The sequence below is a fragment of the Nevskia sp. genome, from assembly GCF_023266035.1.
Lineage (GTDB): Bacteria > Pseudomonadota > Gammaproteobacteria > Nevskiales > Nevskiaceae > Nevskia.
Genome location: NZ_JAHFRY010000009.1, coordinates 1 through 55753, shown reverse-complemented (window position 1 = coordinate 55753; position 55753 = coordinate 1). Strand labels below are relative to the sequence as shown.

55 protein-coding genes and 1 pseudogene (1 of these 56 cut by a window edge) are annotated in these 55753 nt (G+C 64.6%); 27 read left to right on the top strand and 29 right to left on the bottom strand.

Translation table 11 applies throughout. The annotated features are described in order from the left end of the window. Nucleotides 1-219 carry the 3' end of a long-chain-fatty-acid--CoA ligase gene (locus Q0D45_RS02165; RefSeq protein ID WP_293387849.1) on the top strand. 1344 nt of this gene lie to the left of the window's left edge, so only the last 219 of its 1563 coding nucleotides appear in the window; its start codon lies off the left edge, out of view; its stop codon occupies nucleotides 217-219. 8 nt (nucleotides 220-227) lie between these two features. On the opposite strand, the gene Q0D45_RS02160 is transcribed toward Q0D45_RS02165, so the two are convergent. The 3 genes from Q0D45_RS02160 to Q0D45_RS02150 all read right to left on the bottom strand — a co-directional run bounded on the left by Q0D45_RS02160 (nucleotide 228) and on the right by Q0D45_RS02150 (nucleotide 4459). Then, a complete protein-coding gene (locus tag Q0D45_RS02160) occupies nucleotides 228-2780 on the bottom strand; it encodes an HWE histidine kinase domain-containing protein (RefSeq protein ID WP_293387846.1) in 2553 nt (850 codons plus the stop codon). Nucleotides 2781-3276: 496 nt separating this feature from the next. Then, nucleotides 3277-3513, bottom strand: a complete 237-nt coding sequence (locus Q0D45_RS02155; protein WP_293387843.1) for a hypothetical protein — start codon at nucleotides 3511-3513, stop codon at nucleotides 3277-3279. A 40-nt stretch (nucleotides 3514-3553) separates the two neighbouring features. After that, on the bottom strand, nucleotides 3554-4459 hold the full coding sequence (locus Q0D45_RS02150; protein ID WP_293387841.1) for a LysR family transcriptional regulator: 906 nt from the start codon (nucleotides 4457-4459) through the stop codon (nucleotides 3554-3556). A gap of 197 nt (nucleotides 4460-4656) precedes the next feature. Between Q0D45_RS02150 and Q0D45_RS02145 the strand changes: the two genes are divergently transcribed. The 12 genes from Q0D45_RS02145 (at nucleotide 4657) to Q0D45_RS02090 (ending at nucleotide 15160) form a co-directional block, all read left to right on the top strand. After that, a complete protein-coding gene (locus Q0D45_RS02145; protein WP_293387839.1) occupies nucleotides 4657-5034 on the top strand; it encodes a 2Fe-2S iron-sulfur cluster-binding protein in 378 nt (125 codons plus the stop codon). After that, a complete protein-coding gene (locus Q0D45_RS02140; protein WP_293387837.1) occupies nucleotides 5031-5465 on the top strand; it encodes a heme-binding protein in 435 nt (144 codons plus the stop codon). Before Q0D45_RS02145 ends, Q0D45_RS02140 begins: the two co-directional genes overlap by 4 nt. A 68-nt stretch (nucleotides 5466-5533) precedes the next feature. Next, nucleotides 5534-6994, top strand: a complete 1461-nt coding sequence (locus Q0D45_RS02135; RefSeq protein ID WP_366946314.1) for a 2-hydroxymuconic semialdehyde dehydrogenase — start codon at nucleotides 5534-5536, stop codon at nucleotides 6992-6994. A 191-nt stretch (nucleotides 6995-7185) separates the two neighbouring features. Further along, nucleotides 7186-7986 carry a 2-oxopent-4-enoate hydratase gene (dmpE, locus tag Q0D45_RS02130; protein WP_293387833.1) on the top strand — a complete coding sequence of 267 codons (801 nt, stop codon included), beginning with the start codon at nucleotides 7186-7188 and terminating at the stop codon, nucleotides 7984-7986. A gap of 11 nt (nucleotides 7987-7997) precedes the next feature. Then, nucleotides 7998-8780 (top strand): 2-oxo-3-hexenedioate decarboxylase, encoded by a 783-nt coding sequence (gene dmpH, locus Q0D45_RS02125; RefSeq protein WP_293387830.1) that lies wholly within the window; start codon nucleotides 7998-8000, stop codon nucleotides 8778-8780. 47 nt (nucleotides 8781-8827) lie between these two features. Further along, on the top strand, nucleotides 8828-9949 hold the full coding sequence (locus Q0D45_RS02120; protein WP_293387827.1) for an aromatic ring-hydroxylating dioxygenase subunit alpha: 1122 nt from the start codon (nucleotides 8828-8830) through the stop codon (nucleotides 9947-9949). Nucleotides 9950-9961: 12 nt separating this feature from the next. After that, nucleotides 9962-11047: an aromatic ring-hydroxylating dioxygenase subunit alpha gene (locus tag Q0D45_RS02115; RefSeq protein WP_293387824.1), complete on the top strand. Its 1086-nt coding sequence runs from the start codon at nucleotides 9962-9964 to the stop codon at nucleotides 11045-11047. Nucleotides 11048-11068: 21 nt separating this feature from the next. Then, a complete protein-coding gene (locus Q0D45_RS02110; RefSeq protein WP_293387821.1) occupies nucleotides 11069-11323 on the top strand; it encodes a 2-hydroxymuconate tautomerase in 255 nt (84 codons plus the stop codon). Next, nucleotides 11320-12225 (top strand): acetaldehyde dehydrogenase (acetylating), encoded by a 906-nt coding sequence (locus Q0D45_RS02105; RefSeq protein ID WP_366946311.1) that lies wholly within the window; start codon nucleotides 11320-11322, stop codon nucleotides 12223-12225. The genes Q0D45_RS02110 and Q0D45_RS02105 overlap by 4 nt, the downstream gene beginning before the upstream one ends. A gap of 2 nt (nucleotides 12226-12227) precedes the next feature. Next, complete coding sequence (dmpG, locus tag Q0D45_RS02100) at nucleotides 12228-13298, top strand: 4-hydroxy-2-oxovalerate aldolase (protein ID WP_366946310.1); 1071 nt, start codon at nucleotides 12228-12230, stop codon at nucleotides 13296-13298. An 83-nt stretch (nucleotides 13299-13381) separates the two neighbouring features. After that, on the top strand, nucleotides 13382-14314 hold the full coding sequence (locus Q0D45_RS02095) for a catechol 2,3-dioxygenase (RefSeq protein ID WP_293387818.1): 933 nt from the start codon (nucleotides 13382-13384) through the stop codon (nucleotides 14312-14314). Between the two features lie 96 nt (nucleotides 14315-14410). Further along, nucleotides 14411-15160, top strand: coding sequence for an SDR family oxidoreductase (locus tag Q0D45_RS02090; protein WP_293387815.1), 750 nt, complete (start codon nucleotides 14411-14413; stop codon nucleotides 15158-15160). Nucleotides 15161-15213: 53 nt separating this feature from the next. On the opposite strand, the gene Q0D45_RS02085 is transcribed toward Q0D45_RS02090, so the two are convergent. Beyond that, on the bottom strand, nucleotides 15214-16185 hold the full coding sequence (locus tag Q0D45_RS02085; RefSeq protein WP_293387812.1) for a helix-turn-helix domain-containing protein: 972 nt from the start codon (nucleotides 16183-16185) through the stop codon (nucleotides 15214-15216). 96 nt (nucleotides 16186-16281) lie between these two features. Here Q0D45_RS02085 and Q0D45_RS02080 point away from each other — a divergent pair, with 96 nt between their 5' ends. Then, nucleotides 16282-16824, top strand: a complete 543-nt coding sequence (locus Q0D45_RS02080; protein ID WP_293387809.1) for an HD domain-containing protein — start codon at nucleotides 16282-16284, stop codon at nucleotides 16822-16824. Nucleotide 16825: 1 nt separating this feature from the next. Here the strand turns inward: Q0D45_RS02080 and Q0D45_RS02075 are convergent, their stop codons facing one another. From Q0D45_RS02075 to Q0D45_RS02035, 9 genes are all read right to left on the bottom strand, one after another. Next, nucleotides 16826-17296 carry a nuclear transport factor 2 family protein gene (locus Q0D45_RS02075; RefSeq protein ID WP_293387806.1) on the bottom strand — a complete coding sequence of 157 codons (471 nt, stop codon included), beginning with the start codon at nucleotides 17294-17296 and terminating at the stop codon, nucleotides 16826-16828. Between the two features lie 8 nt (nucleotides 17297-17304). After that, nucleotides 17305-19251, bottom strand: coding sequence for an NAD(P)/FAD-dependent oxidoreductase (locus Q0D45_RS02070; RefSeq protein WP_293387804.1), 1947 nt, complete (start codon nucleotides 19249-19251; stop codon nucleotides 17305-17307). Nucleotides 19252-19355: 104 nt separating this feature from the next. Beyond that, nucleotides 19356-20411, bottom strand: coding sequence for a phenol 2-monooxygenase domain-containing protein (locus Q0D45_RS02065; protein WP_293387802.1), 1056 nt, complete (start codon nucleotides 20409-20411; stop codon nucleotides 19356-19358). A 103-nt stretch (nucleotides 20412-20514) separates the two neighbouring features. After that, entirely contained in the window at nucleotides 20515-20880 is a 366-nt protein-coding gene (locus Q0D45_RS02060) for a phenol hydroxylase subunit P4 (RefSeq protein WP_293387800.1), read from the bottom strand. A 29-nt stretch (nucleotides 20881-20909) separates the two neighbouring features. Further along, nucleotides 20910-21344 (bottom strand): tautomerase family protein, encoded by a 435-nt coding sequence (locus Q0D45_RS02055; RefSeq protein ID WP_293387798.1) that lies wholly within the window; start codon nucleotides 21342-21344, stop codon nucleotides 20910-20912. Between the two features lie 8 nt (nucleotides 21345-21352). Next, nucleotides 21353-22981: a YHS domain-containing protein gene (locus Q0D45_RS02050; protein WP_293387795.1), complete on the bottom strand. Its 1629-nt coding sequence runs from the start codon at nucleotides 22979-22981 to the stop codon at nucleotides 21353-21355. A 62-nt stretch (nucleotides 22982-23043) separates the two neighbouring features. Further along, nucleotides 23044-23340 carry an MmoB/DmpM family protein gene (locus tag Q0D45_RS02045; RefSeq protein ID WP_293387792.1) on the bottom strand — a complete coding sequence of 99 codons (297 nt, stop codon included), beginning with the start codon at nucleotides 23338-23340 and terminating at the stop codon, nucleotides 23044-23046. Nucleotides 23341-23461: 121 nt separating this feature from the next. Beyond that, nucleotides 23462-24466 carry an aromatic/alkene monooxygenase hydroxylase subunit beta gene (locus Q0D45_RS02040; RefSeq protein WP_293387789.1) on the bottom strand — a complete coding sequence of 335 codons (1005 nt, stop codon included), beginning with the start codon at nucleotides 24464-24466 and terminating at the stop codon, nucleotides 23462-23464. A 27-nt stretch (nucleotides 24467-24493) separates the two neighbouring features. Then, nucleotides 24494-24775: a phenol hydroxylase subunit gene (locus Q0D45_RS02035; protein WP_293387786.1), complete on the bottom strand. Its 282-nt coding sequence runs from the start codon at nucleotides 24773-24775 to the stop codon at nucleotides 24494-24496. A 312-nt stretch (nucleotides 24776-25087) separates the two neighbouring features. Here Q0D45_RS02035 and Q0D45_RS02030 point away from each other — a divergent pair, with 312 nt between their 5' ends. Continuing rightward, entirely contained in the window at nucleotides 25088-26935 is a 1848-nt protein-coding gene (locus Q0D45_RS02030; protein WP_293387784.1) for a sigma-54-dependent Fis family transcriptional regulator, read from the top strand. Beyond that, entirely contained in the window at nucleotides 26932-27555 is a 624-nt protein-coding gene (locus Q0D45_RS02025; protein WP_293387782.1) for a DUF2238 domain-containing protein, read from the top strand. The genes Q0D45_RS02030 and Q0D45_RS02025 overlap by 4 nt, the downstream gene beginning before the upstream one ends. Here Q0D45_RS02025 and Q0D45_RS02020 read toward each other — a convergent pair. Both Q0D45_RS02020 and Q0D45_RS02015 read right to left on the bottom strand, forming a co-directional pair. Then, complete coding sequence (locus tag Q0D45_RS02020; protein WP_293387780.1) at nucleotides 27552-28844, bottom strand: TolC family outer membrane protein; 1293 nt, start codon at nucleotides 28842-28844, stop codon at nucleotides 27552-27554. The genes Q0D45_RS02025 and Q0D45_RS02020 overlap by 4 nt on opposite strands. Before the next feature lie 11 nt (nucleotides 28845-28855). After that, complete coding sequence (locus Q0D45_RS02015) at nucleotides 28856-29500, bottom strand: TetR/AcrR family transcriptional regulator (protein WP_293387778.1); 645 nt, start codon at nucleotides 29498-29500, stop codon at nucleotides 28856-28858. 199 nt (nucleotides 29501-29699) lie between these two features. On the opposite strand from Q0D45_RS02015, the gene Q0D45_RS02010 reads away from it, so the two are divergent. Genes Q0D45_RS02010 through Q0D45_RS02000 form a run of 3 tightly spaced genes read left to right on the top strand, consistent with a single transcriptional unit; the run spans nucleotide 29700 to nucleotide 32982 of the window. Further along, nucleotides 29700-30839 (top strand): HlyD family secretion protein, encoded by a 1140-nt coding sequence (locus tag Q0D45_RS02010; protein ID WP_293387776.1) that lies wholly within the window; start codon nucleotides 29700-29702, stop codon nucleotides 30837-30839. A 37-nt stretch (nucleotides 30840-30876) separates the two neighbouring features. Further along, nucleotides 30877-32436 (top strand): DHA2 family efflux MFS transporter permease subunit, encoded by a 1560-nt coding sequence (locus Q0D45_RS02005; protein WP_293387774.1) that lies wholly within the window; start codon nucleotides 30877-30879, stop codon nucleotides 32434-32436. Nucleotides 32437-32496: 60 nt separating this feature from the next. Further along, the gene (locus Q0D45_RS02000) at nucleotides 32497-32982 is read left to right on the top strand and encodes a hypothetical protein (RefSeq protein WP_293387772.1); all 486 of its coding nucleotides are present in this window, start codon (nucleotides 32497-32499) and stop codon (nucleotides 32980-32982) included. A gap of 19 nt (nucleotides 32983-33001) precedes the next feature. On the opposite strand, the gene Q0D45_RS01995 is transcribed toward Q0D45_RS02000, so the two are convergent. Beyond that, entirely contained in the window at nucleotides 33002-33547 is a 546-nt protein-coding gene (locus Q0D45_RS01995) for a cob(I)yrinic acid a,c-diamide adenosyltransferase (protein ID WP_293387770.1), read from the bottom strand. Between the two features lie 232 nt (nucleotides 33548-33779). On the opposite strand from Q0D45_RS01995, the gene Q0D45_RS01990 reads away from it, so the two are divergent. After that, nucleotides 33780-34568, top strand: coding sequence for an inositol monophosphatase family protein (locus Q0D45_RS01990; protein ID WP_293387768.1), 789 nt, complete (start codon nucleotides 33780-33782; stop codon nucleotides 34566-34568). A 28-nt stretch (nucleotides 34569-34596) separates the two neighbouring features. Beyond that, complete coding sequence (locus tag Q0D45_RS01985) at nucleotides 34597-35397, top strand: SDR family oxidoreductase (RefSeq protein WP_293387766.1); 801 nt, start codon at nucleotides 34597-34599, stop codon at nucleotides 35395-35397. Nucleotides 35398-35413: 16 nt separating this feature from the next. On the opposite strand, the gene Q0D45_RS01980 is transcribed toward Q0D45_RS01985, so the two are convergent. Next, on the bottom strand, nucleotides 35414-35911 hold the full coding sequence (locus tag Q0D45_RS01980) for a DUF4864 domain-containing protein (protein ID WP_293387764.1): 498 nt from the start codon (nucleotides 35909-35911) through the stop codon (nucleotides 35414-35416). Between the two features lie 74 nt (nucleotides 35912-35985). On the opposite strand from Q0D45_RS01980, the gene Q0D45_RS01975 reads away from it, so the two are divergent. Further along, entirely contained in the window at nucleotides 35986-36777 is a 792-nt protein-coding gene (locus Q0D45_RS01975) for a M48 family metallopeptidase (protein WP_293387762.1), read from the top strand. Nucleotides 36778-36882: 105 nt separating this feature from the next. Then, nucleotides 36883-37140 carry a hypothetical protein gene (locus Q0D45_RS01970; protein WP_293387760.1) on the top strand — a complete coding sequence of 86 codons (258 nt, stop codon included), beginning with the start codon at nucleotides 36883-36885 and terminating at the stop codon, nucleotides 37138-37140. Nucleotides 37141-37449: 309 nt separating this feature from the next. Here Q0D45_RS01970 and Q0D45_RS01965 read toward each other — a convergent pair whose 3' ends face one another. The 10 genes from Q0D45_RS01965 to Q0D45_RS01920 all read right to left on the bottom strand — a co-directional run bounded on the left by Q0D45_RS01965 (nucleotide 37450) and on the right by Q0D45_RS01920 (nucleotide 49406). Continuing rightward, nucleotides 37450-38451, bottom strand: a complete 1002-nt coding sequence (locus Q0D45_RS01965) for an oligopeptide/dipeptide ABC transporter ATP-binding protein (RefSeq protein ID WP_293387758.1) — start codon at nucleotides 38449-38451, stop codon at nucleotides 37450-37452. A 68-nt stretch (nucleotides 38452-38519) separates the two neighbouring features. Then, nucleotides 38520-39044 (bottom strand): Dps family protein, encoded by a 525-nt coding sequence (locus Q0D45_RS01960; RefSeq protein WP_293387756.1) that lies wholly within the window; start codon nucleotides 39042-39044, stop codon nucleotides 38520-38522. 83 nt (nucleotides 39045-39127) lie between these two features. After that, the gene (locus Q0D45_RS01955) at nucleotides 39128-40099 is read right to left on the bottom strand and encodes an SDR family oxidoreductase (protein WP_293387754.1); all 972 of its coding nucleotides are present in this window, start codon (nucleotides 40097-40099) and stop codon (nucleotides 39128-39130) included. After that, a complete protein-coding gene (locus tag Q0D45_RS01950; protein WP_293387753.1) occupies nucleotides 40099-40932 on the bottom strand; it encodes a lysophospholipid acyltransferase family protein in 834 nt (277 codons plus the stop codon). The genes Q0D45_RS01955 and Q0D45_RS01950 overlap by 1 nt, the downstream gene beginning before the upstream one ends. Before the next feature lie 199 nt (nucleotides 40933-41131). After that, entirely contained in the window at nucleotides 41132-43225 is a 2094-nt protein-coding gene (locus Q0D45_RS01945; protein WP_293387751.1) for a DUF1631 family protein, read from the bottom strand. 267 nt (nucleotides 43226-43492) lie between these two features. Beyond that, nucleotides 43493-45298 (bottom strand): ABC transporter ATP-binding protein/permease, encoded by a 1806-nt coding sequence (locus Q0D45_RS01940; protein WP_366946313.1) that lies wholly within the window; start codon nucleotides 45296-45298, stop codon nucleotides 43493-43495. A 114-nt stretch (nucleotides 45299-45412) separates the two neighbouring features. Further along, a complete protein-coding gene (locus tag Q0D45_RS01935; protein WP_293387747.1) occupies nucleotides 45413-46516 on the bottom strand; it encodes a M48 family metallopeptidase in 1104 nt (367 codons plus the stop codon). Between the two features lies 1 nt (nucleotide 46517). Further along, on the bottom strand, nucleotides 46518-47327 hold the full coding sequence (locus Q0D45_RS01930; protein WP_293387745.1) for a TIGR00266 family protein: 810 nt from the start codon (nucleotides 47325-47327) through the stop codon (nucleotides 46518-46520). A 37-nt stretch (nucleotides 47328-47364) separates the two neighbouring features. Continuing rightward, nucleotides 47365-48459, bottom strand: a complete 1095-nt coding sequence (locus Q0D45_RS01925) for a L,D-transpeptidase family protein (RefSeq protein ID WP_293387743.1) — start codon at nucleotides 48457-48459, stop codon at nucleotides 47365-47367. 8 nt (nucleotides 48460-48467) lie between these two features. Then, on the bottom strand, nucleotides 48468-49406 hold the full coding sequence (locus tag Q0D45_RS01920) for a tetratricopeptide repeat protein (protein WP_293387741.1): 939 nt from the start codon (nucleotides 49404-49406) through the stop codon (nucleotides 48468-48470). A gap of 244 nt (nucleotides 49407-49650) precedes the next feature. Here Q0D45_RS01920 and waaC point away from each other — a divergent pair, with 244 nt between their 5' ends. Further along, the gene (gene waaC, locus Q0D45_RS01915; RefSeq protein ID WP_293387739.1) at nucleotides 49651-50646 is read left to right on the top strand and encodes a lipopolysaccharide heptosyltransferase I; all 996 of its coding nucleotides are present in this window, start codon (nucleotides 49651-49653) and stop codon (nucleotides 50644-50646) included. Here the strand turns inward: waaC and Q0D45_RS01910 are convergent. Continuing rightward, nucleotides 50600-51661, bottom strand: coding sequence for a hypothetical protein (locus tag Q0D45_RS01910; protein ID WP_293387737.1), 1062 nt, complete (start codon nucleotides 51659-51661; stop codon nucleotides 50600-50602). The two genes, waaC and Q0D45_RS01910, sit on opposite strands and share 47 nt — an antisense overlap. Next, nucleotides 51658-52599 (bottom strand): LpxL/LpxP family Kdo(2)-lipid IV(A) lauroyl/palmitoleoyl acyltransferase, encoded by a 942-nt coding sequence (gene lpxL, locus Q0D45_RS01905; RefSeq protein WP_293387735.1) that lies wholly within the window; start codon nucleotides 52597-52599, stop codon nucleotides 51658-51660. Before lpxL ends, Q0D45_RS01910 begins: the two co-directional genes overlap by 4 nt. A 52-nt stretch (nucleotides 52600-52651) precedes the next feature. On the opposite strand from lpxL, the gene waaA reads away from it, so the two are divergent. The 3 genes and pseudogenes from waaA to Q0D45_RS01890 all read left to right on the top strand — a co-directional run. Then, nucleotides 52652-53944, top strand: a complete 1293-nt coding sequence (waaA, locus tag Q0D45_RS01900) for a lipid IV(A) 3-deoxy-D-manno-octulosonic acid transferase (RefSeq protein ID WP_293387734.1) — start codon at nucleotides 52652-52654, stop codon at nucleotides 53942-53944. After that, entirely contained in the window at nucleotides 53935-55047 is a 1113-nt protein-coding gene (locus tag Q0D45_RS01895; RefSeq protein WP_366946312.1) for a ligase-associated DNA damage response exonuclease, read from the top strand. The genes waaA and Q0D45_RS01895 overlap by 10 nt, the downstream gene beginning before the upstream one ends. A gap of 469 nt (nucleotides 55048-55516) precedes the next feature. After that, a pseudogene (locus Q0D45_RS01890) lies at nucleotides 55517-55753 on the top strand (GDP-mannose dehydrogenase); the annotation flags it as partial.

Genomic DNA, 55753 nt, shown 5'->3' with positions numbered 1-55753 from the left:
CCTGATCCGAAGTGGGGTGAAAAGGTCACGGCCGTCATCGTGCTGGCCCCAGACCTGAAGGCAACGGCACAAGAGATCACTGCGCACTGCCGCGAACTATTGGCGGGCTACAAGATTCCGAAATCGGTTTTCTTCACCGATGCCCTGCCTCTGGGCGGCACCGGGAAGATTCTGAAGCGCGCCGTTCGGGAGCAATACCGGCAGGCTTTCGCCGACTAACTGCAGTCCTATCGGGTCAGCCGGCCGATCGCGCTGGCGATGCTTTCCTTCGAGAACGGCTTCTGCAGGATCGGCGTGCCCAGCAGTTCCTGCGGCAAGTCGGCCTTGTCGCCATAGCCGGTGGCAAACACGAAACGAATACCGAGTTCCAGCAGGCGCAGTGCGACCGGGATAGCGGTCTGGTCGCCCAGATTCAGATCGAGCACGGCGATGCTGGGTTGCTCGTCCTCGATCAAGGACAGGGCCTGCTGGACAGTCGAGGCTGACAGCACCCGGTCGGCGCCCAGATCCTTCAGGACCTGCTCGGTATCGAGCGCGATGATGAGACTGTCTTCGACCAGCAGTACCGTCTCGCCCAGCAGCACTTGCTGGTCGTTCGCGGTCATGTCCAAGCGCGACGGGATGGCACTTTTCGTCGAGCTCGGGAAGCGATCGATCGAGATGAATCTTGCGGGAATGCAGAACTTCGCTTCGAGGCCGGTGAGCTTGTAGAAGACTTCCGCGTTGCCGCCGAGATCGTAGGGAATCGAGCGATTGATGATGGTCGAGCCGAAGCCTTGCCGGATAGGCGCCTGAACCGCCGGGCCGCCGCTCTCCCGCCAATCGATGAACAGGTCGCCCGCCGCATCCAGACGCCAGTTCAAATGGACGCGCCCATGCTCGGACAGGCCGCCGTACTTCGAAGCATTGGTCAGCAGCTCGTGCAGCACCAGCGCCAAGGTGGAGTACGCGAGTGGCGACAGCAGGACATCCGGTCCCGAGAACGTGACGTGGTTGAGTTTGCCAATGAAGTAGGCGCCGGTCTCGTTCTCGATCAGTGAATGGAGAGGTGCTGCGCCCCAATGTTGCTGGGTGATCTGATTGTGGGCGCGGGCCAGGGCATTGATCCGGCTGTCGATCTGTTCGACGTAATCGTCGAAATTCGCCGCACTTCCCTTGGTGCGTCGAACCAGGCCGCCGATCAGGCTCAGGATGTTGCGTACCCGGTGATTCAGTTCGGCAATCAGCAGATCCTGCCGGCTGGACGCCAGCTGCCGCTCGGCATTGGTTTCCTCGGAAAAGCGCAGCACGACTTCGATCAGGGTCGTGCGCAGCATCTCTGCCGCATTGGTCTCCTGAGCGCTGAAAGGTCTGGAACGGCCCTTCACCAATTCCGACCAGGCCTCGAAGCTCTTGCGTGGCGTGAGGCGCGGGCCGTTGGGACCGAACTCGACAGGCTTGTGCGGATCACCACCCCAGCGCACCGTGCGGATCATTTCCTGACGGAATAGCACGATGTGGTCTCGCGGCGACCGCGAGATAGGCATCGACAGCATGCCCGTCGCAGTGCCTGACCAATGCGCAGCCGCAGGCAGCAGGTCTGCGATCCGATCGGTCGCATAAACCTTGCTGGAGGCCACGCCATTGAGCACCTTGATGATCTGCGCGAACTCCGATTCGCTGGGCGCAAGGCCGGCGAGTGCCACGCGACCATTGATCGACACGCCCATGCCGTCGGATTCGATCGCGCGATTCAGCGTATCGCCGAGCCAGCCGGGATCTTCGAGCAGCTTGGAATCGCTGGCGAGCGCACCGAGCAGGCTGCTCGAGACTTCGCGCGTCCTCGCCTGGAACTCGCTCATCAGCTGACGTTCGCGGCTTTCCAGCTTCATCGCGAACATCTGCCCGAACAGCTCGGCCAGCGAGCGCCGTTCAAGGCCCGGCAAGCGCGGTGCGTAGTGATGGCAGGCGAACAAGCCCCACAGCTTGCCGTCGATGACGATGGAAATGGACAGCGACGCGCCCACGCCCATATTGGTCAGATACTCGATATGGATGGGCGACACGGCACGCGTGACGGCCAGCGACAGATCGAGCGGCGCGCCGTTTTCGTCCAGCTGCGGAACGATTGCCACCGGTTTTGCCCGGACATCGGCAATCACCCGAAACAGGTTGCGGATATAGAGCGCCCGGGCCTGGGCCGGAATATCGGACGCCGGATAGTGCATTCCCAGAAAGCTGCCGATGCCGCTGCGCGCGGACTCGGCGACCACATGGCCGGCTTCGCTCTCGTCGAAGCGATAGACCATGACCCGGTCGAAGCCGGTGAGCACGCGTACCTGACGGGCGCCTTCCCGGAAGAAATCGGTCAGGCCTCTGGCGCCATCGAGACGCGACATCATGCTGCGCAAGGTGCCGGTCAGACTGATCGAATCGTTGCTGGCGGGCTCGACTTCAAAGATGAACTGGCCGTTGGACATATGAATCGCCAGGTCGAACGGGCGTTCATCGTCGAACAGCGGCAGCTTGAAGATGCGTTCGACGACGTCCGCGGTCACCAGATTGAACATCCGGTTGCGGATGGTGTGGACCGCCTCGGCCGCGAATACCCCGACGATGTGCCTGCCGATGAGCGCTTCCGGCGCCAGGCCGAGCAGCAACTCGCTGTTGGCAGAGACCCGGACGATGTTCCAGTCCGAGGAGAGCACGATCAGGAAACCGAACGGCTGGATCGCGCCGAGGATGTGAATTGGCTCCTGATCGCAGTTGCTGAGGTCGACCTTGAAGGACGGATCGGTCATGGCGCTACCGCTTCAGTCTGATTTCCGCGCGCAGCAGTCGGGTGTCCGGTCATGCCATTCATAGGGACTGCGTGGTTCGGAGCGAAATCAGGCCGCGCATCGTAAGCCTTTGAAAATGGGGTTGCAGCGTGCTTTTCCAGGGCACATCGGGCCCGAGACTGCTGGAACGGGCCCACGCATGCGCTTGATGACCAGATGGTGGGATTTCCGGGTTCGAGATCGGTTGGGAATCGCCAGCATGGCGCGCACTTGAACTGGAGCAGCATGCGCAGTGCCCAGTGCGGATCGGCGCTGATCCAGAAAGTGGCGGGTTTTTGAAAACTATCGGCTTTTTTGGGCTTGAATCTCAAAATTGAATGCTGCAGACTCCGGCAGCGCTCGATAACAACTTATAAGAAATATCGACGCCCAAAAAAAACCCCCTGAGTCAGGGGGCAAGGTGCGAGAAAGGCCGAAGCCTTTCTGGAGGAGACATCCGCAGTGCAATTGAGTTTTTCTACTTTTGCACTGCGGTGAATGACTGTTGTTGCGGTGCAGTATAAGCATGGTCGATGGCGCGGTCAAGAAATATGGCCGACCATTTATCGTTGTAAATCAGCCGCTTGTCGCAGACGCACAAAATATTTGACGGAACCGTCAAAAATAATTGATCGCCGGGATCGAATTTCGATCGGCAACTGGGCAGGGGCAGAAATGCCCCTAGCCTTTTGAAATCAAGCGCTTGGCTCTGCATCGGCGCTTATCGTGCCGGGTCTCAGATCTGATAGCACTCCCTAGCCGCGCGGCGGCAGCACCGCATGCACCACGTTGATGAACGCACGCAGCAGCGCGGATTCATCGTCGGCGCGGCGAATCATGCACAGATCGATCTGGGCCTCGGTTACTTCCAGTGGCACGTAGACGACACCGGGCAGGCGCAGGGTCAGCGCCGAATCGCTGGCCAGGGTCAGCCCGAAGCCGGATGACACCAGCGCGATCGCGGTGACCACGTCGTCCACTTCCTGAACAATCTGCGGCGTCAGGTGGCGGCTGTGGAACATGCTCAAGACCTGATCGATGAAGCTCGGTCGCGAGGTGCGTGGATAGACGATCAGCGGCTGGTCGGCGAGATCATCGAAGTTCAGGCGCTCGCGTTTCGCGAATGGATGCGCTTCGTGCACGGCCACGTTCAGCTGCTCGTGCAGCACCACATCCCAGAGCAGGCCGACCTCCTCGACGAAGAAACGATTGAAGCCGACGGTCAGCCGCCGCTCGCGCAGCGCCCGGATCTGCCCGGCGCGGTCGAGGTTGTGCAGCACGATGTCGACTTTCGGATAGGCCAGCCGGAACGCCTGGATCACCCGCGGAATCGCATCGAACACCGCGGAGCCGAATACCCCGATATCGAGTCTGCCGAGCTGCCCCTGGGCGGCCATCTGGGTGCGGTCGATCGCCTGCTCGGCGAGCGCCAGCAGGTTGCGCGCTTCTTCGTAGAACACCGCACCGGCGGCGGTCAGTTCGACGCCACGCGGCTGCCGCTCGAGCAGGGAAACGCCGAGCAATTCCTCCAGCTGCTGCACCTGACGGGTCAGCGGCGGCTGCGAAACGTGCAGCCGCTGAGCCGCCGCGCGAAAGCTTTTCGACTCGACGACAGCCGTGAAGTAACGCAGGTGCCGGAACTCGATGGGGCCGAATTTCATGCGAAAAGTGATTCACGCGGCTCGGGCTTGAGCGGCGGAACGATACCGCTCAGGTATCGCAACGGCAAACCAAAAGTAATGGACGGTATAGGTCGAACGGCCTACCTTTTCGATCACGCGCAGTACTCGCTGCGCCAGCTAGACGATGTCCGTACAACGCCCGCAGAGGCGCTGGCGCATGACGAGGAGAGAGCCTGATGCAGCATCGCATCACCATCGAAGGCAGCAGTGCCGAATTCGCCTGTCGCGGCGATCAGTCGGTGCTCGACGCGATGGCGGGGCGCAGCAATGCCTCGATCGCGATCGGCTGCCGCAGCGGTGGTTGTGGCGTCTGTCGCGTGCAGGTGCTGTCCGGCAGCTACGAGCTGGGCGTGATGAGCATCGACGAAGTCACCCATGAATGCCGCAGCAAGGCGATCGTGCTCGCCTGCCGTCTGACACCCACCAGCGATCTCCATCTCCGCGCACTTGGCAAGCGCGTCAACCGCTGCGCGCAGCTGAGCACGGCGGAGTTGATCCGCAGCCTGACGACACGCAGCAGCAGTCAGCCGTCATCCACCGGAACGCCGTCATGAGCACGCCCTTGTCCGTGGCCCGTCCGGTCATTCATCACGCGGCGGCGATGCGGGTGGCCGCGGCTGCTGTCGCCAAGGCCGAAGCGCTGGGCATCCATGTCTGCGTCGCCGTCGTCGATAGCACGGCGCGCCTGGTCGCCTATCTGCGGATGCCCAATGCCTTCCTGATCTCGGACGAGGTCAGCCTCGCCAAGGCGAAGAGCGTGGCTTCGGCAGCCGGCTTGCCGGCTGAAGTCGTCGAAGGCGCTTTTGCCGCCGAACGTCCGCAGGTACGCGAAGGCCTCCTCAACATTGCCGGTTTCACCTTGATCCGTGGCGCGCTGCCGCTGCGTGACGATGAGCTGGTGATCGGCTCCGTCGGTGTTTCCGGCGGCTCTGAAGCGCAGGACGTTCTGTGCGCCGAAGCCGCTGTCGCAGCACTCCATTCCTGAACGCGAAGACTCCACTCATGGCCAACGATCCCTCCGCTGCTGGCGCGCCACCTGACGCCGTCGCCGCACTGAAAAGCTTCAAGCACTTCATCAACGGCGAGTTCGTCGACAGCCGCAGCGGCAAGTCGTTCGAGAAGCGTTCGCCGGCGGACAACGCGCTGATCGGCCACGTGCAGGAAGGCGGCCAGCCCGAGATCGATGCCGCCGTCGCCGCTGCCAAGGCGGCGATGGAAGGCCCGTGGGGCCGCATGAGCATCGATGAGCGCGCGGCGCTGCTGCACAAGGTTGCCGACGAAATCACGCGCAGATTCGGCGATTTCGTCGCCGCCGAAATGGCCGACACCGGCCAGCCGAAATCGATGATGGAGCACGCCTTCATCCCGCGTGGTGCGGCCAACTTCAAAATCTTTGCCGACGTGGTCAAGAACGTCGCCACCGAAAGCTTCATGACGCCGACGCCGGACGGCGCGGGCGCCTTGAACTACGCGCTGCGCGTACCGAAAGGCGTGATCGGCGTGATCTGCCCATGGAACGCGCCGCTGCTGCTGATGACCTGGAAGGTCGGCCCGGCCATGGCCTGCGGCAACGCGGTGATCGTCAAGCCGTCCGAGGAAACGCCGGGCACGGCGACTCTGCTCGGTGAAGTGATGAACGCGGTCGGCGTGCCGAAGGGCGCCTACAACGTCGTTCACGGCCTCGGGCCGAACTCTGCTGGCGAATTCCTCACCAGGCATGAAGGCGTTGCCGCGATCACCTTCACCGGCGAAACCCGCACCGGTGCCGCGATCATCAAGAACACCGCGGATGGCATACGCGATGTGTCCTTCGAGCTTGGTGGCAAGAACGCCGGCCTGATCTTCGCGGACTGCGATTTCGATGCCGCGATCGAAGGCACGATGCGTTCGGTGTTCCTGAACTGCGGCCAGGTCTGCCTCGGCACCGAACGGCTGTACGTCGAGCGGCCGATCTTCGACAAGTTCGTGGTCGCCCTGAAAGCCAGGGCCGAAGCGCTGAAGCTCGGCGCGCCCATCGATGCGGGCGTGACCCTGGGCCCGCTGATCTCGAAAGAACACCAGGGCAAGGTGCTGTCGTACTACGCCAAGGCCAAGGCCGAAGGCGCGACCATCGTCACCGGCGGCGGCGTGCCGGAGATGCCGGGCGCGCTGGCCAACGGTTCCTGGGTGCAGCCGACGATCTGGACCGGCCTGCCGGAAACCGCGAGCGTGATCCGCGAAGAGATCTTCGGACCCTGCTGCCACATCACGCCGTTCGATGACGAGGCCGACGCGATCCGCATGGCCAACGACACGAAGTACGGCCTGTCGACGGCGATCTGGACCAGCAACCTGTCCCGTGCCCATCGTGTCGCGGCCAAGGTCGAAGTAGGCATCACCTGGATCAACAGCTGGTTCCTGCGCGATCTGCGCACGCCGTTCGGCGGCAGCAAGCAATCCGGCATCGGCCGCGAAGGCGGCGTCCATTCGCTGGAGTTCTACACCGAGCTGCGCAATGTCTGCGTCAAGTTGTAGGGCGGGAAAGCGGCCGGCTTTTGGGCCGCGCATCCCGCCGTATTCGATGCCGGAGGGAGCGAATGGAATCCCGCATCCCGCCGGATTGGATGAGTTTAAACGCCGGGTGAACTCAGTCTCATGGCGAGTTCACCGAAGACGGTGGGATGCGCGGTGAAGCCGCTTTCCCACCCTACGAAAGAGAGATGAACATGGACGGCAAGACCGGCTTCACCGACGAACAGGTTCGCCACTACGGCGACGAGCTGTACAACGCGCTGATCACCCGCACCACCGTTGCGCCGCTGCTGGCGCGCGAGCCGCTGATCACCATCGACGATGCTTATCGCATCCAGCAGCGCATGGTCGCGCGGCGCCTCGAAGCCGGTGAGCACATCGTCGGCAAGAAGATCGGCGTCACCTCGAAAGCGGTGCAGGACATGATCGGCGTCACTCGTCCGGACTTCGGCCAGCTGACTTCCGGCATGGCTTTCGTCGAAGGCCAGGAAGTCTCGCTGGCCTGCCTGATCCAGCCGAAGGCGGAAGCCGAAGTGGCCTTCGTGCTCAAGCACGATCTCAACGGCCCGGGCATCACCGCGACCGACGTGATCCGCGCTACGGACTACGTCGTCGCCTGCTTCGAGATCGTCGACAGCCGCATCACCGACTGGAAGATCAAGATTCAGGACACCGTCGCCGACAACGCTTCCTGCGGCGTCTATCTGCTCGGCAAGGCGAAGAAGAAGCCGACCGATCTCGATCTGAACCTCGCCGGCATGGTGCTCGAACGCAACGGTGATCTGTTCTCCACCGCGGCCGGCGCTGCGGTGCAGGGCGGGCCGGTCAATGCCGTCGTGTGGCTGGCCAACACGCTCGGCGCGCTCGGCATTCCGTTCAAGGCCGGCGAAGTGATCCTGTCCGGCTCGCAGTCCTCGCTGATTCCGGTGGTCGCTGGCGATCACATGCGTTGCACCGTCGGCGGCCTCGGCAGCTGCGATATCCGTTTCGTCTGAAGGCCAAGACCATGCTCGACACCACGATCATCAACAAGCTGACCGACCGCGTGCTCAACGCGCAGGATCATGCGACCACCATGACCAAGCTCACCGACGAGTATCCGTCGATGAGCATCGAAGACAGCTATGCGGTGCAGGATGAACTGCGCCGCCGCTGGATCGCCCGCGGCGATCGCTGCGTCGGCCTCAAGGCCGGTCTGACCTCGAAAGCCAAGATGCTGCAGATGGGCGTCGACGAGCCGAGCTTCGGCATCCTGATGGCCAGCTTCTCGCGCCCCGAGAACAGCGCGATCGACATCAAGGAACTGGTGCATCCGCGAGTCGAGGCCGAGATCGCTTTCGTGACCAAGGCCGAACTGAAAGGCGACCTCACCATCGAGCAGGTGCTGGTGGCGACCGACTACATCATCCCGGCCGTCGAAGTCATCGACTCGCGTTACGAGAAGTTCAAGTTCGATCTGGTCAGCGTGATCGCCGACAACGGTTCCTCGTCGCGTTACGTCACCGGTGGCCGGCCGCGCGATCCGCGCGAACTGGATCTGCGCACGATTGGCGTGGTCATCGAGAAGAACGGCGAAATCATGGCGCTCGGTGCCAGCGCCGCCGTGCTGAATCATCCGGCCAATGCCGTGGTGATGCTGGTCAAGCACTTGGCCTCCCGTGGCGAAGTGCTGCCGGCGGGCAGCTATGTGATGACCGGTGGCATCACCGAAGCGATCCCGGTTTCAGCCGGCGACTGCATCACCGCGCGCTTCCAGGACATGGGTTCGGTGTCCTTCCGCTTCGTCTGAGTTTCGCAAGCACACAAGGCCGCAGAGCCGCGATGGAGGAGACTGCAATGTTCGTCAAGAATGCCTGGTACAACGCCGGCTGGGACTACCTGTTCACGCAGAGCCAGAAGAACTCGCTCACCCAGGCCAAGGGTGCGCTGGTGGCTCGCAAGATCGCCGGTGAACGAGTGGTGCTGTATCGCAAGCCGAGTGGTCCGATCGTGGCACTGGAAGACCGCTGCGCGCATCGTCAGGCGGCGCTGTCGCTGGGTCAGAAGGAAGGCGACAACATCCGCTGCATGTACCACGGCCTGCGCTTCGGTCCGGACGGCAAATGCAACGAAGTTCCCGGTCAGGACCACATTCCGCCGCGCGCCTGCGTGCGCGCCTTCCCGGTCGTCGAGCGTGACAACTGGGTCTGGGTCTGGATGGGCGATCCGGCCAAGGCCGATGAAAAGCTGATCCCGCATGCCATCGGCCCGGGCAACCCGGACTGGAACGTCAAGACCTCGCAGATGCACGTCAATGCGAGCTATCGGCTGGAGATCGCCAATCTCGCCGACCTGACCCATCTGGTCTGGGTTCATCGCGACACGCTGGGTGCGCCAGATCCGATGACGCGCGACAAGTACACGCACATCAAGCCGACTTTCACGATGCTGCCGAACGGCATGCGCACCGAATACGTGGTGCGCAAGTCGCCGATCAGCACCTTCCTGTCGCATCTGTTTCCGCCCGGCACGCTGTTCGATCTGCACTTCGACGTCACCCACACGATTCCCTGCACCTGGGTGCTGCATTTCCGCGTGCATATCGCCGACGACCGCGACGAAGGCGCGCCGACCGGCCCGATGATCGCCGACACCTGGACTTCACAGGCGGTGACGCCGAACGATGCCGAATCGGTCGATTACTACTATTCCTGGGGCGCGGCGAAGCACTGCGAATTCCCGGGCCTGTCCGAACTGCTGCGCGACAACCTCGACGACGCGTTCACCGAGGATCGCCAGGTGCTGGAGGCGCAGCACGTCCGGGTCAGCGAGCGGCCGGACTTCCAGACCGTGTCGATCATCCACGACGCCGGTCCTTCGAAAATCCTGCGGCTGCTCGACGAGATGCTGCGTGCCGAAGCCGGCGACAGCGCGACGGCGACCACTACGGCCGCCCACGCCGAACCCGCGATGGCCTGAGGAGACTGCCCCATGAAAGCCCTTCAGAACGTCTGGTATGTCGCTGCGATATCGACCGAAGTCGACGCCACTGCGCTGTTCCACCGCAAGATTCTCGACACCTCCATCCTGATCTACCGGAAACAGGACGGTACGCCGGTCGCGATGCATGACCGTTGTCCGCATCGTTTCGCGCCGTTGCATCTCGGCAAGCGCGTCGGCGACGAAGTGTCCTGCCTCTACCACGCCCTGCGCTTCGACTGCTCCGGCCGCTGCACGCACAACCCGCATGGCACCGGCGCAACGCCGCCGAGTGCGCGCGTGCGCGTCTACCCGCTGCTGGAACGCTATGGCTTCATCTGGATCTGGATGGGCGAGGCCGCTGCAGACGCTTCAAAACTGCCGGACTTCAGTCCGCTCGAGGAAGGCCATCCCAACGCGGTGGCTGCGACCTACATGCACATGAAAGCGAACTACGAGTTGATCACCGACAACGTAATGGACTTGAGCCATATCGATCACGTGCATGGCGAGATCATCACCACCCGCGGCCAGCTGTCGCCGCTGACGCCAAAGCTGAGCGAGACGTCGACCACCGTCACCTCGCGATCCGAGTGGACGCAGCAGCCGCCGCTGATGATCTTTTCGCCGTTCATGCCGGAGCCGCTGGGCCCCGCGCGGCATTACTTCGAGATCACCTGGACGGCGCCGGCCAACATCCAGCTGTCGGTCGGCGCGGTGCAGGACCCGACGAAGAATCTCGATCTCATCGACTGCGTCGGCCAGTACGACCTGCATACCTGTACGCCGGAAAGCGCCGACACCACGCACTACTTCTTCGCGACGCGACGCAATCATCTGGTCGAAGACGGCGAGTACAACAAGGCCAAGATCCAGGCCATGCATGCCGCCTTCGAGACCGAGGACGGACCGGTCATCGAAGCCGTGCACGCCGAGATGGGCACCGATGATTTCTTCGGTCTGCATCCGGTGCTGATCTGCAATGACGCCGGCCCGATCAAGGTCCGACGCCTGCTGCGCAAGATGATCGACGCCGAAGGACAAGTGCCGGCTGCGAGTCGTCGCGTGTATGCGATGTCCGCCGTCGAAAGTCCCTGAATCCACTTCCCGAGAACCCTCATGCCCATCATCCAGTTCAACCTGCTCGAAGGCCGCACGGTCGAGCAGAAACGCAGGCTCGCACAGCGCGTCACCGAGACCGTCGTCGAGGTGCTTGGCGTCAAGCCCGAGAACGTTCGCATCCTGATCCACGAGATGGGCGGCGAGGACTTTTCAGTGGGCGGCGTCACCGCAGCACAGAACGGCAAGATGCCGGCGCCGGCTGCCGTGAACGGCGTCAATGGCCAGTTGCATCGGGAGGCCGCCGCATCATGAAAAAGATCCGTTGTGCCTTGATCGGCTCCGGCAACATCGGCACCGATCTGATCTACAAGATCCAGCGTTCGCCGCTGCTCGAACCGGTGTGGATGGTCGGCATCGATGCGAATTCCGAAGGTCTCAAGATGGCCCGCGACATGGGCCTGAAGACCACGCATGAAGGTGTCGATGGCCTGCTGCCACATGTGCTCGAAGACGGCATCCAGATCGCTTTCGATGCCACCAGCGCCTACGTCCACAAGTCGAACTCGGACAAGCTGACGGCGCTCGGCGTGATGATGATCGATCTGACGCCAGCCGCGATCGGCCCGCTGTGTGTGCCGCCGGTGAATCTCGCCGAGCACGCCGCCAAGGGCGCGATGAACCTCAACATGATTTCCTGCGCCGGCCAGGCGACGATTCCGATCGTCCGCGCCGTGTCGCGCGTACAGGGCGTCAGCTACGCCGAGATCATCGCCAGCGTCGCCTCGAAATCGATCGGCCCCGGCACCCGCGCCAATCTCGACGAGTTCACCTACACGACCTCGAACGCCATCGAAGTCGTAGGCGGCGCGCGCAAGGGCAAGGCGCTGGTGGTGGTCAATCCGGCCGAGCCGCCGATGATGATGCGCAACACCATCTACTGCCTGACCGACGACAAGCCGGACGAGGCCGCCATCCGCGAATCGGTGCAGCAGATGATCGGCGAAGTGCAGAAGTACGTGCCTGGTTATCGCCTGGTCAATGGCCCGGTATTCGATGGCAACAAGGTGGCCGTGTTCATGGAAGTGAAGGGCCTTGGCGACTACCTGCCGACCTACGCCGGCAACCTCGACATCATGACCGCCGCTGCGACGCGTACGGCCGAGATGTTTGCCGAAGGAATTCTCGCGGGACGCATCGAACTGAAGGCAGCCTGATCATGAGCACGACGACCAACGACGGTTTCATCGACTTGAAGGGCCGCAAGGTCCTGATCCACGACATGAGCCTGCGCGATGGCATGCACGCCAAGCGCGAGCAGATTTCCACGGCACAGATGGTCGCGGTTGCTTCGGCGCTCGACGCTGCCGGCGTGCCGCTGATGCAGGTTGCCCATGGCGGCGGCCTCGGTGGCAATTCGCTGCAGCACGGCTTCGCCATGCACTCCAACGAGGAGTACTGGACTGCGGTGATGCCGCACATCAAGCGCTCCAAGGTCTCGGTGCTGCTGATCCCGGGCATGGGCACGATGAAGGAATTGCAGTCGGCCTACGACCACGGCGTGCGCAGCGTCAGCGTGGCGACTCACTGCACGGAGGCCGATACCACGCCGCAGCACATCGCCTATGCCCGCAAGCTGGGCATGGACACCGTCGGCTTCCTGATGATGGCGCACCTGAATACGCCGGAAGGCCTGGCGGTGCAGGGCAAGTTGATGGAGAGCTACGGCGCCGAATGCGTCTATGTCACCGACTCGGCCGGCTACATGCTGCCGGAGGATGTGAAGCGTCGCGTTCGTGCCTTGCGCGATGTACTGAAGCCGGAAACCCAGATCGGCTTCCACGGCCATCACAACCTCGGCATGGGCATCGCCAACTCGATTGCCGCGATCGAGGAAGGTGCTTCGCGCATCGATGCCTCGGTGGCCGGCCTCGGTGCCGGTGCCGGCAACACGCCGCTGGAAGTGTTCGTCGCGGTCTGCGATCGCATGGGCATCGACACCGGTTGCGATCTGTTCAAGCTGATGGACATGGCCGAAGACCTGATCGTGCCGATGATGGATCAGATGGTGCGCGTCGATCGTGCTTCGCTGACCCTAGGCTTCGCCGGCGTCTATTCGACGTTCCTGCTGCATGCCAAGCGGCTCGGTGCCAAGTACGGCTTGCCGGCGCGCGACATCCTGGTCGAACTCGGCAAACGCAAGATGATCGGCGGCCAGGAAGACATGATCGAAGACACGGCACTGACCATGGCGCGCGAGCGCGGTCTGCTCAACGACAAAGCGGCCTGAACGGAATCGAGCCGCGAAGTTTCTTCACCGAATGCAGCAGCCAACGACCGAATCCGGTCAGCGATAAAGCGAGGAGAAAGCATATGTCTATGAGAGGCGTCCTGAGAGTCGGCGAGATCGCGATCCGCGTCACCGACATGAAGAAATCGAAACACCATTACGACCACATCATGGGTCTGCATGAAGTGCTCGAAGACGCCGAAGGCCGCGTCTACTACAAGTGCTGGGACGAGCATGACCATCACTCGATCGTGCTGATTCCCAGCGATCGTCCTGGCATGGATTACTTCGCGTTCAAGGTTTATGACGATGCGACGCTTGATCGTCTCGAACCGAAGATCAAGGCTTTCGGCCTCGAGGTGAAGCACATCGCCGCCGGCGTCTATCCGAAGAGCGGCCGGCGTCTGGAGTTCGTGCTGCCGTCCGGCCATACGATGCAGCTCTATGCGCACAAGGATCAGATCGGCAACACCATGGGCCTGCACAACCCGGGTGTCGTGCCGGACGACGGCGTCGTCCGCGGCTTCAACATCAACCGTCTCGATCACCTGCTGCTCGGCGGCCACAACCTCGATGAGTGCGTGCAGCTGTTCACCGAAGTGTTCGAGTTCGATCTGTCCGAGAAGCTCATCCATCACGAAGCGAAGATTTCGCTGGCCGTGTTCCTCAGCTGCTCGACCACGCCGCATGACATCGCGTTTGTCCTGCAGCCGGAAAAGAACAAGTTCCACCACGCTTCGTTCCTGCTCGAATCGGCGCATGACGTGGTCAAGGCCGCAGATCGCATCGGCAAGTATCGGGTGCCGGTGGATGTCGGCCCGAACCGTCATGGCATCACGCGCGGCTCGACGATCTATTTCTTCGATCCCAACGGCAACCGCAACGAAGTGTTCTCGGAAGGCTATATCCATTATCCGGACACGCCGACCCTGGTCTGGGACACGACCGAGCTGGGCGCGGCGACTTTCTCGCAGGACTTCACGCCGCGCGAAAGCTTCCTGAATGTGCTGACGTGATGAAGCAGTGGCTAGTGGTCAGTGATCGGTGGTTAGTAGCTCGACGCTGATACCGGTCACTAGCCACTAACCACTAACCACTGACCACTGCATCCCATGAGACAAGAAACCGCCATCGTCGTCGGCGCCACCGGCGCGATGGGCCAGGTCATCGCGCGCCGTCTGGCGGCACGCGGCCTGAAAGTGATCGCCGTCGCTCGCAGTGCCGACAGCGTCGCCGCGCTTGCAGCCGGTCAGCCGAACATCGTCGCCTGCGTCGCCGATATCTCTGCGGATACTTCGATCGCCGCCATCGCGGCGATGATCGACGGCCCAGTGCGGATGCTCGTGCATGGCCCCGGCGTGGCCACTGCTGGCGGCGTGATGAGCGCGCCGACAGCGGCGGTTGTCGATGCCGTCAACATCAAGGTCGGCGGCCTGCTGCGGCTGGTGCGCGCGGCGGACGGTCAACTGCAACGCGGCTCGCGCATCGTCGCGATCGGCGGCCACTACGGCTTCGAACCCACCGCTTATGCCGCCACTGCGGGCGTCGCCAACGCGGCGCTCGCCAACGTCGTCCGCCAGTACTCCTGGGCTTACGGATCGCGCGGCGTGACGGCGCATCTGGTTGCGCCCGGCCCGGCGGATACCGATCGCCTGCGCCGGGTCGCCACTTCCCGCGGCGAACGCGACGGCATCAGCGCCGACGCGGTGCTCGACGAGATGCGTCAGGAATCGGCGATCGGCGCCTTCACCACGGTCGAGCAGATCGCCTGGGCGATCGAACTGCTGCTGGCGCCGGAGGCCGATGCCCTGGCCGGCGGCACCTTGTTCATGGACGCCGGCCGCCGCAAGGGCCTGCCGTAAAGCCTCTGACCGAAGTCGCGGCCCGCGCATCGACCTGTTGATCGCGTCCCCGATCAGCTGCCGCTGAAACTCGCCCGCCAGGCACCCGGCGACACGCCCAGCGCACGCCGGAAATGCTGGCGCAGCGACACTGCCGAGCCGAAGCCGGCGAGTACCGCGATCTGCTCGACGGGATGCTCGGTGGTTTCCAGCAGGCGTTGGCTGAGCGCCAGGCGCTCGGCAGTCAGCCAGTCGATCAAGGTCATGCCGGTACGTTCGCGGAAGCGGCGCGTGAAGGTTCGGCGGCTCATCAGCGCGCGGGCGCTCAGGGAATCGAGATCGTGCGGCTGGTGCAGATGGCCGTGCAGCCAGGTGATCAGCGCATCGAGCCGGGTATCGGCGCCGGTGGTCGGCAGCGGTTGCTCGATGAACTGCGCCTGCCCGCCCTGACGGTGCGGCGGCACCACCAGCCGGCGCGCGACCTTGTTGGCGATCTCGCTGCCGCAGAGGCCGCGCAGCAGATGCAGGCAGCAATCAAGTCCTGCGGCGGTGCCGGCCGAGGTGGTGATCAGGCCATCGTCGAGATAGAGCACGCCGGCATCGACGTCGATGTCCGGATGCTGGCGCGCCAGTTCGGCGGCATAGCCCCAATGCGTGGTCGCGCGGCGGCCTGCGAGCAGGCCGGCGTCGGCAAGCACGCAGGCGCCAAGGCAGAGGCCGACGATCCGTGCGCCGCGGGCATGGGCGGCTTGCAGCGCGTCGAGCAGCGCCTGCGGCGGCCGTTCGGCCGGATCGCGCCAGCTGGGCACGATGATCAGGCCGGCGTCATCCAACGCCTCCAGACCGTGGTCGACGCTCAAGGAGAAGCCGGCCGTGGTCCGCAGCGGCCCGGGCTCCGAGGCGCAGACCTTGAACTCGAAGTGAGTGAGGCCCGGATGTTCCTCGCCGAACACGGCGCAGGGCACGGCGAGATGGAAGGGGCTGATGCGATCGAAGGCGACGACGACAACGATCGGCAGCGGTCGGGACAGGTTAGGGGCAGGCATGGCCCGATGCTATCGGCTTTTGTCGTTCGGGCCACTGACGGTAGCAAGCCTGCAGTCTCGATAATCGCTTTCAGCCACTGCTCCGGACGCATAGCCATGACCGTTGAACTGAACTTCCCGCTGCTCGACGAAATCCTCGGCCAGTGGACCGAACAGCTCGGGCCGGACCTGCTGCCCTATCGCAATCACTGCTCGCGGATGCTCAACTTCTGCTTCGCGCTACAGCCCGGCTGCACGGCCGAAGAGCGTGAGCAGCTGATCATCGCCGCGGCCTTCCATGATCTCGGCATCTGGTCCGACGGCACCATCGACTACCTGCCGCCGTCTGAAGTCCGCGCCCGGGATTACCTCAGTGCACGCGGCAAGACGGAATGGATTCCGCTGGTCGATCGCCTGATCGACGAACACCACAAGCTGCGCGCCTACCAGGACGCGCGCTACCCGCTCGCCGAAGTGTTCCGCAAGGCCGATCTGGTCGACGTGTCGCTGGGCCTGGTTCGTTTCGGCTTGCCCGGTGCGTTCGTCAAGGAGGTCAAGACCCGCTTGCCGAACGAAGGCTTCCACAAGAAGCTGATGAGCCTGGCCGGCGGCTGGTTCAAGCTGCATCCGCTGAGCGCGCCGCCATTCATCAAGTGGTAGCTCAGCCTTGCGGCGGTGCCTTCAGCGGATAGCCAAGCCCGGCGTAGTCCCAGCCCCCGAGTTCCAGCCGCTCGAGACTGGCATCCTGCGGGCTCGCGTAATACGCCCGGATGTCCTGGATCAGGCCGCGTTCGCTGTAGCGGTACCACTCGTCGCCGCGCAGCAGCACGTGCTTGCGGCGCTTGAAGTGCGACCACTCGATCGCGGCGCGGCGTGTCGCGGGATCGACGATCACGTGATCGACGGTCCAGTACGAACCCAAGGTTTCGACCGCCGCCTGCCAGCGTTTGCCGATGGTCAGCGCACCACGAAACGGGCCTTCGTACATGCCGGGCGGAAAGTAGTGCACGCCGTCCGGCTCGAAGTAGGCGGCGATCCGTTCGGCGTCGCCGCTGTTGCAGGCGTCGAAATAGGCGCGGATGTGGGCTTCGATGCCGGCGGCGGTCAGTGTTGCGCAGACAGGCTCATGCATGGTGGTTCTCAACTCAGTGTGTAGTCCTGCGGCTCGATCTGCCGCGTGCGCCGCCACAGCTCCAGCCCGGTGAATGGCCAGTTCTGGGTGACCCGGCCCTTGGCGTTCTTGTACCAACTGCTGACCTTCGAATAGCCCCAGGCGCGCAGCCCGTTCGCTTCATCGATGCGCTCGTTGTACTGCGCGTAGATCTCCGGCTTCACGTCGATCGCCTTGAGGTTCTTCTCCAGCAGCAACCGCACGCCTTCGAGCACGTAGTTCGCGGCGCACTCGGAGATGTAGATGATGCTGGCACCGTGCAGCACCAGATTGGTGTTCGGGCCATACAGGCAGAACAGATTCGGGAAGCCGCTGATCGTGGCGCCCAGGTAGGCGCGGGCGTCGCTGTTCCAGACCGTGTGCAGATCATGGCCGCCACGGCCGATCACCTGCATCGGCATCAAGAACTCGGAGGCCTTGAAGCCGGTGCCGTAGATCAGCACGTCGTATTCGTGGTCGACGCCATCGACGGTCCTGATGCCCTTCGGCGTGATCCGCTCAATGCGCGTGGTGATCGCCTTGACGTTGTTGCGCTTCAGGGTCGCGACCCAGGTGCCGTTGTCGCGCGGCAGCCGCTTGGAACCCGGCGGCACCTTCGGCACCAGCAGCGGCCGCAGCTCGGGACGATCGGCGATCTGGAATTCGGCCCAGCCGGTCAGCGCCTGGCGCACGGCATCGTTGGCGGCGGAGATCGCGATCTCGGTCGGCGGATAGCTCGGGTCGACGATCGCGGTATCGAGGAAACCGATCAGCTGCGGCGTGAAGGTGAACAGGCGATGCCACTGGATGTAGTTCGGCAGATTCGCCATCAGCCAGCGCAGGCCGTCCTCGGTCTGTGCGTGCAGATGCGGCGTCGGCAGCAGCCAGGGAATGGTGCGGACGTGGATGTCGAGTTGCGCGGCAACTCGCGCGACATGCGGAATGAACTGCGTGGCGCTGGCGCCGGTGCCGATCACACCGACCCGCTTGCCTTCGAGATTCACCGACGCATCCCAGCGCGCCGAATGGAAGTGCTGGCCGGCGTAGCTGTCGCGGCCTTCGATGTTCGGCCAGCTTGGCCGGTTCAGCTGGCCGACACCGCTGACCACGACGTTCGCCTGCGCCGTCTCCTCTCCGTTCGGGCCACGCAGCTTGATCGTCCATTGCGCCGTGGCCTCGTCCCAGGTCGTCGCAAGCACTTCGCGGTTCAGGCGAATGTGCTCGCGCAAGCCAAGCAGGCTTGCGCAGTCCTTGAGATAAGCCAGCACCTCGTCGCGGGCGCCGAAGTATTCCGGCCAGATGCGCTGCGCGAAGGTGTAGCTGTAGATGAAGCTGTTGATGTCGACGCGGCAGCCGGGATAGCTGTTCTCGAGCCAGGTGCCGCCGACGTCGCCGTTCTTCTCGTAGATGGTGAACGGCACGCCAGCCTGTTTCAGGCGATGCGCTGTCAGCAGGCCGCTTTCGCCAGCGCCGACGATGACCACATGGAACCTGCGGTCCGGCGCGAGCTGAGCTTTCGTCCACGCCGGCCGCTGCGGATCGTCCTCGCCGAACACGATCTGCTCGTTGAGCAAACGCTGCAGCGGCTCGGCGTCCTTGCCGCAGATCCAGACCAGCACCGCCTGCATGAAGTCGTAGCCGGGACGGCCCGGCACCGGCTTGCCGCTGTCGCGGAACTTGCGCAGCACCTCGAAGCACTGCGCGCGGCCTGCGGCTTCCTGGTCTTCGGAAAGCTGGCTGGCATAGGTCGCCAACTGATAGGTCGGCGTCCACTCCGGTTTCAGCAGCGAGGCATCGCCGGACAGATGCGCGGCGGTCATCACCAGCACCGGAAACTCGCCGGCGCTGCAGTAGTGACGTAGCGCGTCGTCGCCAGCCGTCAGGCGAGTGACGTCAGGTGCAACGGTGGCGCCCGCAGCGGTGGTTTGCACAGTCATCAGGTCTCCTCGAACCGTTCGTTCGCGAAGCTCTGCCGGCTTCGTCGTTGTTCATCGAGTGTGCAGAGCGGGCGTTGCTCCGTTAAGCCCGGGCCAGCCCGCGTTCAGATCTTCTTGAACAAGGGGCTGCGCACCTGCTGGGCATCGGCCGCCGACAGGAACTTCTCCTGGTAGATGTCGCGCTCGAACAGCCGGCCCTGCATCAAGGTGGTGATGCAGGCGTCAATCATCAGCGGCGGGCCGCAGAGATAGGCCTTGTGACCGCGGAAGTCATTGTCGAAATGGGCCTTCGCCGCATCGTGGATGAAGCCGTGGAAGCCGGACCAGTCGCTGCTGTCCGGCTCGTTCGACAGCGCCGGCACATAGGTGAAGTTAGGGTACTTCTCCGCGAGCGCCTTGAACTCCTCGTGGTAGTACAGCTCGGCCATCGAACGCTGGCCGTAGACCAGGGTGATCGGCTGATCGCTGTCGGCTTCGAGCAGATCGAGAATCATGCTGCGCGGGCTCGACAGGCCCGAGCCGCCGGCCATGAACAGGCTCGGGCTGCTCGCCGACTTGCGCACGAAGAAGCGGCCATACGGCCCGGCGATCTTGACTCGATCACCGACCTGCAATTGCTGATGCAGCCAGGCGGTGCCGACACCACCGGGGACGATGCGCACGTTCAGCTCGATCTCGTTGCCGGTAGCCGGCGGATTGGCCAATGAGAACGGCCGCGAAAAACCGAGATCGCCGATCGTCACGTTGACGTACTGGCCAGCCTGGAAATGCATCGCTACATCGAGCTGCACCCAGATGCCCTTGATCGTCGGCGTCAGGTCTTCGATGCGGCTGATGCTGCCTTCGAAGTCGCGCACCGGAATGATCTCGGCATCCGGCTCTTCGTCGATATCGGCTTCGATGGTGACGTCGGATTGCAAGGTGGCGCAGCAGGCCAGGGTCTTCTTCTCGTCGCGTTCGAAATCCATCAGCGCGAACGGCGAGGCATCGCCGTGCTCGACCTCGCCATCGACCACCTGCACCTTGCAGGTCGCGCACAGGCCATGACAGCAGGCGTGCGGCAGCCAGATACCGGCGCGCAGGCAGGCGTCGAGGATGGTTTGCTCGTCTTCGACCGAAATGGTCTGGCCGAGCGGTTCTATGGTGAGTTCGTAGCTCATCTTGTCTGGCGTTTAATGTTTCTAATGGAGTCGTAGGGCGGCCCGCGGCCGCCGCCACGGCGCAAATGAATCGGGACATGGCGGGCGTGGCCCGCCCTACGAATCAGCAGACCGCATTGCCATTAACGCCAGCAAGCCCCGGCGTGCTGAAGCTGATCGTGGTCTTGTGGCCGATGCCGTTGTCGACCAGCGACTTCGCCGGGTCCGGCTTGAACGGGCCTTTCGAAGTCTTCCATTCGACCTGGCTCCAGTCGATCTGCTTGAAGTTCGGATGGGCGCCGAAGATGCCCGGCAGCACGCCTTCGATCAGCGTGCCGAACGGCATCGTCGGCGGCAGCGGCACGCACATCGGCCAGGCGAACATCAGGTGCTTTTCCCAATGGATGTTGACGATCTGGTTGCCGCGAAACTTGTCGACGCTGTCCTTGAAATCGCCGTGGTAGTCCGGCGTGATGGCCTTGATGGGCATGCTTGTTTCCTCGTTATTGGGTAGTCAGTTCAGGCCGTCGCAGCCCGCGCCGCGATCTCCGTCGCCCGCCGCACACTCGCCGGCACGCCGCCGATGCCCCAGCGATCCGGGTGCACTTCGTCGATCTGCAGGCGGATGCGCTCGGCATTGGCGCCGAGCACTTTGGCGACGACCGCCGTCATCTCGGCGATCAGCTGGTGATGCTGTTCCACCGGCCGGCCCTGCAGCAGCACCATGCGGATGAATGGCATCTCGATCTCGCTGCGCGCGACGGTCTGCAGCACCTCGTCACCGGGCCGGCCGTCGAGGCCCCAGAGTGCTGGCTCCACTTCGGTGACCCAGACTTCGAGCCTATCCTTCGGTGCGCCGATGATCCGGGCCAGGGTGTTCGAGCACTCCACCACCAGCTGCTTCAGAGTGGCTCGCGGATGGCCTTTCAGGACGATGACATTGCAGACGGGCATGGCGGCTCTCAGATTGCTTTGCGGGCGGCGTCGGATGGATTGCTGGTGTCACGAACGGCATCGGTGTAGGCGCCTTCGTGGATGTTCGCCGGGCGTGAAGTCCACTTCTCCCAGTTGGTCGCATCGGCGCTGCCCTTGAAATCACCGCCATCGACACCGGGCTTGATGCCCATGTAGCGCAGCGCTTCGTACATTGGGTTGAAGCCGGGCGCGGTCGGGTCGACATCGGGCAGGAAGCAGTTGCCCTGATAGATTTGGTGCACCGGCAACCAGGCGTGCACGAACTTCTCCGGCGTGTCGTCGAAGATGTCCTTGCAGCCGTCCGAACACATGTGGAAGGTCTCGCCCTTGTATTCGGTTTCACGCAGGGACAAGGTCGTCGGATCGTCCGGCTCGGTGAACAGGCAAGGCCACTGGCAGACCTGGCAGAGCTGCGGCAGCGTGGTGTTCTTGAATGGCGTGCCGGCCTTTTCCATTTCGCGCCAGTACTCGTAGCGCGGCCGGTAGTACTTGTCGAAAGTGTCCGGATACTTCTCGGACATCCAGTCCATTTCCTCATTGGACGGCAGCCACATCTGGAAGCCGACGGCATCACGGTTGGCGTAGAACACGCTCCACATCTGGTGGGCAACATGGCCCTTCTCGGCGATGGTTTCCGGCGCACGCTTCGGCGGCTTGATGCCGTAGCGGGCGAGATCGGCGAACAGCGCGCCACCGTTCTGCTCGTAATAGATTTCCCAGGCTTCGTTCCAGGCCATGACCCGCTTCGGCAGCATGTAATCCATCATCGTCGCCAGTAGCGACAACAGGCGATAGCCGCGCCAGAACCACTTGTCGATCCACTTCTGGACCAGCGGCACATTGGCCGGATCCTGTTCGAGCAGGAACTTGATCACCTCGATGCCGAGGGTCATGTGCCGCGCTTCATCGCTTTGCGCCGAGAAGCCGAAGCTGACCGTGGCCATGTCGCCGTTGAACGCCGCGCCGGACATCCACGGCATGAACGCGAGGTTGGTCAGCACGTACTCGAACGCGAAGCTGATCGCGACGATGAACTCGAACGGACCGGAAGTGACGGCGTCCTCGAAGAACGATTTCGGAATCGACAGATACCAGGCGCGATCGAACTGGTACGGGAACTCGTTCATGCCGGTGAAGTACTTCGCGTACTGGCTGATCGTGTGGATCTGCGTGGTCGCGTGGCGCAGTTCGTCGAGCGACTGCATCTGCGCGGCGATGCGCGGACCGACGCCCGGGAACTCGCGCGCAAGCATGTTGAAGCCGCGATGCGAGTCGTACTCGAGTTCGGTGATGCCGTTGATGAAGATCTTCAGCGCCTGCACGTAGCGGGCGTCGGTGACGTTGAACTGGCCGTTGTTCTGCTGGAAAGCATCGACGATCGCGTAGAGCTTCCGCTCCTTCTCGCCTTGGTACTTCCAGTAGGCATCCATGGTCAGGCGGAATGGGTCTTCCCATTTCTCCCAATCGTGGATCTTGATGCCTTCGAAGCTGATGTTGCGGAAGATCTCTTCGTGCTTCTCGTAGCTGGGTTCCCAGCCGAGTCCGCGCGTCAGCAGCGCGTAGTTTTCCTTGAGGCTCAGTTTCTTCGCGGGCTTTACGTTGCCTTCAGCGGCCATGGATGTTCTCCTTCAAGCAGACAGATTGTGTTGATTCGAAATGGAGTGATGAAAGAGCGGCTTCAGGCCGTTCTCCACTCGAGCGTGAATTCGTCTTCGGATTCGTCGACATTGCCGGCGATCGAAATCATGTTGATCTGGATTTCCCGCAGGTCGAAGTCGCGGCCCAGATGTTCCTCGACCGAGGCCCGTTTGATCACCAGGCGTCCCGGGCAATCGATCTTGACCATCGCCGGGTATTCGTGGACGACGGCATTCGGGTTGTCCTGCCGGATCGCTTCGATGATCGGCATGGTGTCGTTGTTGGCTTGCAGCGCGATAAAGACCGGCTGGAGCATTTTCTTTTCTGGAGCAGTCATGACGCCTTTCTCGATTGGAGTGGTGTTGCCGTCCCTGGCGTGACAGAAGTCTTGTCCGGGACGGCCGGCCCGGCCATCCGTGGCCGGGCGTGCGGCGACGCAAGTGATGCCATCCGAGGCATCACTTAAGCGCGTCGCCGCACCCGAGCCTTGCCGCCCGGGTATTGAAGGCGGCAACGACGGCAGCAAGCGCGTCCTCGGACTGGTTGCCGAGGGTGCTCTGCGCGATCGGCGCCAGCGCCGTGACCAGGCGATCACGCCAGGTCACGGTCCAGCCGGACAGCAGCGCCTTGTTCTCGGGGTTCTCGGCGGCGGCAGTCTTGATCACCGCGTCGACCCACTTGCCAGTCTCTTCGTACCAGCGCATCAGGTAGTCGGTCAGCGATGACAGTGCCGAACCGTTGCCGGCGGCGATCGCCGAGTCCAGATGCTGGAAGAACAGCGGATAGACCAGCGCATCGGCGACCAGGATCTGAGCGATGAACACCTCGAACCAGTCGCGGGTGACGAACATGCGCTCCACTTCGCGGCGTAAGCCCTGCCAGTCGGCGTGATCGGTCCAGGTGGTCTTCGAGGCGAGCAGCGATTCGCCGCTGTTGCCGTCGATCAGCAGGCCGATGCGCGAGATGTGCTGCGCCATGCCCAGGCGATCCATGGTGTTCATCATCGCTGGCGAAGTGACCGCCGTGCCGTAGGCATAGGCGGCGACGTGGGCGCTGTTGGTGTTCGCACCCCACTCGTAGTGACGCAGCGGCACGATCGCGTGCTCGATCAAGGCGCGGGTATCGGCCGGCAGCGCCCGCAGCAGGTCGCGTTTCTCGACGAAATCCAAGGTGCGATCCAGCGCGTCCTGCTGCTTGGCGCGGGTGGTCGTGTAGTTGCCGTAATAGAACTGGCGCGGGTCTTTCAGCGCATACCAGTCCTTCATCGTGATCGCCGTGCGGCGGACGTCGAACATCTCGCGCTCCGGATCCCAGAGCGGCTTGTAATGGAAGTTGGCCGACGACTGGATGTCGTAGGTCGCCTCCTGATAGCGGCTTGCCGGCTTGTCGCCGAAGCGGCGCTGCAGATGGCCGAAGCTGTTGCTGAGCGGTTTGACGCTCTTGGTCCTGATCTCGACAGTCATGGTCCCTCCTCGCAGATTGGTTTGTTGTTATTCGCTGATGCCGGGCTGGCCGTAACGCCACTTGAGCGCATCGGCATCGATCTGCGCGGCCTGGGCATCGTTTAGGTGGATGACGTGGTTGCTGGCGCAGAACTCGCGGTACGCGGCCATCGGCATGATCAGTTCGCAGGCCAGCGAGGGATCGCCGATGGCGAAATCGAAGATCACGAAGCCGTCCGGCCGGTGCTCGCGCAGGCGGACGTAACGTTGCTGGGCGCTGGGATCGGCAGGCCCGGCGGCCCGCTGGGCGTACAGGGAAACGACGGTCATCTCTCTCTCCAGTCTCGCGACGGCCCGCTTTCAGCGGTGCCGGTGATCAGGTCTTGGCCTGACGTCATGACTGTGAGATTGCATCGAGCGTGCCAGTGATCGCGAGCGCTCGCGAGGCGGCTCAGATAAGCACTCAAGCCATTGATTGAAAAACGTTTGATAGCCTGTTGAAGTGGTTCACGCTTTGATCGTATACCTGAGGTTTCAGTCGGACTTTGATGATTTGATCAATTCGACAGCTGCGCAGATGAGAACACTTGATCCAATGGTTTAATCTGATGATCAAATCTGCTGCTCTTCGAGACTACGGCCATGCCTGCATCGCCTCCTGCAGCCGCTGCGAAAAATTCGCCTGGCCAGAGTCCGGGCGCGGCACCGCTGCCGGCGGCGCTGACCTATCCGGACGTTGCCGATCTGCTGGCTCGTATTCGCTTTCAGCCGGAACAGGGCCGCATCTGGCTGGACGACCAGCGCATGTTGCTGTTGCACAGCTCGGCGCTCGGCGTGCTGCGCCGAGAGTTGATCGAAAGCCTCGGCGTTGATCGTGCGCGCGGTCTGCTGACGCGCATCGGCTACAACTCCGGTTCGCACGATGCCGAGCTGTCGCGAAAGCTGCGCGGCAGCGGTGGTGCCGCCAACGCGATCTATGGCGGACCGCAGCTGCACATGCTCGAAGGCACGGTGCGGGTCGAGCCGGTGATGATGGAAGTCGACGAGGAGAAGGGGCATTTTCACGGCGAGTTCTTGTGGCACGGTTCCTCGGAGGCCGAGGAACACATCCGCCTGTACGGCATCGGCAGCGAACCGGCCTGCTGGCAGCAGATCGGCTACGCCTCCGGCTTCATCAGCCGCTTCATGGGCCGGCCGGTGCTGTTCCGCGAAGTGCAGTGCTGCGCACAGGGCGCCAGCCACTGCCGGATCATCGGCAAGCCGGTCGAGGAATGGGACGATGCGGCGGGCGATCTCGCCTTCCTGCGCGCCGATGCGCTGACCGCCGGCCTCGCCGCGTCGGCGCCCACCGATCTCGGCGCGGCCTCACCAATCGGCAGCGCCGCGCAGGACCTGCTCGGCGATACCGACGTGGTCGGCGCCTCGGCCGGCTTCAACGCCGCCTGCCACATGGTCCGCCGGGTCGCCGATACCCAGGCCACGGTGCTGTTTCTCGGCGAAAGCGGCGTCGGCAAGGAAGTGCTGGCGCGCAGCCTGCACCGGGTCAGCCCGCGCGGCGCCGGGCCGTTCATCACCATCAATTGCGCGGCGATTCCGGAAACCCTGATCGAATCAGAACTGTTCGGTGTCGAGCGCGGCGCCTTCACGGGGGCCACCACGGCCCGGCCGGGCCGCTTCGAGCGCGCCCACGGCGGCACGCTGTTTCTCGACGAGATCGGCATCCTCAGCTGGACGGCGCAGGGCAAGCTGCTGCGCGCGCTGCAGGAGCGGGAGATCGAAAGAGTTGGCGGCACGCGGACCCACAAGGTCGACGTGCGGCTGGTCGCGGCGACCAATCTCGATCTCCGCGAGGAGGTTCGCGCCCGGCGCTTCCGCGAGGATCTGTTCTTCCGTCTCAACGTCTTCCCGATCACCGTGCCACCGCTGCGCGAGCGCCGCGAAGACATCCCGATCTTCATGAATCACTTCCTGCGCAAGTTCAATCTGCGCAATGCCCGCAAGGTCACCGGCTTCACGGGGCGGGCGATCGACGCGATGCTCGGCTATGACTGGCCGGGCAACATCCGCGAGCTGGAAAACATCGTCGAGCGCGGCATGATCCTGGCGCCGGAAGGCGGGGCTATCGACGCTTTCCACCTGTTCTCCGGCGGCGAGCAACTGGCCAGCGGCAGCTTGAGCCTCGATCGTGGCGGCAGTCTGCGCAGCGATCAGCAGAAGGCGGCGGCCGAGGCCGCGCCGCTTGTCGAACAGGCGACGCCCGAAGTCCGTACCCGCCGGGTCATTGCCGATCTGCTCGATGCGGTCGGCAATGGAGCGGCCGAGGGCCTGTCGATCGATCGCATCGAAGCGCTGATGATCGAACGTGCCGTGGCGCAGGCCAGCGGCAATCTTTCAGCGGCGGCGCGCCTGCTCGGCATCACCCGGCCGCAGCTCGCCTATCGTCTGAAAGCCGCTCGGCGCGGCGCCACTCCAGAAACCACCAATACATGAACGACAACTCCCGCCTGCACTGGGCGCTGGTCCTGCTGGTGACCGCGGCGCTGATCGCCTCGGCCATCGCACCGTTCGATCGCATGACCTGGGTCATGGAAGTGCTGCCGGTGGTGCTAGTCGCGCCAGTGCTGTGGTTCAGCCGCCGGCGTTTTCCGCTGACCACCTTGCTCTACGTGCTGATCGCCGTGCACGCGCTGGTGCTGATCGGCGGCGGCGCTTACACCTACGCCCGCGTGCCGATCGGCAACTGGGTGCAGGAGGCGTTCGCGCTGTCCCGCAATCCCTACGACAAGCTCGGTCATCTGCTGCAGGGTTTCGTGCCGGCGCTGGCGACGCGCGAGCTGTTGATCCGCCATCGCATCGTCGTCGGCCACGCGTTCATCGTCGGCCTGCTGTCGGTCAGCGTGGCGATGGCGATCAGCGCCATCTACGAGCTGATCGAATGGGCGGCAGCGGTCGCGCTCGGCCAGAACGCCGACGATTTTCTCGGCACCCAGGGCGATCAGTGGGATACCCAGTCCGACATGCTGATGGCGCTGATCGGATCGACCTTGGCGATGCTGCTGCTGGCGCGCTGGCATGACCGAGCGATTCGGCGGCTATCGATCCCGCACTAGGGAATTGCGGAGAGGGTCAGCCGGCCAGTCGCGCCGAGCAACTGCAGTGCGGCCAGCGAGCGATCGTGCTGGCTGGTTGCGAGATTGACGGTGGCGGTCAGCAGTTCGCGCTGGGCGTCGAGCAGATCGAGGGTGGTGCGGGTGCCGACGGCTTGCTCGCGCTGGACGCTGTCCAGCGCCAGTTCGCTGGCCTTGACGGAAGCTTCGTAGGCGGCGATCACCTGCGCCGAGGATTGGTACATCGCCCAGGCTTGGGCGATTGATTCGGTCGAGGCGCGGCGGCTGTCGGCGGCGCGGGCTTCGGCGGCCGAGGCTTCGGCCCTTGCCGCCGAGACACGCGAGGCGACGGCGCCACCGGCGTAGATCGGCAGCGTCGCTTTCAGCTGCACGGACCAGTAGGTCTGGCGGTCATAGGTGAACGTCGAATCGTCGGCGTCGTTGGCTTCGGCTTCGATCGACAGGCGCGGCAGATGGCCGGCCTGTTCGGCACTGATCCGCGACTTCGCGGCGCGGTCCTCGGCATCGGCGGCGCGCACGGCCGGCGTATCGGCCGATACCGCCAGCGCTTCGGCCAACGTCGCCGGCACCAGCGGCTTCGGCCAGTCACCGGGCAGCTGATCCGGCGGTTGGCCGACCACGCGCTCGTAGGCGGCCGCGCTCACCGATTCGGTGGCGCGCGCCCGATACAGGTTGGCACCGGCTTCGGCTAGCCGCGCTTCTGCCTGGGCGACATCGGCCTTGGTCGCTTCGCCGGCATCGAGGCGCTTGCGACTGTCGTCCAGCGCTTGTTGAAGGCGCTGGACATTGGTTTCGTTGAGGCCGATCACGGCGCGGTCCCGCTTCACGTCGAGCCAGGCGCTGGCGGCGGCGAACAGCAGTTGCTGAGCCGTCGCAGCCTCGTTCTGCTCGGCGCCTTCGCGCTTCGAGCGCGCGGCATCGATCTGGGCGCTGACCAGTCCGCCGCTGTACAGCGGCTGGCTGGCGACCAGGCCCCAGCTCAGCGGCTGGCGGGCGCCTGCCTGCGGGAACTGGGCATCGGTATAGAGCCGCGAGCGGCCGCCGATGACGCTGGCATTGACGCTCGGCAGGTAGCCGGCGCGTGCGGCCTCGACTTCCGCGGCGCTGCCGGCGGCGGAGAGATGCGCGGCCGCGAGGCGAGGATCCTGCTGCAGCGCGCGTTCGGCGGCTTCGTGCAGGCTGGTGGCGTTGGCTTGCGCGGCCGTCAACGACAGGAAAACGGTAACCGCGATGCGGTTCAGGACGCGGTTGACTTGGGGGCTGCGGTTCATCTTTCGGATCTTCAAAGGGAATCAGGGCGTCGCGCGCAGCCATGCAGGAACAGGCTGACGACACCGGCAATGTGCTGGGCGGCGTTGCGGCCGGGCAGGAAGGGTTCGAAGCCGAGCAGCGCGCGGTGCTGCGGGTTGGCCTTGACCATCTCGATGAACTGCACGGCGGTGAATTCCGGGTCCGGGCAGACCAGGCGGCCGGCCTCGTGCTGGCGGCGGAAGTAATCGCCGAGCAGCTTGCGTCCGCGCGCCGGCCCGTATTCGTAGAAGCGTTGGGCGAGTGCCGGGAAGCGCGGCATCTCGGCGATCATGATGCGGAACAGCTCGAGCCGCTTGCGGTCGAGAAACATGGTGACAAAGAACTCGGCCAGCGCAGTGAGCGTCGCCTCGATGTCGTCATCGGCCTGCGCCGGCACCTTGAAGCCGCGCATGAACTCGTCGCAGCGCGCGGTGATGATGTCGCCGAACAGGCCTTCCTTGCTGCCGAAATAGCGGTACAGGCTGGCCTTCGAGCCACCGACTCGGCGCATCACTTCCTCGATGCTGGCACCTTCGTAACCGTATTCCAGGAACACGTCGAGCGCTGCCGCAAGCATGGCATCGCGCCGCGCCGTGCCGCGGGCGCCGAGCGCTTGCGGCTCCGCACTGGCCGCCACGGGTAATGGTTTGCGGGCAGCCGCACGCCTGGCTTTGGCAGGCGCGGGTTTCACGACTTCTGGCTTTGCAGGAGGTTTGACTTTCGCCACGTCGGAGGCACAAAATGAAATGTAACGTTCATTACACTATCAGCCGGTTTCCGCTGCTGCAAGCAGCTCGACGACCCGCTCTGCAGGAAGCACCCCGGAAGCACTGACGATGGCCACCACGATCGAACCTCCCGTTTCAGGGCCCGTTTCAGGGCCCACTTCCGGCCCCGTTGCCGATACCAGGGCAGCCAGCACGCCGCGTCGTTTCCTGCGTCTGGCGATCCTGCTGGTCGTCCTGATCGCCGCCGCCGTCTTTGCCTGGCGCTGGTGGACGGTCGGGCGTTTCTTCATCTCGACCGACAACGCTTACCTGCGCGCCGACATCAGCGTGCTGACGCCGAGAGTCGGCGGTGAAATCGTCACCCTGAAGGTGCGCGACAACCAGACCGTCGCCGCCGGTGATCTGCTGCTGGAGATCGACCGTCGTGATTACGCCGCCCGCGTCGACAGCGCTCGCGCCGCCGTTGCCGAAGCGCAGGCGGCACTGGCCGGCAACGGCCAGCAACGCGGCCAGCAGGACGCCGCGATCGCCGAAGCCCGTGCCCAGGTTGCGGCCGCACGCGCCAGTGAAGTGCAGACCCGGGGTGAACTCGATCGCGCCCGCAGCCTGCTGAAGGATGGTGTCGCCACCCGCCAGCGGCTCGACAACGCCGAGGCCGCACATCTGAACGCCGTTGCCTCGGTGGCTCGCGCCGCTGCCGGCGTGCAGGCCGCCGAACGGGCGATGACCACGCTCAGCGACAGCAGTCGCGCCCGGCTCGAAGCGTCGCTGTCGGCGTCCGAAGCACAGCTGAAGCTGGCCGAGATCGATCTCGCCTCCACGTCCATCGTGGCGCCGGTGGCGGGTACGGTTGGCGATCTGTCGGCGCGGCTTGGCGAGCGCGTGCAGCCGGGCCAGCGCCTGCTGTCGCTGGTGCCGCTCGACCAGCTCTATGTCGAAGCCAACTTCAAGGAAACCCAGCTGAACCAGATGCGCATCGGCCAGCCGGTGGAGATCGCGATCGACGCCTTTCCGGACGCCGTGCTGCACGGCCATGTCGACAGCTTCTCGCCGGCCTCGGGTGCCGAATGGGCGCTGCTGCCGGCGCAGAACGCGACCGGCAACTTCACCAAGATCGTCCAGCGGGTGCCGGTGCGTATCGCGCTTGATGACAAGACCGCGCTCGCCGGCCGGCTGCGGCCGGGGCTGTCAGTCGAAGCCAGCGTCGATACGCGAGCTGCGGCTGAAGCTGGCGCGGCCAAGCACTAAGCATCCGAACGTGGCTGCGATATCGCCTACTGCTGCCATGCCGACTGCCGACGAACGGGCGCGCAACCGGCTGGCCTGGTTCGGCTTCATCGCCATGCTGTTCGGCAACTTCATGGCGATTCTGGATATCCAGATCGTCGCTTCGTCGATCAATCAGCTGCAGGCCGGGCTGTCGGCCAGCGCCGACGAAATCCAGTGGGTGCAGACCTCGTATCTGATCGCCGAGGTGATCGCCATTCCGCTGTCCGGCTATCTGTCGCGGCTGCTGTCGACACGGGTCTACTTCGTCATCTCCGCGCTCGGTTTCACCCTCGCCAGCATCGCCTGTGCGACGGCCTGGAACCTGGAATCGATGATCGTGTTCCGGGTCATCCAGGGCTTCCTCGGCGGCGGCATGATCCCGACCACCTCGGCCTCGATGTACCTGATGTTTCCGCCCGCACGGCGCGTGCTGCCGCAGGTGTTGTTCGGCCTGATCGCGACCCTGGCGCCGTCGATCGGGCCGACTGTCGGCGGCTGGCTGACCGAGTCGGCGTCCTGGCACTGGCTGTTCCTGATCAACGTGCTGCCGGGCTTCGCGGTTGCCTACGCCGTATGGCATCTGGTGAAGATCGATCAGCCGCAGCCCGAGTTGCTGAAGGTCATCGATCTGCGCGGCCTGCTGTTCATGGCGGTGTTCCTCGGCTGCTTCGAGTACACGCTCGATGAAGGCCCGCGCAATGACTGGTTCTCGGAGGATTCGGTAGCTGTCTGCGCGGTGCTGGCAGTGCTGGCCGGCATGCTGTTCTTCCATCGCATGTTCACCGCCGAGCATCCGGTGGTTGATCTCCGGGCCTTTGCCGATCGCAACTTCGCGCTCGGCACCGTGCTGGCGATGGCCGTCGGCGTCAGCCTGTACACGCTGATCTATCTGACGCCGCTGTTCCTGGGCCAGGTGCGCGGCTACAACAGCCTGCAGATCGGCCACGTGATGATTGCCCAGGGCGTGGCGATGTTTCTGACCGCGCCGATCGCCGGCCGCCTGTCGAAATTTCTCAGCTTGAAAACCATGCTGGCGATCGGCATCTGCAACGTCAGCATCGGCGCCTGGTTGAACAGCCGGCTGACCGCCGACTGGAGCGTCGTCGAATTCATCGTGCCGCAGATCTTCCGCGGCAGCGGCTTCCTGCTGTGCATGTTCTCGATGACCAATCTCGCGCTCGGCACCCTGCCGATGTCCGAGGTCAAGAACGCCAGCGGCCTGTTCAACGTGATGCGCAACATCGGCGGTGCGCTCGGTCTGGCGCTGATCAACACGCTGATCAACGAACGCAGCTGGCTGCACTGGCAGATGCTTGGCGAATCGGTACGCGCCAGCCATCCGCCGGTGCGCGAGATGTTGGCCGCCGGCCAGACCATCACCGGCAGCGAAGCCGGCGCGATGTCGCTGCTGATGCGGCAGATGCAGCAGCAGGTGGCGGTGATGACTTACGGCGACATGTTCGCCTTGATATCGATGATGATGGCTTCAGTGTTGTTGATACTGCCGTTGATCCGTTCGCCGCGTGCCAATCCTGGCGCCGGGCCGGGCACGGAAGCTGCCGCGAGTGGTCATTGAGACATACGCTAGAGTCTCGACCAATCCAGACCCCTTTTCGCCGTTCCGATGGAGCCGTTCATGTCACTGCCTGCCAAGCTGCGCCACGCCGTACTCGCCCCGCTGCTCGCGGCGGCGCTGATGGCCGTGCTGCCTGCCGCCAACGCCCAATTGCTGCTGAAGGACGGTCAGGGGCTGGCCGGAGCACCGAAAGCGGTGCCCGAGAAAGGCAAGGACGACACCTCGCCGGTCACCGAACTGCCGGAAGTGAAGGTTGAAGGCGAGGTCGACGAACTGACCAAGGGCGATCGCAAGCGCCGCAATCAGGCCAAGCGGCTGCCGGGGCTGGGCACCGAGGAAGAACGCAAGCTTGATCGCCTGGAAAAATTGCAGCAGTGGTACGGCGATCTGCCGAAAGACCCGAACAATCTCAACGAAGATTCGCAGCAGTTTCTGGACACTGCCGTCGAGAACGATGATGCCCGGGGCGTGACCCGTCCCGGTACGCCGAACAGCGTGCCGCGCCGCAATCCGGCGGACTACAAGGATCCGCTGGCCAAGCCCTGATCAGGTCTGCAGCTAAAAACTACTCGCTGCGCTTCCAGCTGACTTCCTGGCCGCCGTCCTGGCGGGCCAGGACCCGGCAGCAGACGAACAGATAGTCCGACAGGCGATTGAGGTATTGCGGTACCAGCGGGCTGATCGTTTCATCGGCATTCAGCGCCCATACCGCGCGCTCGGCACGGCGGGCCACGGCCCGCGCCAGATGTGCCGCGGCGGCGGCCGGATTGCCACCCGGCAGCACGAACTCCTTCAGCGGCGGCAGCGTTTCGTTGAGCGTTTCCAGCTCGCTGTCGATGCGCGCCAGATAGCTTTCCTTGACCAGCTCGAAGCCCGGCATCGACAGCTCGCCGCCGAGATCGAACAGCTCGTGCTGGGTGCGCGCCAGCGGGGTGCGGATGCTGTCCGGCAGCGGCTGCACCAGCATCAGGCCGACGCAGCAGTTGAGCTCATCGACATCGCCCATCGCCTGCACGCGCAGATGGGTCTTCGGCACCCGCTCGCCGCTGGACAGGCCGGTGGTGCCCTTGTCGCCGGTGCGGGTGACGATCTTCGACAGTCTGTTGCCCATGAAGCGGTGTCCAGTGATTGGTGTGCAGTGACGGGAGTTCGGTGCAGCGTCGCATGAGTGAACAGGCCCGGGTTGCTGTAGCGGACCGGGCGCCTGCGAACGGCGAAATGATACCAACACATACGATTGGGCCATCTCTGGCCGTTGGATGCCAGCGCCGCCGCGCCTGCCGGGAGCCGGAGGCGGTTTATCATTCGCCGCCCCGCGTATCTGCGGCCTGCCGGAGTGTTGTGTGACCAGTCCTTATCTCGCTGCGGCGCTGGAAGCCGCCGAAGCCGCAGCAGCGGTGATCCGCATGGCCTATCGCGGCCAGTTCTCCGTCGATTACAAGGCCGATGCGAGCCCGGTGACCGAGGTCGATATCGCCGCCGAAGCGACCATCAAGGCGGTGCTCAAAAGCCACTTTCCGGATCACGGTTTCTACGGCGAAGAGCTTGGCAGAGAAGTCGGCGACAACGAGCATCTGTGGCTGATCGACCCGATCGACGGCACCAAGAGCTTCGTCCGTGGCTATCCGATGTTCTCGACCCAGATCGCGCTGATGCACAAGGGCGAACTGGTGCTCGGCGTGTCCTCGGCGCCGTGCTGGGATGGCGCGCTCGGCGAAGTGATGTTTGCCGAGAAAGGCCAGGGCGCCTGGTGCGACAACCAGCGTCTGCAGGTGTCGTCGACCAACACCTTGGCGAAGACCACCTTGTCCACCGGCAACCTCGCGCGGCTGGCGAAAAGCCCGGCCTGGGCGCGGCTCGGCGAGCTGATCGGACGGGTCCATCGCATTCGCGGCTACGGCGATTTCCTGCACTACCATCTGCTGGCCGGCGGCAAGATCGACGCGATCGTCGAGTCCGACGTCAACATTCTCGACATCGCCGCGCTCAGCGTCATCGTTCATGAGGCTGGCGGCGTGTTCACCGATCTCGAAGGCCAGCCGCTCGGCCTTGACACCACCAGCGTCTGCGCCGCGACGCCCGGTCTGCATCAGCAACTGCTCGACATGCTGCGCTGGACGCCTCCGGCCTGATCCCCATCTTCCCCACCTGGACCTCACCATGAGCTACGACTACAGCGGCAAGACGGTATTCGTTTCCGGCGGCACCAGCGGCATCAATCTCGGCATTGCCCACGGCTTCGCGAAAGCCGGCGCCAAGCTGGCGGTGATGTCGCGCAGCCAGGACAAGGTCGACGCGGCGATCGCCGAGCTGAAAGCCCACGGTGGCGAAGTGATCGGCTTCGCGGCCGACGTGCGTGATTACGCGGCCGTCGATGCGGCGTTCAAGGACACCAGCTTGCGCCTCGGCAACATCGACGTGCTGATCTCCGGCGCCGCCGGCAACTTCCCGTCGCCGGCAATGGGCATCTCGCCGAACGGCTTCAAATCGGTGGTCGACATCGATCTGCTCGGCACCTTCCACGTGGTCCGCGCGGCGTTCCCGTATCTGACCAAGCCGGGCGCCTCGGTGATCAACATCAGTGCCCCGCAGGCCTGGATCGCGCTGGAATTCCAGATGCACGTCTGCGCCGCCAAGGCCGGTGTCGACATGGTCACCCGCGTTGCCGCGATCGAATGGGGCCCTCTGGGCGTGCGGGTCAATTCGATCTCGCCGGGACCGATCGAAGGCACCGAAGGCATGCGCCGCCTGGCGCCGAACGAGCGAGCGACCGAACTGGTCAGGGATAGCGTACCGATGGGCTGCTTCGGCAGCACCGACGACATCGCCCAGGCGGCGATGTGGCTGTCGAGCCCGCTGGCCCGCTATGTCACCGGCGTGGTGCTGCCGGTCGACGGCGGCTGGTCACTCGGCGGCGTCACGGCGATGGGTTCGGGCATCAAGAAAGCGATGGGCGGCTAGCTGCCGACGCCCGCATTCAGATCGCGATTTCCGGCTCGCCTTCCTCGGGAGCCTGGACAACGCCGTCGGTCAGCCAGCAGTCCTTGTACGGGCCGTCGGGCTGCTTGCTGAGCGTGAACACGTAGCGATGGCTGACGCCGGTACGGTCGATCAGCTCGACACCCTGGATCGCCTGCCTGCCTTCGCGGATCAGCGGCGCCAAGGTCGAGCCGCGATGGTTGAGCATGGCCGGATAGGTTTCCCGGATCAGCGCCGCGAAGTGCGCCAGCGGGCCGGTCTGGCTGCGGTTGCCGGGCGAGGCGAAGGCGAACACGATCGCGAAGCCGGCATCGCGCACCGGCTTGTCGACATTGGCCAGCGCCGCCAGTTGCAGCTGCACGACGGCGGCCGGCGACAGCGCCGGGTCGGGGCCGATCTTCAGCTTGGCCTCGTCTGCTGCCGCAGCGCGGCCGGCCAGCATCAGCAGCGCCATGAAAGCCGGAATCATCTGCAGCAGCATCGGTCTCAAAGCCATCTGCAACCTCGTAAACTGACTGCGACAGGTTGCACCGAATATAGCGTGGCCCGAACCGAGAACTCCGAAAGATCATGAATCGCCCCCCAAGCCACCAGAAGTTGTTGCTGAGCTTGTTGACCGCCACTGCCGTCGTTGCCTGTGCGACCTCGCCGCTCGGCCGCAACCAGCTGAAGCTGTATTCGGATTCCGACCTCGACGAGATGGGCGTCACCGCGTTCGCGCAGACCGCCAAGGAAACGCCGGTGACCGCCAATGGCCAGGCCACCACCTACGTCAACTGCGTGGCCAATGCGATCACCCGCGAGGTCGGCGGCGTCTGGGAAGTGAAGGTGTTCGAGTCCAAGGACGTCAACGCCTTCGCGCTGCCCGGCGGCAAGATCGGTGTCTACACCGGGCTGCTGCAGGTGGCCAAGGGACAGGACCAGCTGGCCGCCGTCATCGGCCACGAAGTCGCCCACGTGATCGCCGGCCACTCGAACGAGCGCGTCTCGCAGCAGCAGGTCACCGGCATCGGCCTGAACGTGGCGCAGCTGATCGTTGGCGGTGGTGCCGGTGGTGGTGCCTTGATGTCGGCACTCGGCGCCGGTGCCCAGTACGGCGTGCTGCTGCCGTTCTCGCGTGCCCATGAAAGCGAGGCCGATCTGCTCGGCCTCGACTACATGGCCAAGGCTGGTTTCGACCCGCGCCAGGCCGTGCAGCTCTGGCAGAACATGGCCCAGGCCGGCGGCCAGAAGCCACCGGAATTCGCCTCCAGCCATCCGTCCGACGACACCCGCATTCGCCAGATCGCGGCGCGCTTGCCGCAGGATTTGCCGGTGTATCAGTCGGCGCAGGCTAGCGGTAAGAAGCCTAAGTGCAGTTGATGATCGTGTGTCATGAACAAAGAGCAAGCTCTGGCCGCCATTCGAGAGTCCTTTGCTCGAGGATCACTTACTCCGTGCTCGTGGGCTGACAACCGCGAGCTATACATGACTGAACAATCGCAAAAGCTCATTGATGCGGTTGTTGAGCCAGTGCGAGTCTCAATAGTCGAAGAAACCTTTTCGTATGGCGTGGCAGAAAAGCTAAAACGAATGGAAGTGTTCGCAGTGGCTCGCAGCGAAAATAGCTGGTTGTTGTACGCACCCGAAGCTGGCGTGTTCTCGTTGGCCTTTGGCTTAGCCCCTGATTCGCTCAGAATCTTGGGCTTCGCGTCTGACGATGCCTTGGCTGAATGGCTTGGTTAATGAGCGACTAGCCCGGGTGCAACCCGGCTGCTAAAAGTCCGTCCTGCCCGCGCAGGCGGGAATCCAGTTTTGGCCGTAGCGCGCCGCGTCAGAACTGGATTCCCGCCTGCGCGGGAATGACGATGTTGGCAGTAAGTAGCCCGGGTGCAACCCGGGGCGTAGGCGGCGAATCCCGGATTGCATCCGGGCTACCTATTTGTCTTCGGCTTCTCTCTGCGTCTTTGCGTTCTTTGCGTGAGGCCGCGTTTGCCGTTGCAGCGGGTAGCCAACGAGGCCAGCACCGTCGGCTTAAAACCCTACCTGCAGAACTTAGCCACCAGCCGCCACGAAGTGACAAGCCGCGTACTGCTCGCCATCTACCCGCCGCAGCAGCGGCACGCTCTGCACGCAGGCGTGTTCGGCGAGCGGGCAGCGCGGGTGGAACACGCAGCCCATCGGCGGCTGGGCCGGGTTCGGGGTGTCACCGCCGAGTAGCCGGCGCTTCTTCGGTTTGCTGCCATCGGCTTCGATCACCGGGGCGGCTTCGAGCAGCGCCCGCGTGTACGGGTGGCGGGGCCGGGCGTAGACGTTGTCGGCGCGGCCCTGTTCCATGACCTTGCCGAGGTACATCACCAGCACGCGGTCCGATAGCTGGCGGACCACGGCGAGATCGTGGGCGATGAAGATCATCGCCAGATTGCGTTCGCGGGCCAGCTCGGTGAGCAGGTTGATGATCTGTGCCTGGATCGAGACATCGAGTGCCGAGACCGGCTCGTCGCAGATCAAGAGCTTGGGCTCGACGATCAACGCCCGGGCGATACCGACTCGCTGGCCCTGGCCACCGGACAGCTCGCGCGGCTTGCGATCCGCCAGTTCCGGGCCGAGGCCGACCCGATCGAGCAGCGCCAGCGCCCGGCTGCGCCGGTCGGCGGCGTCGAACTCCGGTCGCAGTGCCTTGAGCGGCTCGGCGACGATGTCGACGATCTTCATCTTCGGGCTCAAGGAAGCGAGCGGGTCCTGGAAGACCAGCTGCACGTCGCGGCGCAGCGGTCGCCAGTCCTTGCGGCTCAGGCCGATCAGTTCGGTGCCGTTGTAGCGGATCGAGCCCGAGGTGGCTTCCTGCAGGCCAACCAGGGTACGGGCCAGGGTCGATTTGCCGCAGCCGGATTCGCCGACGATGCCGAGCGTCTCGCCAGGCTGAAGGTCGAAGTGCAGGTCGTCGATGGCCCGGATGTCGGCCGGGCGACCTCCAGACATGAACCCGGGCAGCAGGCCGCGCCTGGCATAAAGCACGCGCAGGCGGCGGACGGACAGGAGCGGAGCGGTGGCCATGAGAAACGGTGCGCAAGAAAAAGGCCGACTGTTGTCGGCCCTTTCATTTTACGGCTTATGCGGCTCGATCATTCGAGCAGCGAGCGCAGCATCCACGCGGTCTTTTCGTGCAGCTGCAGGCGCTGGGTCAGCAGGTCCGCGGTCGGCTCGTCGCTGGCCTTTTCGGCGAGCGGGAACACCGAACGTGCCGTTTTCGCGCAGGCCTCGTGGCCCTTGACCAGCTTTTTGACCATGTCCATCGCCGCCGGCACGCCTTCGTCTTCGTCGATGCTCGACAGCTTGGCGTACTGGCCGTAGGTGCCCGGCGCCGGGAAGCCCAGCGCGCGAATGCGCTCGGCGACCAGATCCACGGCCAGCGATGATTCGGTGTACTGGCCCATGAACATCAGGTGCAGCGTGTTGAACATCGGCCCGGTGACGTTCCAGTGGAAGTTGTGGGTCTTCAGATACAGCGTGTACTCGTCGGCCAGCAGGCGCGACAGGCCGTGGGCGATCGCGGCACGGTCGGCCTTGCTGATGCCGATGTCGATCGTCGCTTCGCTGGTGGCTGGCGCCAGCTTGGGGGCCTTCGGTTTGGTCTTTTCCTTGCTCATGGGGTTTCCTGTCAGAAGTGGGCGGGTTGGAAAGGTAGCGCTCAGACCGCTGTCGGCGTCGGCGGTTCGGCTGGCTGTAGAGACTAGCTCGCGCTGAGTTTCTGCTTGCGGTAGTAGGTGAAGATGTCGTTGAGATTGCGCCGCGGACGCCAGGAAAAGGTTTCGCGGAACAGGCGGCCGTCGAGGATCACCGGATACTTGAAGTAGTTGACCAGATACGGCGGGAAGAAGGCGTTCCAGTTCAGCACCGAGGCCACCAGTTTCGGCAACGACGGCGGGATCGACAGCACCGGCAGCTTGCGGCAGCCGCACTGGGTCACTGCTTCCTGATACGGCACGTAGTCGTCCGGGGCGACGTTGTAGATGCCCGGCTTGTTCTGCTCGAAGGCGGCGATCATCGCGTCGGTCATGTCGTCGACGTGCAGGAACTGCATCAGCGGCGAGAAGCCGAGCAGCACCGGCACCAGACTGCGCGACAGCAGGATCGACATGGTGTTGCGCACACCCGGGCCGAGCACGTTGCAGGGCCGCAGAATGGTGATGTTCAGCTCCGGATGCTTCCACAGATAGATATTGGCGAGGCTTTCCAGCTCCACCGAATCGACCAGATCCTGGGTCACCTCGCTGGCCTTCAGCGGCGCATCCTCGTCGATCAGCGCCGGGTTGTAGGCGCTGGCGCCGTAGACGTAGTAGGTCGAATGGATGATCACCTGGCCGACCTTGTACTTGCGGCACAGGTCGAGCAGCCGTTTGCAGCCGAGCACGTTGGCGTTGTAGCGCTGCTGCCGGGTTTTCTCGTGCGCGAAGATGCGGCCGATGTGGATCACCGCATCGACCTTGTGGCTGGCGAAGATGTCCTCGAAGCCGCGCTTGTGCAGCTCGACCAGATAGCTCGGGATGCCGGCATCGGTTTCGACCTTGCGGCGGAAATCGACGGCGATGACGTTGTACTGGCCGTGCAGGCGGGCGATCACCCGCTTGGCCAGCGAGCCGGCAGCGCCGGTCACCAGCACGGTTTTTTTCGGGGCAGCGCGGCTGCCGGTTCTGGTCGCCATCAGTAGAGACTCGTGCGTTCGTCGAGGCCGAGCTGCATCAGCCGGCGCAGTTCGGTTTTCACCGTTTCCACCTGTTCGGTCACTTCGGCCTCGCTGGCCGCCGGCGAGAAGTGCATCGGCTTGCCGAAATTCAGATACACCCGCGCCGGCAGCGGCAGCAGGCTGGGCACGATCGGCAGATAGGGCAGGCCGAGCAGCTTCGCGATTGGTGCCAGATTGATGACGGCGGGCATGGTTTCCTCGCAGCCGACGATGCCCACCGGCACGATCGGCGCGTGGTGGTTCATCGCCAGATGCATGAAGCCATTGCCGAAGCGTTGCAGCTGGTAACGCTTGCGATACAGCTTGCCGGAGCCGCGAATGCCTTCCGGGTAGACGATGATCGCCTCATCCATGTCGAGCATCTTCGAGCAGTTCACCGGATCGCCGATGACGCCGCCGAGCGCGTTCAGGAAATTGCCGAGCCAGGGCACGGTGGGGAAGAAGCGCTCGATCATCGCCCGCGCCAGACGCGGGCCGTGCGGGTTGGTCGCGGCGGCGACGCCGACCAGCAGGCCATCCATCGGCAACTGGCCGCTGTGATTGCCGACGATCAGCACCCGGCCTTCGCTGGGGATGTTTTTCAGGCCGTGCGCGGTGACCCGGAAGTAGTGGTCGTAGAGCAGCTTCGCGGCGCCGAGGGCAAGCTTGAAGGTGTCTTCGTTGTAGCCCCAAGGGTCATAGCCGAAGCTGCCGACCGGCTTCGGAATGCTGGCCACCAAGGCTTCGATGTCCGCTGTGACCAGCTTGGCGGCAATGCGCTGCTTCACGTCGAGCGAGCCGAGACTGAGCATGAGTGTGGGGTCGATTTTCTTCTGAGCGGTTGACCTGCTGGTCTGATTGAAGACCGGATCAAGCTTCGATCCGGCCCTCTCAGACCTTGAGCGGTCGCCTCGCCTCAACTTAGTGCAAAAGCCCGGTGCCGGGAAGATGCTGCGGCGGCTTTATTGCCGGGAGTGCACTACGAATGCCGGCTCGGACGGCCGACAACGATCAGGCTGCGCGGGCCAGGTAGCGGTCGAGCGCGGCGCGGGCGGCCGGGTCGAGATCGATCGGCACGGTGCGCCGGACGAGCAGATCGTCGAGCAGCATCCGCGACTTTAGCAGCAGGGTATTGCTGCCATCGAATTCGGCGAAGGCGGCGCAGTCGAGGCCGGCGTAATAGGCCACCGCTTTCATCCAGCGTCCTTCGTTGCGATCGTGATCGTGGACCAGGAACCAGGCGCCGGGCTGCACCAGTTGTTCGAGCAGCTCGGTGACGTTTTCGGTCGCGTCGGCAGCGGTGGCGGCATGCAGTACTGGCGGCGGCACAGCATCCGGTGACGGCTCGGCAGGCGGCTGGTTCGGCTGGCCCGGATGAATCAACTTGCCGAGCGCGGCCTCGAAGCCGTTCAGCGCATCGTTGATGCGGCCTTCAGCGAGGCCGACGGCCTTGAACGCGGTGGCCAGTTCGGCACGCAGCTCGCGCCGCAGCGCCTCGCTGCGCTGATCGTCGCGGGCCGGATCGAGCATCGCGACGATCTGATCGAGCTCGGCGAAGCCCTGTTTCCATTCGGCGCTTTCGGGCCCGTGATGCAGCAGGTGCATCGCCATCATCGGCGCCCACAGCGAGTTCAGCAGCGGCCGCACTTCGTCGCTGATCGTGGTGCCGGAGGTTCGCAAGTGCAGTTCACCGGCGATGATCCGGCGCACCTTGGCGACGATCGCCTGACGGCGCGTGGCCGTCTGGGCCATCTGCTCTTCGATGAAGCGTTCGGCCTGATCGGTGGCGATCAGCTCGATCTCCGGCGGCGGCTTGCGCAGCGATTCGGCGGCGATATCGAACTGCTGCTGGATCTGCGACACCAGCTCGGCGATGCGGGCCCGATGCTCCGAGCCGCCGGTTCTGGCCGTCGAGGCCATGGTCGCCAGTTCGTTGATCAGGCCTCTGACCGGATGATCCGGATCGCTGATGAAGGCGATGTCCTTCAGCGCCACTTTCATCGTCGACAGGCGCAAGCCGTCGAACTGCACGCGCAGCGAGTTCGGCAGGTGCGGGTCGGCGAGGATGTCGTTGAACATGTGGCCGACCAGACTGGCGCGCTGCACATAGGCGGCGGTCTGGCGCGGCGTCCAGCCGAGGATCGTCATGCCTTGCGAAGCGGCGGCGAGATCGGCGGCGAGGCTGGCGTTCGAGTACGCGGCGGCATCGGGCGGCGTCGCGGAGAGGCGTTGCAGGCTGGCCAGTGACTGCGGGTCGAGGGCCGGCGAGGTCATCATCGATGCGGCAAGGCCGGCCGGCGCGCGAAACTCCGGCTGGGCTGCGGTCTGGCCAAATTGATCGGAGAAGCCGCGCGGCGCATGCGTGGCGGCGGCTTCGCCGTTCGGCATGTCTCCGCTCAGTGTGCCGCCCGGGCGCGCGTTCGGCACATGGCCTGGCCCGTAGCCTGAGTGAGCGGACTGCACGCCGTGCTGCTTCAGGAAATTCAGCGCCTTGAAGTAGAGATCGGCGAGTTCGCTGATCACCAGGCGATCGAACAGCTTGAACACCACCAGTTCGACGTCCGAGCCGACGTTCAGGGTTTCGGCTGCCGAGCGGAACGCGCGGCAGATGGTCAGCGGTGCCAGCGCGTCGATCGACATCGGCGCGTGATGGTTCTCGACCAGCGTCTTGACCCGCCCGCCAATATCCCAGAGCGTGGTCTTGTAGAGACCCTCGGCCTTGGCCGCCATGTTCGAGACGGCGATGTCGAGCTCGACGGCTTCGTTCTTCTGCAGGCTCAGCTCGCCGTCAGCTTCCCGGCTGCCGGCGACTGGAAACGCTGCATCGAAGCCCTTGCTGTAGTGGTCGCAGAACCGCGTGGTCATGTTCTTGCGGTCGAGACGCACGGCCCGCATGGTGTCGAAGAACAGACGACGATCCTGGTTGTTGGTGGCGCGTTCGGCGAACTCGAAGAGCAGATCGTCGGCGCCGTCGAACATGATATTGAGCCGCTCGCGCAGGGCTTCGACCACCTGCAGGCGCAGCGTCTCCACCAGCTGAACCGTGCCCTCGGCAGCTTTGCTCTTGCCGCGCAGCAGGCTCACCACTTTCGGGTTGCCGTTCACCACTCGCGCTGCCCTTCGGTCACGGCGCAGCTCGGCGGCGCAAGGCGCGCGCGCCGGGCACAGACGTGCTTGCTGGAAGGGTCAGGGATCATGGTTGCCACTTTATGGGGCATCGCGCGCGACGCCCGACCTGCTAAACGATTTTGTCCACGGATCAAAGCACTTGCGCGAAATATTGCAAGCAGATGAATTGATTTCCGTCGGATCATCGCAGGGCGCAACAGTGATGACCAGCGTCTTCCGCAACTGACGAAGCGGGCGATGCAGTCACCCCGCAGGGCTGCCAACCTGCTCGCCAAGTTGCAGGTTCCACAGCCGGGCATAAGCGCCGTTCGCGGCCAGCAGGCTGGCGTGCGAGCCGTGCTCGACGACCACGCCCTGATCGAGCACGACGATGGTGTCGGCATCGGTGATCGTCGACAGCCGATGGGCGATGACCAGGGTCGTGCGCCGCTCGGTGGCTGCCTGCAGGGCGTCGAGAATCGCTGCCTCGGCACGCGAATCCAGCGACGAAGTTGCTTCATCCAGGATCAGGATCGGCGGGTCCTTGAGCAAGGCACGGGCGATCGCGATGCGCTGCTTCTCGCCACCGGAGACTTTGAGACCGCGCTCGCCCACGTGCGTCTCGTAGCCCTGCGGCAGGCGGGCGATGAAGCCGTCGAGATGGGCCAGCTTGGCGGCGCGCTCGACTTCGGCGCGGGTCGCGCCCGGCCGGCCGTAGGCGATGTTGTATTCGATGGTGTCGTTGAACAGCACGGTGTCTTGCGGCACCACGCCGATCAGCCGGCGCAGGCTGTCCTGCGGCATTGCGCGCAGGTCGACGCCGTCGATGCTGATCGAGCCGTGATCCGGATCGTAGAAGCGGAACAGCAGCCGGGCCAAGGTCGATTTGCCGGCGCCGCTGGCGCCGACCACCGCGAGTTTCTTGCCAGGCGCGATCACGAAGCTGACGCCGCTCAGGATGTTGCGGGCCGCGCTGTAACCGAAGCGCACGTCATCGAAGCGGATCGCCGGGCTGCCACCGCTGGTGCGCAGCAGCGGCATGGCATCGGGCGCATCGACGATCTTTGCCGGCTGTTCGATCAGGCCGAACATCTTCTGCATGTCGGTCAGCGCGCGGCGGATTTCGCGGTAGACGAAGCCGAGGAAGTTCAGCGGCACGAACAGCTGGATCATGTAGGCATTGACGGCGACGAAGCCACCGACGGTCATCGCACCGCCGACCACTTCGGCCGCTGCCAGCCACATCATCGCCGTGATCGACCCGGCGACGATCAGCGCCTGGCCGGTGTTCAACGCCGACAGGGACATCCGGTTCTGCGAGGTCGCGCGTTCCCAGGCGGCCATGCTGTCGTCGTAGCGCTCGGCTTCCCAGCGTTCGTTGCCGAAGTACTTGACCGTTTCGTAGTTGAGCAGGGAATCGATCGCGCGAGTGTTGGCTTTCGAGTCCATGGTGTTCGCCGCGCGCACGAATTTGGTGCGCCACTCGGTCACCCAGACGGAAAACGCGACATAGAGCACCACCGAAACGCCGGCGATCGCCGCGAACCGGCCGTCGTACTGCTTCCACAGAATGCCGGCGACCAGTGCGATCTCGAACAGCGTCGGCACGATGTTGAAGGTCAGAAAGCGCAGCAGGAAGCTGATGCCGTCGACGCCGCGCTCGATATCTCGACTGAGCGCGCCGGTGCGCCGAGACAGATGGAATTCCAGATCGAGCCGATGCAGATGCTCGAATACTTTCAGCGCGGCCCGGCGTTGAGCGCGCTCGGCGACCCGGCCGAAGACCAGATCGCGCAGTTCGCCGAGCAGCACATTCAGGAAGCGGAAAGCACCGTAGGCGAGCAGCAGGGCGGCGGGCACCACCAGCGCCAGGCCTTCACGCGGACCAAGGCCATCGACCAGCTGCTTCATCAGCTGCGGCAGCCAGACGCCGGCGATCTTGGCGATGAACAGCAGGCTCAGCGCCACCGTGAGGCGGCCGGGAAACTCGGCGAGATAAGGTTTCAGCGCGACCAGCGCCTTGGCTAGCGACGGCTCGACGACGGCGTCTTCGGCAGCGTCGCCGGCCAGTCCTGAATCTAGGGGTGTGCGGCGGTGGCCGGGACGGGACAAGGCGGGGCGATCCGGAGTGGTAGGCAGCGGTATGTTGCGCTGAACGCGGCCGGTTCAAGCCGCAGGCGATTTCTAGGGCGCCTTGTCGTCCGGTTCGAGGCTGGCTTTCACCGCCGGCCAGTCGATCGCCAGCGGCGGGTAGTCCTTCTTCGGCAGCGCTTTGATGCCGGCCTCGATCGCCGCAATCCGCTCCTCGGTGGCCGGATGGCTGGACAGCAGCGCGATCGGCATCTGCGGAGCTTCCTTGGCCAAGGTCCGGAAAAACGTCGCCATGCCTTCGGGCGCGATGTCGGCGCGAACCAGCGCTGCCAGGCCCTGGCTATCGGCTTCGGTTTCGAGATCGCGGCTGTAGTGCGTGGTGCCGACCTGGTAGGCGAGCATGCCGGCCACGGCGCTGACATCGCCGAGCAGCACGGTGGCCATCGTCGCCCAGCCGAGGCCGTTGACCATCGCCTTCAGCGTGTGGCGATTCTCGACGTGCTGCACTTCGTGCGCGAGCACGCCGGCCAGTTCCTCGGGCGTCTTTGCCGCGAGGATCAGGCCGCGATGAACAACGACATAGCCGCCGGGCGCGGCGAAGGCGTTGATGCTCGAGTCTTCAAGCACCGCCCAGTGATAGTGGTAGCGCGAGCCGGCGGTGAGCTGGTTGCCGATGCTGCTGACGGCATCGACGGCGGGCCCGCTGTCGAGCAGCTTTCCGGACTGCCGCAGCTCGGCCATCGTCGACTTGCCGAGCTTTTCCTCGACCTCGGTCGGCACCATGCGCACCGCCCAGTCGACGATCAGCCCGTAGCCAAGCACCACGCTGATCACCAGCACGGCCAGGCTTGCCGCCAGCCCGCCGAGCAGCAGCCACTTGCCACGATCGTTCCGGCCGCTGCGAACATGGCGGCGCAGCGCTGCTTCAAGCGTGGCCGGTGCGCTGGCGATCAGGGTGGCGCGCGCCACCATATCGAGGGGGGCCAGCGACAGCCGGCCGCGCGTGACGTCGGTCCAACCGAGGTAGAGCGTGTCGTGATCGAAGCCACCGGTTTCGACGGTGATCGCATCAGCTGTCGCTTCCAGCCGCAGATCGCCGCCGACCTGCAGGCGATTGCCGACGAACTGCGCGCTGACCTTCAGCCCGGCCGGCGGCAGGTCGCGGCCATAGAGCAGCGCGGCGAAGTGCGGGCTCATCTCAGACCGGCATGTCCATGGTCAGGATGTTGATCACCGCGAAGGCGACGACGATCAGGAACCAGACGATCCGGCCGCGTGGATTCGCGGTCATCGCCATGCCGAGCAAGGTGCGGCTCAGGCGTTTCAGCGGCATCGATTGCAGCCAGATGGTGCCGGGACCGGACAGCTGGGCGAAGAACAGGCCTTCGCCGCCGAATAGCGCGGTCTTGATCTTGCCGGCGTACTTGATGTCGTAGCGCACCGAGCTTTGCAGCGCCACGAGGCAGCCGGTATCGACTCTCAGGCTCTGGCCAGGCGCCAGTTGCATTTCGGTCAGCGCGCCGCTGGCGTGGACGAAGGCCACACCATCGCCGGTGAGCTTCTGCATGATGAATCCCTCGCCGCCGAACAGGCCGACTCTGATGCGCTTCTGCCAGGCCAGGCCCACTTCGACGCCGCGCGCACCGGCCAGAAAGGCGCCGCGCTGGACGATCAAGGTGCCGCCGGATGCGGCGAGGTCGATCGGCACGATCTGCCCCGGGCCGGGCGCGGCGAAGGCGACGCGGCGATCAGCAGCGGCGTCGTTGCGGTAGATCGAAGTGAACAGCGATTCGCCGCTGAACTTGCGGCGCACGCCGCGCCACAGGCGGCTGAGGAAGTGGGTTTCGCGACCGCTGCCGTCGCCGATCTCGGTGGAGACCTGCACGTCGTCGTCGACATACATCATCGCGCCCGGCTCGGAAACCGCGCAGCGGCCGGGGGCCAGGCGCACTTCGACGTACTGCAGATCGCTGCCGTGGATGCGGTACTCGATCGGGTCCATGTTCATCGCGGTGCTCCGGGTGCAGGTCCTTCGATTCGAGGGCTCAGCGATTCATCTCGCGGACGATCTTCCAGGCGCCGTCGTCCTGACGCCGCCAGTACTGGTCCGTGCGGGCACCGGAAGCCAGGTTGTCGCCGGTCTGATTCTGGACGAACTGGGCCAGCACCAGGCCGCTTTCGCCGGGATAGGCGAACAGACTGAGATCGCTGAGCGTGATTTCGCCCTGGCTGCGCCAGTCCTCGATTGCTTTCAGCAAAGGCTCGCGCTCGGCATCGAGCTGCGCGGCGGGAACCCAGTCGAGCTGCTCGGCGAGGATCACCGGCGTGCTGTCGACCCTGAGCTGCGAGCGCAGGCTGAGCAGATCGTTGTTCGAGAAGGTCACACAGCCTTCGCTGGAACGCGGCGCACGGACATAGGTATCGGTCGGCACGCCGTGCAGCCAGATGCCGGAGCCGGTGCGGCCCAGCGAGCGGTCCCAGGAATTCGGATAACTCAGCGGCAGCGCGCCTGCACCGTAGAGCGTCGGCAACTGGTCGTCGTCCATCCAGCCGGTGACGCGATAGATGCCGACCGGCGTGCGCAGATCGCCCGCGTTGCGCTTGCCGTAGCCGTTGCGACCGATGCCGGCGTACAGATTACGCACCACGTACTGGCCGGAGCCGTTGTTGTCGATCAGATAGGCGCGGCCCTTGCCGAGATCGACGACCAGCACGTTGCCGATCTGGTCCGACAATTTCATAAGCAGGCTCGGCACCAGGCCAGGCGCCGGGAGCGCGCGCAGCGCGTCGCTGCGATTTCGGTACTCGGCCAGCAAGGCGCCGAGACGTGGATCGTCTTCGTTGGCCGGTGGTGGGTCGACACGGCCACCGGAACGCAGCGCCAGTGCCTGGGCGTACAGCAGCTGGGCGAGACGGAAGTTGGGCTCGATGCTCAGCAGCTGTGCGAGCCGCTGGGTGGCGACCGCGTAACGGCCGTCGCGCATTGCCGCCAACGCGGCGGAGAGGCGGTCTTCCGGATGAATTTCCGCCCTGACCAGCGGCTCATCGGCGGCCCCATCGACAACGTTGTCGGCAATGGTTGCAGCGGCTACCAGCAACAGGCTCGTCGCCAGCAGCGCTGTCGCCAGACCTCGCCCCAACCGCGGACTCAGCGGGTGGTTTCCCGGGTGATCTTCCAGGCGCCGCCAACCTCGGTCATTTCGATGATCTTGCCAACCTTGTCGGAGATCGTGTCGGACGAGTAATCCTGCGTGAACAGCACGCGTACGTGCTGGGCGTCGATCGCCTGCACCTCGGGCGCCACCAGCTCGACATTGATCATCTTGGCCTTGCCGATGCGCGAACGGCGCTGGAGCTGCCACTCGTCGATCGCGAGGCCGCCATCGGGCCTGAAGTCGGACGAATAGGCCGCGAGATAGGCGTCGACATCGCGGGCCGACCAGGCTCTCGCCCAGACTTCCAGCGCTCTCAGCACGGCATCGCTGGAGGCCGGAGCCGTTGGTTCAACGGCGACCGGCGCAGCGGCGACGGGCGCAGGTGCTGCTGCAGTCGATGCCACTGCTGCGGCGACCGGGGCTGGAGCGGCTGCAGGCGCGGCGCGGCCGGCACCGCCATTGGTCAGGCCGCTGAGCAGCGACAGCTTGTAGCGGGTCGATGCGTTGTTGGCGTCCAGTGCCAGTGCCCGGTTGTAGGCGGCACCGGCCAGCGCGGCGTAGATGTCGCCGAGATTTTCGTGTGCGGTGGCATAGCTCGGATTGGTGGCGAGCGCGGCTTCGAGTGCGTCGCGGGCCTTCTCGTAGTTGCCGGTCTGGGCGTACAGCACGGCGAGGTTGTTGTACGGCTCGGGCAGCTGCGGATAATCGCGGGTCAGCTCGGTGAACGCCTTGATCGCGTCCGTGCTCTTGTTCTGCTTGACCAGGATCAGCGCCCGTGTGAAGCGGCCTTCGGCGTCCTGCGGGCTCGCGGCGAGGTAACGATCGATGCGTTTCAGCGCGCCATCGAGATCACCCTGGCTGATCAGGGACTGGGCTTCTTCAACTGGCGTCGCTGCGATTGCTGGCAGCGTCGATGCTGTCAGGCCCATCATCAAAAGAAATGCAGCACTACGGCGTACTGAGCGATTCACGCGTTACCTCTAAATTGGTTCAATTCCATGAAGACAAGGGTGGGTCTTTGCGGCGGCCGGCACTTCCGGCTGATTTACCGGTAGACCATTCGGCATGCGACCCTGCCTTTCCGATGGCCCGGAATATACCAGCAAGTTTCGGGCTGACCCATGACTGAAACCGCCCTGCAAGCCTCGCTCCCGATCCCATTCCTGCCCTGTTCCAATGAAGCTGCTGATCGTCAAGACCACCTCGCTGGGTGACCTGATTCACACGCTGCCGGCCCTTACCGACGCAGTACGCGCCGTGCCGGATCTAGCGGTGGACTGGCTCGCCGAGCGGCCGTTTGCCGAGATTCCACGCTGGCATCCGGCCGTCCAGCGGGTCATCGCATCCGACTTGCGGCGCTGGCGCAAGGTTCCGTTGGCGACATTGCGCGACGGTGACTGGGCCCGCTTTCGTGACGAATTGTGTCAGACCCGATACGACCTGGTGCTCGATGCACAGGGGCTGGTCAAGAGTGCCTGGCTGGCCAGCCGTGCCGACGGCCCGAGTGCCGGACCTGACTGGACATCGGCTCGCGAACCGCTGGCTTCGCTGTTCTATCGTCATCGCTATGCAGTGCCGGCGCACGGTCAGGAACATGCGATCACCCGTACCCGCCGTCTGTTCGCCGCTGCACTCGGCTATCCAGTGCCGGCGGCACTCGATGCGCCGCCGGACAGTGGTCTCGATCGCGACCGCTTCCTGCCGCCCATGGTTGATCAGCCTTACGTGGTGTTCCTGCACGGCACCACCTGGCCGAGCAAGCGCTGGCCGCTGGCCGACTGGCAGGCGCTGGCGCGCTGGCTCAGTCAGCGGGGCCTCGCCGTGATGCTGCCCTGGGGCAGCGAGGCCGAACGCGCCGATGCCGAGCGAATTGCCAGCGCCACGCCGGGTTGCCGGGTGCTGCCGAAGCTGGGGTTAACCGCCGTCGCCGGCTGGATCGCCCATGCCAAGGTCGTGGTCGGCGTCGATACCGGGCTGATGCATCTGGCGGCCGCACTCGCAACGCCGGGCATCTCCTTGTATGGGCCGACGTTGCCGCAGATGACCGGCGCCTTCGGCCGCAATCAGCACTGGCTGTGCAACGAGGACCAGCCGGCGACGATCGACCGCGAGCGGCCGCTGACGGTCAGCCGCGAGCGGGTGATCGAGGCTTTGCGGTCATTGCCCCTGTAGTCATTGCTTCGAGCAGCTCGGCAAGTTCGGCCCGGAAGCCGCCGTAGCTCAAGCCGACGCGTTCTGCACGCTGCCGAGCCTGCGCGATCTCAAGCCGATAGGCGGCGTCATCGCACAGCAGATGGATCGCCGTCGTTTCAAGCAGCGCCTCGTCGGCTTCCGGCTCGGCCAGTGCTGGAAACGCCAGCCGCTGTACCGCGCCGTTGCCGCCGATGTTGACGATGCCGCAGAGCAGCGCATCGCCGGCAATCTGACCGGGCACCCAGCCGGCATCGCGCTGGATCACCAGCCGGTGCCGCGCCAGTTCCTGCAGGAACGCGGGATAGGGCAGTCGCTGCTCGACCCAGCGCAGCGTCGGCACGACGCCGGTCGCTGCCAGCACGCGGGCACGGCCGGCCTCGCCGTCCAGGTTGAACACCGTGAGCGGCGTGCCGGTGGCACGAGCGATGCGACCCGCCAGCCGCAGCGCCTCGGTGTGCCGCCGTGATGGCTGCCCGAATTCCCGGGTGCCGACGACGATGCCGCTGCGGGCTTCGAGGGCTTGCGAGAAATCCCAGCCCGGTTCGTCGAACGGATAGGGCGTGGCGACGAAACGCACGCGCTCCGGCGGCAGGCCGTACGCCTGGTAGTGCGCGTAGCCGGGTTCAGTGGCCGCGAACGCGCCGTCGCAGGCGGCCAGCACCCGGCGATGCAGCCAGCGCCGCCACGAAAACCGCAGCTGATGCTCGATCTGGACACTGCCGCTTTCCTTCCAGCTGACGAACACCGTCAAGCCGCGCGCCTTCAACTGGCGCACCGCGCGCAGATTGGCCAGGCCACGCCCGCGCAGCAGCACGACCACGGCGTCGGCCGCGTCATCGACGGTGTCCGGTGTCTGGTGGAAGCGCCCGCCAGTGGCGGCGGCCCAGGCCCAGTAGTTGATCGGCGCGTGGCCCGGCGCACCCGGTGGCGTCAGCCCACCGCGCCAGTCGACCGGCGCATCGCGACCCCAGGGATTGACGACGTCGAGTCTCATCCGCGGGCGTAGACATCCGGCGCGCCCGGCGGCTGGAACTTGAAGCGCCGGTGGGTCCAGAAATACTGCTCGGGGCAGATGCGGATCGCGTCCTCGATCAGCGCATTGATGCGCCGGGTGTCGGCCTGGTCGTCGCCGCTGGGGAAATTGTCCAGCGCCGGACCCATGGTCACCACGTAGCGGCCATCCTCGCCGCGAGCCGGAAAGAACGGCACGACCTTGGCGCGGCCGAGCTGGGCGAGGCGTGAAGTTGCGGTCAGGGTCAGTGCCGGCACGCCGAAGAACGGCACGAAGATCGCACCCGGCACTTCCAGGGTCTGGTCCGGCGCGTACCAGACCGCGCCACCGTTGCGCAGCGCGCGTAGCAGGTTCTTCAGATCGTCCTTTGGCAGCGCCGGCCGGCCCGAGCGCTGCTCGCGCCAGCGGTGCATCCACCAGTCGACGAAAGCGTTGTCGGCCGGCCGATACATCGCGTGGAACGGCCGATCGGCGAGGCAGATCGAGCGGGCGGCGATTTCCAGCGTGGTGAAATGGCCGGTCAGCAGCAGCACGCCGGAGCCGTCGGCCGCGGCGGCATCGAGATGCTCGACACCGCGCAGTTCCAGCCGGCCCTTCAGCTTCGCATCCGGTGCCAGCCAGGCCAGCAAGGTCTCGAACAGGCCCATGCCCAGCGCCCGGAAATGCGCTTCGACCAGATCGACGATCCGCGCTTCATCGAACTCCGGGAAGCACAGCCGCAGATTGATCCGGGTCACCCGGCGCCGGCTCGGCAGCAGCCGCCAGACCAGCCAGCCGAGCGACGAACCGATCGCCAGCAGCCAGGAAACCGGCAGCCAGCACAAGGCCCGGCCGATGCCGAGCAGCAGCCAGGCCAGCCACCAGCGGGGATGCAGTAGTGCGCGCGGCAGCTTGGCGGAATTGGCTTCGTGGGCAGTCATCGAGCGAGTTTAGCGTTGCGCGCCCGTCGATCGCCCCCCATGCTTGTTACCCGTGCGACTGCTCTACACCTTCCTGCTCTATCTCGCGACGCCGCTGGTGTTGCTGCGCCTGCTGTGGAAAAGCCGCGAGCTACCTGAATATCGCAGTCGTCTCGGTGAGCGCTTCGGGTGGGTGCCTCGGCCGGCCGAGGACATTGCCGTCTGGGTGCACGCGGTTTCCGTCGGCGAGGCATTGGCGGCGCAGCCGCTGATCGAAGCGCTGATCGCCAGCCACGGCGAGCGCCGCATCTGGGTGACATCGACGACGCCGACCGGCTCGGCGCGAGTGATGGCCGCGTTCGGCGACCGCGTCCATCACTCCTATGCGCCTTATGACTTGCCGGATGCGGTTGCCCGGTTCCTGAGCCAGGTGCGCCCGGCCAAGCTGGTGGTGATGGAGACCGAGCTGTGGCCGAACCTGTTTCGTGCCTGCCGGGTTCGCGGCATTCCGCTGACCATCGCCAACGCACGCCTGTCGCCACGCAGCTTCCGTGGTTATGGCCGCGTTCATGGCTTTGCACGGAATACTTTGCGCAATGTCGATTGCGTCGCCGCGCAGTCGAAATCCGATGCCGCCCGCTTCCGCACGCTGGGTGCACCACGCGAACGATTGCGCGTGATCGGCAACCTGAAGTTCGATCTCGCGTTGCCCGATGTCCGGATCGCCGAAGGTGTGGCCCTGCGGGCGCGCTTCGGTGAGCGCCCGGTCTGGGTTGCGGCTTCGACGCATGACGGCGAGGAAGCCGCAGCGCTCGCAGCCCATGCCGCGCTCGTCGAATTGCAGCCGGATGCCTTGCTGGTGCTGGTGCCCCGTCATCCGCAGCGTTTCGACGCCGTGTGGTCGCTGATCGAAGAGGCCGGCTTCGTCGCCGAACGCCGCGCACGGCTGGCCGCGCTCGATCGTTCCAGTCATTCGCCGGAACTGGAAAGCGCGCAGGTCTTTCTCGGCGACAGCATGGGCGAAATGTTCCTGTATCTGGCGATGGCCGATGTCGCTTTCGTCGGCGGCAGCCTGGTGGCGATCGGCGGACACAATGTGCTGGAGCCTGCGGCACTTGGCCTGCCGGTGCTGTTCGGTCCGCACATGCACAACTTCGAAGCGGCGCGCGCGCTGCTACTGGAGCGCGATGCGGCGATCGAGATCGAGGATGCCGCCCGTCTTGCTGAGGAACTGGCGGTGCTGCTCGCCAGCCCTGAACGCCGCCGCGTGATGGGTGCCAATGGTGAAGCCGCCGTCGCCGGCAATCGCGGCGCGCTGAAGCGGCTGATGGCGATCACCGAAGCGCAGACCCCCGCATCGCTGTGAAGGAAGACGATCTCGTCATCGTGCGGCCAGAGGGTCTCTACTGCCCGCAAGGCGATTTCCATATCGACCCCTGGCGTGGCGTGGCGCGTGCCGTGATCACCCACGCCCACGGCGACCATGCGCGGACCGGCAGCCAGCATTACTGGGGCGCCTCGCGCGGGTTGGGCCTGCTGCGTGAGCGGCTGGGCAAGCAGTCGCCGATCACGCCGCTCGATTACGGTCAGAAGCTGCGCTTCAACGAGGTGACGATCTCGCTGCATTCGGCAGGTCACGTGCTCGGCTCCGCACAGGTTCGCATCGAGCATGACGATGGCCGCGTCTGGGGCGTGTCCGGCGATTTCAAGCGTGATGCCGATGCCAGCTGCGACCCCTTCGAACCGTTCCGCTGCGATACCTGGATCACCGAAGCAACCTTCGCGCTGCCGATCTACCGCTGGACCGACACTGCCGAGGTCGCCGCCGAAATCTCTGCCTGGTGGCAGGCCTGCAAGCAGGACGGTCAGGCGGCCGTGCTGTTCTGCTACTCGCTCGGCAAGGCGCAGCGGGTGCTCGCCGAGTTGGCCGCCCTCGCGGCGTCGCCGTCGGACGCCGCGTCAAAACCATCGCCCGACGAAACCGTCTACGTGCACGGGGCGATGCCCGGCCTGATCAAGACCTATCGGCAAGCCGGCATTCAGATGTTGCCGACCGATGCCGTCGGCAATCAGCCGAAGGGCACGTCGTTCGCCGGCAAGCTGGTGCTGGCACCGCCGGGCGCCAGCGGCACGCCGTGGATGAAACGTCTGCATCCCTACTCCACCGGCTTCGCCAGTGGCTGGATGCGCGTGCGCGGCGGCAAGCGCCGCCTGACCTACGATCGCGGCTTCGTGATGAGCGACCACGCTGACTGGGATTCGTTGTTGCGCACCATCGATGACACCGGCGCGAAGCGCGTGCTGGTCACCCATGGCCATGGCGATGCGCTGATCGCCCACCTTCGTGAACGCGGGATCGAGGCCGCGATGCTGGCCACCTCGTTCGTGGGTGAAAGTGGTGCTGCCGATGATCTCGAAACTGACGGCGGTGCGTTGTCCGATGCCGTTGAAATGCCATCTTCAGATTAATTCAAGGTTCTGACGCATATCGCCGATACAGTAGGCAGGTACGAGCCGCGGCTGTAGAAATGAGGCGAGTTCGACCCATGAGGAATCGGGGTCAAATGTAGAAAACTTGTCGGCACTACCGTTTTGTGACGTGGCACGAATTTGCCACCCGTTAGTGCACTTTTGTTCCTGTGACAGGCGATGTCGACCCCGTATACTTGTTGCGCTGCAACGTTGAACGCTTGTCGCAAAACTTTCGGTCAGCAGGTCTCGTCAAAAATTTGTGCAAAGAAAAATTATGCTGTTTTACCAATGAGTTGCGGACGTAAAACGCGCCGATGGCGCGAAACGTGCAGAAAGCGATTCATCGGTTCTGAAGGTGCGCGCTAGGCGCGGCACGCTAGATTCAAATTCACGAAATCGTTGTACTTCGATCATTTGTCGCGCGCTCTTGCTACGGAGTCCGCGATCAGAATTTAGGGAGCAAACCGTGCAAATCAGTATTTTCGGGATGGGTTACGTGGGTGCCGTTTGTGCCGCTTGCCTTAGCGATTACGGGCATGAAGTGATTGGCGTCGATGTGTCCGCACTGAAAGTCAAGCTGATCAATTCCGGCCAGTCTCCGATCGTCGAGCCAGGTCTGGGTGAACTGCTCGCCAAGGGCGTTGCTTCCGGCAAGCTGCGGGCGACCACCGATACCGAAGAAGCGATTCTCGGCTCGGAACTG

Bases quoted from the DNA above. Each gene is read 5' to 3' on its own strand.
- Q0D45_RS02160 (WP_293387846.1), bottom strand. From the start codon at position 2,780: ATGACCGATCCGTCCTTCAAGGTCGACCTCAGCAACTGCGATCAGGAG.
- Q0D45_RS02155 (WP_293387843.1), bottom strand. From the start codon at position 3,513: ATGCAGAGCCAAGCGCTTGATTTCAAAAGGCTAGGGGCATTTCTGCCC.
- Q0D45_RS02150 (WP_293387841.1), bottom strand. From the start codon at position 4,459: ATGAAATTCGGCCCCATCGAGTTCCGGCACCTGCGTTACTTCACGGCT.
- Q0D45_RS02145 (WP_293387839.1), top strand. From the start codon at position 4,657: ATGCAGCATCGCATCACCATCGAAGGCAGCAGTGCCGAATTCGCCTGT.
- Q0D45_RS02140 (WP_293387837.1), top strand. From the start codon at position 5,031: ATGAGCACGCCCTTGTCCGTGGCCCGTCCGGTCATTCATCACGCGGCG.
- dmpE (WP_293387833.1), top strand. From the start codon at position 7,186: ATGGACGGCAAGACCGGCTTCACCGACGAACAGGTTCGCCACTACGGC.
- dmpH (WP_293387830.1), top strand. From the start codon at position 7,998: ATGCTCGACACCACGATCATCAACAAGCTGACCGACCGCGTGCTCAAC.
- Q0D45_RS02120 (WP_293387827.1), top strand. From the start codon at position 8,828: ATGTTCGTCAAGAATGCCTGGTACAACGCCGGCTGGGACTACCTGTTC.
- Q0D45_RS02115 (WP_293387824.1), top strand. From the start codon at position 9,962: ATGAAAGCCCTTCAGAACGTCTGGTATGTCGCTGCGATATCGACCGAA.
- Q0D45_RS02110 (WP_293387821.1), top strand. From the start codon at position 11,069: ATGCCCATCATCCAGTTCAACCTGCTCGAAGGCCGCACGGTCGAGCAG.
- Q0D45_RS02105 (WP_366946311.1), top strand. From the start codon at position 11,320: ATGAAAAAGATCCGTTGTGCCTTGATCGGCTCCGGCAACATCGGCACC.
- dmpG (WP_366946310.1), top strand. From the start codon at position 12,228: ATGAGCACGACGACCAACGACGGTTTCATCGACTTGAAGGGCCGCAAG.
- Q0D45_RS02095 (WP_293387818.1), top strand. From the start codon at position 13,382: ATGTCTATGAGAGGCGTCCTGAGAGTCGGCGAGATCGCGATCCGCGTC.
- Q0D45_RS02090 (WP_293387815.1), top strand. From the start codon at position 14,411: ATGAGACAAGAAACCGCCATCGTCGTCGGCGCCACCGGCGCGATGGGC.
- Q0D45_RS02085 (WP_293387812.1), bottom strand. From the start codon at position 16,185: ATGCCTGCCCCTAACCTGTCCCGACCGCTGCCGATCGTTGTCGTCGTC.
- Q0D45_RS02080 (WP_293387809.1), top strand. From the start codon at position 16,282: ATGACCGTTGAACTGAACTTCCCGCTGCTCGACGAAATCCTCGGCCAG.
- Q0D45_RS02075 (WP_293387806.1), bottom strand. From the start codon at position 17,296: ATGCATGAGCCTGTCTGCGCAACACTGACCGCCGCCGGCATCGAAGCC.
- Q0D45_RS02070 (WP_293387804.1), bottom strand. From the start codon at position 19,251: ATGACTGTGCAAACCACCGCTGCGGGCGCCACCGTTGCACCTGACGTC.
- Q0D45_RS02065 (WP_293387802.1), bottom strand. From the start codon at position 20,411: ATGAGCTACGAACTCACCATAGAACCGCTCGGCCAGACCATTTCGGTC.
- Q0D45_RS02060 (WP_293387800.1), bottom strand. From the start codon at position 20,880: ATGCCCATCAAGGCCATCACGCCGGACTACCACGGCGATTTCAAGGAC.
- Q0D45_RS02055 (WP_293387798.1), bottom strand. From the start codon at position 21,344: ATGCCCGTCTGCAATGTCATCGTCCTGAAAGGCCATCCGCGAGCCACT.
- Q0D45_RS02050 (WP_293387795.1), bottom strand. From the start codon at position 22,981: ATGGCCGCTGAAGGCAACGTAAAGCCCGCGAAGAAACTGAGCCTCAAG.
- Q0D45_RS02045 (WP_293387792.1), bottom strand. From the start codon at position 23,340: ATGACTGCTCCAGAAAAGAAAATGCTCCAGCCGGTCTTTATCGCGCTG.
- Q0D45_RS02040 (WP_293387789.1), bottom strand. From the start codon at position 24,466: ATGACTGTCGAGATCAGGACCAAGAGCGTCAAACCGCTCAGCAACAGC.
- Q0D45_RS02035 (WP_293387786.1), bottom strand. From the start codon at position 24,775: ATGACCGTCGTTTCCCTGTACGCCCAGCGGGCCGCCGGGCCTGCCGAT.
- Q0D45_RS02030 (WP_293387784.1), top strand. From the start codon at position 25,088: ATGCCTGCATCGCCTCCTGCAGCCGCTGCGAAAAATTCGCCTGGCCAG.
- Q0D45_RS02025 (WP_293387782.1), top strand. From the start codon at position 26,932: ATGAACGACAACTCCCGCCTGCACTGGGCGCTGGTCCTGCTGGTGACC.
- Q0D45_RS02020 (WP_293387780.1), bottom strand. From the start codon at position 28,844: ATGAACCGCAGCCCCCAAGTCAACCGCGTCCTGAACCGCATCGCGGTT.
- Q0D45_RS02010 (WP_293387776.1), top strand. From the start codon at position 29,700: ATGGCCACCACGATCGAACCTCCCGTTTCAGGGCCCGTTTCAGGGCCC.
- Q0D45_RS02005 (WP_293387774.1), top strand. From the start codon at position 30,877: ATGCCGACTGCCGACGAACGGGCGCGCAACCGGCTGGCCTGGTTCGGC.
- Q0D45_RS02000 (WP_293387772.1), top strand. From the start codon at position 32,497: ATGTCACTGCCTGCCAAGCTGCGCCACGCCGTACTCGCCCCGCTGCTC.
- Q0D45_RS01995 (WP_293387770.1), bottom strand. From the start codon at position 33,547: ATGGGCAACAGACTGTCGAAGATCGTCACCCGCACCGGCGACAAGGGC.
- Q0D45_RS01985 (WP_293387766.1), top strand. From the start codon at position 34,597: ATGAGCTACGACTACAGCGGCAAGACGGTATTCGTTTCCGGCGGCACC.
- Q0D45_RS01980 (WP_293387764.1), bottom strand. From the start codon at position 35,911: ATGGCTTTGAGACCGATGCTGCTGCAGATGATTCCGGCTTTCATGGCG.
- Q0D45_RS01975 (WP_293387762.1), top strand. From the start codon at position 35,986: ATGAATCGCCCCCCAAGCCACCAGAAGTTGTTGCTGAGCTTGTTGACC.
- Q0D45_RS01970 (WP_293387760.1), top strand. From the start codon at position 36,883: ATGACTGAACAATCGCAAAAGCTCATTGATGCGGTTGTTGAGCCAGTG.
- Q0D45_RS01965 (WP_293387758.1), bottom strand. From the start codon at position 38,451: ATGGCCACCGCTCCGCTCCTGTCCGTCCGCCGCCTGCGCGTGCTTTAT.
- Q0D45_RS01960 (WP_293387756.1), bottom strand. From the start codon at position 39,044: ATGAGCAAGGAAAAGACCAAACCGAAGGCCCCCAAGCTGGCGCCAGCC.
- Q0D45_RS01955 (WP_293387754.1), bottom strand. From the start codon at position 40,099: ATGGCGACCAGAACCGGCAGCCGCGCTGCCCCGAAAAAAACCGTGCTG.
- Q0D45_RS01950 (WP_293387753.1), bottom strand. From the start codon at position 40,932: ATGCTCAGTCTCGGCTCGCTCGACGTGAAGCAGCGCATTGCCGCCAAG.
- Q0D45_RS01935 (WP_293387747.1), bottom strand. From the start codon at position 46,516: ATGAGCCCGCACTTCGCCGCGCTGCTCTATGGCCGCGACCTGCCGCCG.
- Q0D45_RS01930 (WP_293387745.1), bottom strand. From the start codon at position 47,327: ATGAACATGGACCCGATCGAGTACCGCATCCACGGCAGCGATCTGCAG.
- Q0D45_RS01920 (WP_293387741.1), bottom strand. From the start codon at position 49,406: ATGATGGGCCTGACAGCATCGACGCTGCCAGCAATCGCAGCGACGCCA.
- waaC (WP_293387739.1), top strand. From the start codon at position 49,651: ATGAAGCTGCTGATCGTCAAGACCACCTCGCTGGGTGACCTGATTCAC.
- Q0D45_RS01910 (WP_293387737.1), bottom strand. From the start codon at position 51,661: ATGAGACTCGACGTCGTCAATCCCTGGGGTCGCGATGCGCCGGTCGAC.
- lpxL (WP_293387735.1), bottom strand. From the start codon at position 52,599: ATGACTGCCCACGAAGCCAATTCCGCCAAGCTGCCGCGCGCACTACTG.